This is a genomic window from Dorea sp. Marseille-P4042 (assembly GCF_900290215.1).
GTDB lineage: Bacteria > Bacillota > Clostridia > Lachnospirales > Lachnospiraceae > Dorea > Dorea formicigenerans.
In genome coordinates this window covers 690254-747924 of sequence record NZ_OLMI01000003.1, presented here as the reverse complement: position 1 = coordinate 747924, position 57671 = coordinate 690254, and the positions used below count along the sequence as shown (strand labels likewise).

Sequence of the window (57671 nt, the reverse complement as noted above, 5' to 3'; positions counted from 1 at the left end):
TTGGAAGTGTAGGAGAATCCGGATGTGGCAAAACTACCTGCGGAAGAACTTGTGTCGTTGTATATGAGGTCGCAGATGGTGAGGTCTTATATAAAGGTAGAAATATCCATAAAATGTCAAATGCAGAGAAAAAAGAATTTACAAAGCATGTGCAGATGAGTTTCTAGGATTCATATTCTTCGCTGGATTCGAGACTTAAGGTTCATGATATTATTGTAGAAGGTATGCGCATCCATAAACTGGTTGGCTCCAAGGAAGAAGAGTATAGTGGTTCAGTTGTCAAGGTAAAAATGTAAGCTTTTTTATAATGAACAGATATATGTAATTGAGTAGAGGAGCCCCCATTAAGCTACGTGATCATCCAGTAAAAGGATTGGATAATAGCAGGATGCCAATAAATGCATAGGCGGAATTTCAAGCATGTAGGAAATGACGCGGCAGTTTAATGATGAAAAAGTTATGGGGAATCTATATTCTTTCATGGGAGAATCCAGGAAAGAATATCTTCCCCATGGTGTTACGGAAAATGAATTTTTGGAGAGGCTGGATCCATTGGAGCTGGAAAAAATGCAGAAAGATATTGCCTATTCCATGATCCGCAGAAAATCATTTAACGATGCCAGAGTGTTGAAAAAGTCGCAGGTTATCATTGATGCTACAGAACTGGATGAAGGATACCAGAAAAAGAATGATTATTATTTGAGTCAATGTTATAACCGAGGAAAAGTAGATGAATTAGTGAAATCAGAAGTATCTGTAATAAGTACTTCTGATTTCTTATCTGGTAATTGCAGTGTGAGATGGTGAGATAGTCTGAACTCACACATTGACAAAGCCGTAAAATTATGTAATAATTATCATGATTTTGGACTATGAACATATGTAAGTACAGAAGATGTAGTGAAGCAGAGATGAAGTGTCACCGGCTGAGAGCACTTCACGCGAACCTTTTGGAAATTTCAGTATGGGAGTCTTTCGATGAAAAGCATTTGCCAGTGGCAGTGCGTTAAGTCGGATGTTCGTGTAGCAGATCGAATACACATAAAAGAGTGCAGAGTGATAAGAACTCTGAAATAGGGTGGTACCGCGAGTAACATCGTCCCTTGTTAATCACAAGTGGCGGTGCTTTTTTATTTTTAAGCCAGTTTTTGAAATTATATTTAGCGAATACGCTACACTTCCAGAATGGTACATTTTGGAAGCTGACTCTGAAATATAAAAATAAAAAAAGACACTGAACTTAAAGAGTAGTAGAAAGGGGAATTAGAATGAAGGATAAAATCAACAGTATTTTATCAGAAGTGAAAACTAAGATTTCTGAAGCAGCAAATGAAAATGAACTGCAGAATGTGAAGAATGCATATGTTGGAAAACAGGGTGCGTTAAGTATGTTAATGAAGGAGATGCCAAAGCTTGATGCAGCGCTTCGCCCGGAGATGGGAAAGGTGCTCAACCAGGCTAAGAATCAGGTGACAGAGCTGATCAACTCTAAGAGAACAGAGCTGAAGCTGAAAGCTTCTGAGGTTTCACCGGACTTTGATTGTTCTGTACCGGGAATCCTGCCGCCGAACGGAGGACTTCACCCAATCACACAGATGTGCTATGACCTGAACGATGCATTCCGTTCTATGGGATTTGAGATTTTCCAGGAGGATGACATCACAAGTGAGTTATATGCATTTGATAAACTGAACTTCCCTCCGAATCATCCGGCAAGAGAGAGTATGGACACATACTGGCTGGAGGGTCATGACAGTGGAAGCACAAATGAGAAGCTTTGCCTGAGACCACATTTGACAGGAGGAAGTGTCCGTTACATGCAGACACATAAACCGCCGTATCGTTTTGTATATCCGGGACGTGTATATCGTAACGAGACAACAGATTCACATCATGAGAGAGCATTCTTCCAGTATGAGGCTCTGATCGTGGATAAGGATATCAAATTCACAGACGGAAAAGTTATGATCCAGAGCATTTTAAGTAAAGTATTCGGAAGAGACGTTCCGGTAAGAATGCGTTCCGGTTTCTTCCCATTTGTAGAGCCAGGATTTGAGATCGACATGGAGTGTCAGGTGTGCGGCGGAAAAGGCTGCAGCGTATGTAAACATGTGGGCTGGATCGAGGTTATGCCGGGTGGATCACCACATCCAAATGTACTTCGTGCAGCAGGACTGGATCCGGATGAGTACACAGGTTTCTATGTAAACATTGGTCTGGACAGACTGGTCATGATGCGTTACGGTGTGGATGACGTAAGATTGTTCCACAGTGGCGATTTAAGATTCCTGAGACAGTTCAGATAAGCGGAGGAGAATAGAGATGAAATTATCATTATCATGGATTAAAGATTTTGTAAATATCCCTGAAGATATGGATATGAAACAGCTTGCATATGATCTGACTATGGATACTGTTGAGGTTGAGGACGTCGAGTACCTGGCAGACCGTTTTGACCATATGGTAGTAGGTGTGATCGAGGATATCGAGCCACATCCAAATGCAGATAAGCTTCGTGTCTGCAAAGTAGATATCGGTGACGGTGAGATCAAAGACATCGTCTGCGGTGGTATCAATCTTGAAAAAGGTATGCGTGTTGCCGTATCCTGCCCGGGAGCAATTGTCCGCTGGCATGGTGAGGGAGAGCCTGTTGAGATCAAGAAGTCTAAACTTCGCGGCGTAGCTTCCTACGGAATGATCTGTGCATCTGACGAGATCGGACTGGGAGATCTCTTCCCGGCATCTCAGGAAGCAGAGATTCTTGACCTGTCCGCATTTGACGTACCGGCAGGAACAACTCTGGCAGATGCCCTTGATCTGAACGATGTTCTTCTTGAGATTGATAACAAATCAATGACAAACAGACCGGATCTGTGGGGACACTATGGTATCGCCCGCGAGATCGCAGCATTATACAATCTGCCATTAGCTGAGATCAAGCCATTTGAGACAGAGGTACAGTCTGATTTCAACGTAGAAATCGATGATCCGGACAGATGCCCGAGATATATCGGTGTAGAAATGTCTGGTGTAAATGTAAAAGAGGCGCCATACCAGATGCAGAATAGAATCTGGAAGGTTGGTATGCGTCCAATCAATGCATTGGTTGACATTACAAACTATGTGATGCTCGCAACCGGTAACCCGACACATGCATTTGACGCAGATAACATTTCTGATCACATCGTTGTAAGACATGCAGCAGAAAATGAGAAGTTACTTCTTCTGAACGACAAAGAGCTTTCTCTTTGTACAGATGACCTTGTAATTACAGATTCCGAGGGACCTGTTGCACTGGCCGGTGTTATGGGTGGAGCAAAGGATTCTATCCTGCCTAAAACAGAGCGTGTCATTCTTGAGATTGCAAACTTTGAAGCAGCAGGAATCAGAAGAACTGCACTTCGTTATGATAACCGTACAGAAGCTTCTTCAAGATATGAAAAAGCTATCGATCCTGAGAGATGCGACCAGGCACTTGCACTTTCCATGCAGTATTTCAAAGAGCTGTATCCAGAGTTAAAAGTGACAGGTTACTGTGATAAATATGTAAAGAAACTCAAGAGAGCTGAGATTGATGTAAACCTTGTATGGCTTGAGAAGAGACTTGGAAAACATCTGACAAATGATGAGATCCAAGGCAAGCTTGAGAAACTTGGATTTGATGTACAAATCAATGGTGAGGACATGCACGTTATCGCTCCGACATGGCGTTCTACAGGTGACATTTCCATTAAAGATGATGTAATGGAAGAAGTTGCCAGAATGTATGGATACGACAATTTCGAGCCAACATCATTTACAACAACATTTGACAGTGCAATCAATCAGAAAGATCAGGATCTTGTAAGAAATATGAAAGAGTTCCTTGCAATTCGTTGTGGAATGCAGGAAATCTACACATATCCTTGGGTAAATGATGTATATCTGAATGCAATTATGCAGACGACAGAAGGAATGCTTCGTCTTTCAACACCACCGGCACCGGATCTCAGTTACCTGCGTGCTTCTCTGCTTCCGAACATTTGCGAGGCAGTTGCAAAGAATGAGCGTTACTTCAATGATTTCTCAATCTTTGAGGAAGCTCAGGTATTCCATGATGCGAACTATACTTCACCATACGACAAGTCTGAGTTACTGCCAGAACAGCGCCGCCACATTGCCGGAGCATTTGCAAGTTCAGTTAAGGACGTAAAAGAACTCTTCCAGGAAGCAAAAGGTGTTCTGGAGTATATGCCACGTTACACACATCAGGCAGCATTTGAGTTCAGAAAAGAAGAGAAACCAGTATGGGCTGACAATGTAGTATGGCTCAACATTTACCGTGGAGATGAGAAGATTGGTGATATGGGACTTCTGGCTAAGAAGGCATCTATGGACTGCGGAATCAAGAACTTGTCCGTAATGCTCTTTGAATTAGATGTTCTGAAACTGAAACCACTCATTTCCAGAACCAATAAATTCACTCACCTTGCAGCATATCCGGAGAACGAATATGACATTTCCATGCTCTTTGACTCCAATGCAGTATGGAGTGATATGCATGAGGCAATTCTTGGCAAGAAGAAAGCCAGCGAGTTCCTTAAGAAAGCAGATTTCGTAGATGAGTACCGTGGAAAACAAATCCCACAGGGCAAGAAATCTGTGACAATCAGACTGACCATCGGATCTAATGAGAAGACACTGACTTCCCAGGAGATTGAAAATGTAGCAAATCAGGTTATGAAAAAGCTGCAGAAGAAGATGGGAGCAGAGCTGAGAACTCAGTAAAAATGTGTTAGATAATTCGACATAATATAATAATCCAGCCAGCTGTCATCAGATATGATGAATTTTTACAAATTTTGCTGCGCTATCTATTAAATCTGTGCGTGCAAACTCGCCAAAGGGCGGCTCAGACAGTGCACTTACAGATTAATGATGCTCGCAAAATGTTGCAAATTCCTCAATTATCTGCGTAACAGTTGGCTGGATTTTGTTATGTGCGATGTTATTGGAGGAGGAAGGGTATGAAGAACTGGACAGACTCAGTGCGGACGAGAAGAAGCGTCTGGAGTATGAGACGAGATTGAAGTATAAGCGGGATAAGTATGCACAGCTCCATTATGCGACCAGGATTGGAAGAGAAGAAGGCGAACGGATTGGAAGAGCAGAAGGTGAGTATCTTGCGGTTATACAACATGAATCGAACCGATTAGTATACACAAAAATAGTCTTGTGATTTTTATTAATGAAATATCCATACACTTTGATGGAAATGTATAAAAATTACACAAAAATCTGCATAACTTACTTGACAATTGTGCAATTTAGAGATTATAGTTAAATATATACGTTCTGATTTAGAGCTATTTTCTAAAATATTTCATATTATAGAAAACTGTTAGAATTTCAGTATATTTTTTGAAAAATCATTAAAAAATTTCGAGTTTTTTAGAGAGTTCTGTGATGATATGTGGCTTTGGTCAGACAGATAACAAGAAGGGGGCGGCTTATGAAATCTGTGATTGAAAGACTGGATGATATTGAGAACACTGCGCGCAGTATTGTGGCGAAGGCAGAAGAGGATAAGAGTCAGGTTGAGCAGGAGATTCAGGCGCAGAGAGATCAGTTTGATAAAGAACTGGATGAGAAGACGCAGGCAGAACTTACCAGAATCCGGGAAGATGGAAAGCGGCAGGTCGATGAACTCCTGAAGAGTCAGCGTGAGAAGAATCACGAGGCAGTTCAGACATTGGAAAAGGAATATGAGACGGCTCATGCAGTTTATGCAGAAGGTATTTTGCGTCATATAATAGAAGTGTAATATAAGATGCCAGTGGGGGCGTGAAGCGAGGAGTAAACCACAGGTATCAGAATTTCAGACATTTCAAAAAGAAATATAGCGAGGAAGAGAACAATGGGCAATGTGATGGCATACAGCGGACTTACGACGAAAATCCGCGCAATGCAGGCAAAGCTTCTTACACAGGCTGACTATGAGACGATTTCCGGTTTTACGGATGTTGTGCAGGTGGTGGAATTTCTGAAGACGAAACCGGCCTACGCAGTCTATATGGATCAGTTGGAACTGGCGCATCTTCATCGAGGTGATATTGAGAAGATGTTGTATCAGTCTCTGTATAATGATTACACAAGAATCTTCCGGTTTGCGGGAATCGACCAGAAGAAATTTCTGAAGATTTACTGGAAGAAGTATGAAGTCAGTGTGATCAACTATTGTCTGAGAATCGTATTTAACCATTATGACAAGCCTTATGACCTGGATTATAAGAAGGAATTTTTTGATAAATACTCAAAACTTTCTATTGATAAGTTAATAACTTCCACAAATATCGACGAACTTGTGGATAACTTACGGGGCAGTGAGTATTATGAAGCATTAAAACCAATCCGGGATTCCGGGGCAGCGACATTATTTGACTACGATCAGGCACTGGAGCTTTACTATTTTACTAATTACTGGAGGCGAGGAAGAAAGGTATTCTCCGGAAAATCCAGAGAGCGTTTTTCAAGAGATGTGGGAATCAAGATGGATCTCATGAACATTCAATGGGTGTACCGTGCGAAGCAGTATTACCGTATGCTTCCGGCAGAAATCTATGCACTGACGCTTCCATATCATTTTCATTTAAGTACGGAAGAATTTAAGGCAATCGTGGAAGCACCGAATGTGGAAGAGATGAAAAAGCAGGTTGAGAATACTTACTATGGAACACATGTCCACATGAAAGAGGGGCAGTCCATAGAAAAGAGTATCAAAGATATTTTACGGGATCTCTATATATCTGACAGGCAGAAGGATCCTTACTCCGATGCAACGATGCACGCATTTTTATTCTTGAAGGAGCAGGAAATCGACAAGCTGACGACAGCGTTAGAGTGTATCCGTTATGGACTGACCAGACAGGAGATATTGACATACTTGGGAGGTGAGAGCAAGTGATTGTAAAAATGAGATTCTTAAATATCAGCGGTCCGAGAGATGACATCGACCGGGTATGCGAGAAATATCTGTCAAAATATGAGATGCAGATTGAAAATGCGGTGACAGAACTTAAGACGACGGAAAATATCATGCCGTTCGTGGAAGTGAACCCGTACAGAGATCCGCTTGCAAAGGCAGAGCAGTTCGCACAGCTTCTGCCGGAGGACAGGGAAATTCGGGCAGATCTGTCAGGATCAAAGGATGATATGCTGGCGCTGATCCGGGAACTGAATCATGATTATCTGGGACTTGTGGAAGACAGAGAAAGGCTGAAGCTCAAGAAGGAAGAATTGCTTGGAAAGGAAAATGTCCTGAAACCATTTTCTGCGTTGAAAGTGGATGTTCATAAAGCATTGCAGTATCAGTACATGCAGGTACGGTTCGGACGCATTTCGCTTGACTATTACAGACGTCTTGAAAAATATCTGGCCGACAGTTTGAATGCCATATTTCTGGAGGCTGGAAAAGACAAAGGTTTTGTCTATGGCTGTTACATAGCGGCAAATGCGGATATTGCGAAAGCGGATAACACATTCCGGGCACTGCACTTTGAGAGAATTGACGTGACAGATGCTTACATCGGAACTCCTAAAGAAGCGTGTGAGAAGCTGGATCAGGATATGGAAGCAGTGCAAAAAGATATTGACGCAGATGAGGATAAGATTACAGCACTTATGAAACGTAATGCAGCCAAGCTTCTGGGAGCGAGAAAGAGACTGCAGGAGCTTGCGGACAACTTTGATATCCGTAAACTTGCAGCGAGAGTGACCAGTGAGGATGAGAGGGATGAGTTCTATATCTTATGTGGCTGGATGAGTGAAAAGGATGTAGATGCGCTTCTTGCTGAGACCCAGGATGACGATAAGGTCAGTATCATGGTCGAAGATGAGCGTGACCAGTATTTTGGTGATCCTCCGACAAAGCTTGAGAACCCGAAGGTATTTAAACCATTTGAAATGTTTATCAAGATGTACGGACTTCCGGCTCACGATGAGATGGACCCGACCATGTTCGTGGCACTGACCTATACATTTATATTCGGAGCCATGTTCGGAGATCTTGGCCAGGGCTTCTGCCTCTTTGCAATTGGCGGAATCCTGTATCTGACAAAGAAGATCAATCTGGCAGGAATTATTTCCATTGCAGGTATTTTTTCCATGTTCTTCGGATTTATGTTCGGAAGCGTATTTGGATTTGAAGATATTATTGAAGCCCACTGGTTAAGGCCTGTATCGGCAATGACGAATCTGCCGTTTATCGGGCAGCTTAACACCGTATTCGTCGTTGCCATTGCATTTGGTATGGCACTGAATATTCTGGTGATGATCTTCAATATTATCAATTCGGCGAAAGCCCACGATAAGGAAAATATGTTATTATCCACCAATGGTGTGGCAGGACTTGTATTTTATGGATTCCTGGTACTGACAGTAGTACTTTATATGACCGGACACAAGACTCCGGGAAATGTAATGCTTGTGATTTTCCTTGGAATTCCGGTGCTCCTCTTTGTATTTAAAGAGCCACTTGGAAATCTGGTAGAGAAACGTCATAAGAAAATGGAAGGCGGCAAGGTCATGTTCTTTGTACAGGCATTTTTTGAATTGTTCGAGACCATGTTAAGCTACTTCTCCAATACCATTTCTTATGTGCGTATCGGAGCATTTGCAGTGAGCCATGCGGCAATGATGGAAGTTGTACTGATGCTCTCCGGAGCGAGTGCGGGAAGCACGAACTGGATCATATTTGTCATCGGTAATATCATAGTCTGTGGACTGGAAGGACTGGTAGTTGGTATCCAGGTTCTGCGTCTGGAATATTACGAGATGTTCAGCCGTTTTTATAAAGGAACAGGAAGAGAATTCAAACCATTTCATAAACAGAGCGAGTAGGAGGAAGAAGTCATGACATTAACTGTAAAATTATTACTGGTGGCAGCACTGGTACTTGGAATTATCATACCATTTGGATATTTCCTTAAGGGAGAGAGAAGTAAGAAACGTTACAAACGTGCACTTGGAGCAAATGTTGTCTTTTATTTTGGAGCATTTGCCATCGCAGCGATCATGTTATTTTCCGGAGATCCGGTATACGCTGCAGAGACAACAGCAGCCGCTTCAAATGCAACTGGATTTGGTTATATCGCAGCCGCACTGTCAACCGGTCTTTCCTGTGTCGGTGGCGGTATTGCCGTAGCAAGTGCAGCAAGTGCCGCTCTTGGAGCAATCAGCGAGGACTCCAGCGCACTTGGTAAGTCACTGATCTTCGTAGGACTGGCAGAAGGTGTGTGTCTGTATGGACTGATCATCTCCTTCATGATCCTCGGTAAATTATAAGATGAAAATGTATCTGATCAGTGATAATGTCGATACTCTGACGGGACTGAGACTGGCGGGCGTAGATGGAGTCGTTGTACATGAAAGAAACGAACTGCGTGAAGAATTAGAAAATGCCATGAATGACAAAGAAGTTGGTGTCATTCTGCTGACTGAGCGGTTCGGACGGGAGTTCCCGGATCTTATCAACGAGATTAAGTTACAGCGGACCATGCCGCTTTTGATCGAGATTCCGGACAGACACGGAACCGGACGTAAAAAAGACTTTATCACATCGTATGTGAATGAGGCTATAGGATTAAAACTATAGGAAGCAGGTGATTGTGTGACAGTAGATGAGAAGATAACAAGACTGCAGGAATCTGCAATGCAGGAGGCAAGAAGCAAAGGGAATGCGATTGTGGAACAGCATAAGAAGGCGCTTACCCATGTCTTTGAGCAACATAAAGCAGAGGCACTGATACAGGCAGACACAAGAATCAAGGCTGAAAAGACCAGCGTGAAGCAGCAGCTTGGTATGGCGAATTCAAAGGCTGCGCTGGAACTTAAGCGAGAGCTTGGAGCTGCACAGAAGCGTTTGAAAAAGCAGCTTTTTAAAGAAGTCGAAGAAAAACTGTCTGCATATATGAAGACGGAAAAATATCGGGATCTTCTGGTAAAATATATTGAAAAAGCGGTAGCATATTCTGACCGCGGCGAGATGACGATTTATGTTAATCCGACAGACGCAGATAAGAAAGCGTATCTGGAGGAGAAGACAGGATTAACACTGAGTATCAGCAAAGAAGACTTTATCGGTGGAATCCGTGCAGTCATTCCAGAAAGAAATATTCTGGTAGATTATGCATTTAAGGGCGCGCTGGAGAGAGAATATCAGAAGTTCGCATTTGGAGGAGGTATGGGCAGTGGACGCTAAACATACTGGAAAAATATATGGAATTAACGGCCCTGTCGTTTACCTGAAAGGCAGGACCGGATTTAAGATGTCCGAGATGGTCTATGTAGGAGAAGAACGTCTGGTAGGAGAGGTTATTTCTCTGGACAAGGACAGGACAACGATTCAGGTCTATGAGGAGACTTCCGGTCTGAAGCCGGGAGAGATTGTGGAGGGTACCGGAGATGCAGTATCTGTTATCCTCGCACCTGGAATTATCAATAATATTTTCGACGGAATTGAACGTCCGCTGGAAAAGATTGCACAGGCAAGTAATGGCGCATTTATTACAAGAGGTGTCAGTGTAGATTCTCTGGATCTTGATAAATTGTGGGATACACACATGACGGTTGCAGAAGGTGACGCACTCCAGGGCGGGGCAATCATTGCAGAAGTTCCGGAGACTCATGCGATCGTGCACAAATGTATGGTTCCGCCGGATGTGGAAGGAATCGTGGTCAGTGTCGTACCTGACGGACCGTATCATATCAATGATACACTTGTTGTGATCGAGACAACAGAAGGGGAGAGAAAAGAACTCTCCATGATGCAGAAATGGCCGATCCGTGTGCCAAGGCCGGTGCATCACCGTTATTCTGCAAGAGTTCCGCTTGTGACGGGACAGCGTGTCATGGATACTATGTTCCCTCTGGCGAAAGGTGGAACAGCTGCAATTCCGGGAGGATTCGGAACAGGAAAGACGATGAGCCAGCATCAGATCGCAAAATGGTCCGATGCGGACATTATTGTATATATCGGATGCGGAGAGCGCGGAAATGAGATGACACAGGTTCTGGAGGAGTTCTCAGAACTGGTGGATCCAAGAACGGGGAATTTGCTGATGGACAGAACGACTCTGATTGCCAACACATCCAACATGCCGGTAGCTGCCCGTGAGGCATCTATTTACACAGGACTTACACTGGCTGAGTATTATCGTGACATGGGATATGATGTCGCAATTATGGCGGATTCTACATCTCGTTGGGCAGAGGCTCTTCGTGAGCTGTCCGGACGTCTGGAAGAGATGCCGGCAGAGGAAGGATTTCCGGCTTATCTGGCATCCAGACTTTCTGCATTCTATGAGCGTGCCGGTATGATGCAGACATTAAATGGAGCTGTAGGTTCTGTTACAATCATTGGAGCAGTATCTCCGCAAGGAGGAGACTTCTCCGAGCCGGTCACACAGAATACGAAGCGATTTATCCGTTGCTTTTGGGGACTGGATAAGTCTCTGGCATATGCAAGACATTACCCGGCGATCCACTGGCTGACCAGTTACAGCGAGTACTTACCGGATTTAAGTGCATGGTATGCTGATAATGTATCTCCAAAGTTTGTGGACTATCGGAACCGTCTGATGAATATTCTGAACCAGGAGAACAGTCTCATGGAGATTGTAAAACTGATCGGTAGTGATGTACTTCCGGATGATCAGAAGCTGACATTGGAGATTGCCCGCGTGATTCGTCTTGGATTCCTGCAGCAGAACGCATTTCACAAAGACGATACGTGTGTATCTCTAAAGAAGCAGTTCGGTATGATGGATATTATTCTGTATCTCTATAAGAAATGCAGAGAACTGGTGGCAAGAGGTATGCCGATGTCTGTTTTGAAGGCAGAGGGTATCTTTGAGAAAGTTATCGCTATCAAATATGATGTGCCAAATGACGAGTTACAATTATTAGATATGTACAAAGTAGATATCGACCGTTTCTACGATACAGTGATTGAGAAAAATGCATAGAAGGAGGTCAAGATCATGGCAATAGAATATCTGGGACTAAGCAGCGTTGAAGGCCCTCTGGTTGTGCTGGAAGGAGTTCAGGACGCATTCTATGATGAAATCGTGGAATTTGTAGTCGATCATAAAATAAAGAAAATGGGACGTATTGTGGAACTGAATGAGGACAAAGCAATCATTCAGGTATTTGAAGGAACCGAGAATATGTCCCTGGACAATACACATACGAGATTGATGGGACGTCCGATGGAGGTTACTGTATCACCGGAAATGCTTGGAAGAACCTTTAACGGAATCGGACAGCCGGTCGATGATATGGGACCACTCATTTCCGAGGATAAACGTGATGTTAACGGACTTCCGCTTAATCCGGTCAGACGTGAGTATCCAAGAAATTATATCCAGACAGGAATTTCAGCCATTGATGGTCTGACAACACTGATCCGTGGACAAAAGCTTCCAATTTTCTCAGGAAACGGACTTCCACATGACCAGTTAGCAGCGCAGATTGTAAAACAGGCCTCTCTGGGCGGTGATTCTGATGAAGATTTCGCAATTGTGTTTGGAGCTATGGGAGTTAAGCATGACGTGGCAGATTTTTTCCGCAAGACATTTGATGAGAACGGAGTATCCGACCATGTGTGTATGTTCCTGAACCTGGCAAATGACCCTGTCGTAGAGCGTCTGATTACACCAAAGGTAGCACTGACTGTGGCAGAATATCTGGCGTTTGAGTGTAACATGCATATTCTTGTAATCCTGACAGACATGACTTCTTTTGCAGAGGCACTTCGTGAGGTATCCTCTTCAAGAGGAGAAATTCCGTCACGAAAAGGATATCCAGGTTATCTTTACAGTGAACTGGCAACAATTTATGAGCGTGCCGGAATTGTGGAAGGGGCAAATGGATCGGTGACACAGCTTCCGATCCTGACCATGCCGAATGACGACATCACGCACCCGATTCCTGACCTGACCGGATATATTACGGAAGGTCAGGTCGTACTGGACCGCAATCTTTATGGACAGTCAGTTTATCCGCCAATTAATGTATTGCCGTCACTGTCACGTCTGATGAAAGACGGAATCGGAGAAGGCTATACGCGAGACGATCACCAGGCGCTGGCGAACCAGTTATTTGCTTCCTACGCAAAAGTGGGAGAGGCAAGAAACCTGGCCTCCGTTATCGGTGAAGATGAATTGTCACCACTGGATAAGAAATATCTGGAGTTCGGACGCGAATTCGAACAGCGTTATATTGGTCAAGCAACAACAGAGAACCGTACCATTCAAGAGACGCTGGATCTTGGCTGGGAACTGTTAGCACTGCTTCCAAGAGAAGAACTGGATCGAATCGATACAAAACTCATTGATTTCTATTATCCGAAGAAGAATGAAGCGTAAAAATGATTTAGAAGTGCAGGAATCTGGAAAATATGCCAGAATTCTTGCATTATAATTGCTGTATTGCAAAAATGGGAAAGGAGGGAGTCTATGGATCCAAGAGAGTTTCCGACCAAGGGAAATCTGATGCTTGCCAAAAACTCGCTGGCACTTGCCAATCAGGGCTATGAACTGATGGACAAAAAACGAAATATACTTCTTAAAGAACTGATGGGACTTATCGATGAGGCAAAAGGCATCCAGGAAGAGATAGATTCCACATTTACCCAGGCATATGCGTGCCTGCAGCGCGCTAATATTGAGATGGGAATCAGCAGGGTACAGGAATTCGCATTCACTGTACCAATTGAAGATTCCATTCGTATACAGACCAGAAGTATTATGGGAACAGAGATTCCACATATCAAATATGATGAAAAGCAGAATGACCTGACCTACTCACTCGGAGATACAGGAGAATCGCTGGATATCGCCAGGGAGGCATTCCGAAAGGTAAAGAATCTGACCATCAAGTTGGCTGAAGTCGAGAACTCAGCATATCGTCTGGCAACGAACATCAAAAAGACACAGAAACGTGCCAATGCTCTGAAGAACATCACCATACCGATGTACACGAATCTGGTCTACAACATCAACAACGCGCTGGAAGAAAAAGAAAGAGAAGAATTCACAAGGTTAAAAGTAATAAAACGAAGACAATAATTTAATTGGGGACGTAGTAACATGCCAAAATACTACGTCCCAATCAGCGATTAAGGGTGTCCCTAACTGTAATCAGGGGTGCCCTTTTCTTAAGGAATTCTTAGAATTTTTTAACAAAGAATTCATAGTCTGGGAAAGGGTTTCGATGTATAATAAATACCATAAAGAAAAAATTTTCATATTGTATGATAGATTCTAAGATTTGCCAGAAAATGACGGGCAGATATCTTGAAGCTTCAGATACACAGGAGGAATATTTATGGCATTGCGTAAAAAGCATGAGGTTCTGGAAGAACCGCAGGATTATGAGATAGAGCGCCGGGAGACACCGAGATATAATCCGGATCCCGAAGCGGGACTTTCGGCGGCCCAGGTGGAGCAGCACCGTGAGGATGGTTGGCGCAATGTGTCAGTCGCACCACCGGCACAGACCACGAAAGAAATTATCCGGGAAAATGTCTGTACTTACTTTAACTTAATTTTTCTTGTATTGGCAATTTTGTTATGTCTTGTCGGTTCATTTCGTGATCTGACATTTCTTCCAGTCATTATTTTTAATACATTAATTGGTATTGTGCAGGAGATTCGTGCGAAAAATGTATTGGAAAAGCTGAACATGTTAAATGCACCGCATGCCAGTGTTGTGCGTGACGGGAAAAAGTCGTTAGTGGATTCAGAAGAACTGGTACTGGATGATATTGTAATATTCAAAGCGGGAAATCAGATCTGTGCCGATGCAATTGTAGTATCCGGCGAAGTGCGAGTCAATGAATCACTGTTGACTGGTGAATCTGATGAGATTACGAAAGCTCCGGGAGCGGAGCTTATGTCCGGAAGTTTTGTGGTAGCGGGAGAGTGCCATGCCCGTCTTGATAAAGTCGGAGTGGATTCTTACATTTCCAAGCTGACATTGGAAGCGAAGGCCATGAAGAAAGGCGAGCAGTCGGAAATGATCCGCTCACTGGATAAGTTGGTAAAATTTGTCGGTATTGCGTTGATTCCGATTGGTATTACGTTGTTTGTACAAGGATTTTTCTTTAATGATCAGAGCTTCCGAAACAGTATTGTTTCCATGGTGGCAGCAGTTCTTGGTATGATTCCGGAAGGATTATATCTGCTGGCAAGTGTGGCGTTGGCTGTCAGTTCTATGAGACTGGCTCATAAGAAAGTTCTGCTTCACGATATGAAGAGTATTGAGACGCTGGCTCGCGTCAATGTGCTTTGTGTGGATAAGACAGGAACGATCACTGAGAATTCTATGAGTGTCAAAGACATGATCCCGACAAAGGAATATGATGCAGAGAAGATGCCGGAGTTAAATGGTCTTCTGTCTGATTTTGTGGGAGCCATGAGCAGCGATAACAGCACCATGGAGGCGTTGAAGGATTATTTTAAAAAGAAGACGGAACAGTCTGCCTCTAAGGTTGTTCCATTTACTTCTGTGACAAAATACAGTGGAGTCATGTTCGGGGAGAAGTCTTATGTAATCGGAGCTCCGGAGTTCGTGCTCCGCGAGGATTATGATACTTACAAACCGGATATCAGCGAGTATGCAAGAAAAGGGTATCGTGTACTTGTATTTGGCTCTTATGATGCAGCATTAGATGGCGGAAAATTGACAGGAAAGGTTCTGCCGATGGCATATGTCCTTCTGGCAAATCCAATCCGTAAAGAAGCACCGGAGACATTTGCATACTTTGCAGAGCAGGGCGTGGAAGTCAAAGTTATTTCCGGTGATAATCCGCTGACTGTATCAGAGGTCGCGAAAGAAGCCGGTATTGTAAATGCAGAGGAATATGTTGATGCGACGACACTTCAGACAGATGAGGATATTGCCAATGCGATTGCAAAATATACGGTATTTGGACGTGTGACACCGGGGCAGAAGCGTCAGTTTGTTCAAGCATTGAAAGATCAGGGAAAGACTGTTGCCATGACCGGTGACGGAGTTAACGATGTGCTGGCACTTAAGGATGCGGATTGCAGCGTAGCTATGGCATCGGGAAGTGATGCGGCATGCCAGGCGGCGCAGGTTGTGTTGTTGGAGTCCAACTTTGCATGTATGCCGTCAGTTGTATTAGAAGGAAGGCGAGTGGTCAACAACATCCAGCGATCAGCCAGCCTGTTCCTGGTAAAGAACATTTTCTCATTCCTGTTGTCCCTGTTCTCGGTTGTATTTATGATGAGCTATCCATTACAGCCGTCACAGATTTCACTGATCAGCATGTTCACCATTGGAATTCCGGGATTCTTTCTGGCATTCCAGCCGAATAAAGATGTGATCAAAGGACATTTCCTGACAAATGTGGTGTTAAAAGCTCTGCCGGCCGGACTGACTGACGTACTGGCGGTAGCTGCCATGGCAGTCTTTGGACAGACATTTGGACTGGGAGAGACAGACATTTCCACAGCAGGAACGATGCTTCTTGCCATTGTAGGATTTATGATTCTGTTCAAAATCTGTGAGCCATTCAACTGGCTGCGTGGCTGTGTATGGGGAGGTTCAGTTATTGGACTTTTAGGCTGTTCCATTTTCCTGCCGAAGCTGTTCGCGATTACCGGAATGTCCACAAAATGTATTATGCTGTTCGTGGTATTTTCTATTGCGACTGAGCCATTGTTCCGGTATCTGACAAAGCTTGTCAGCGGAGTAAGAAAGCTGCATATGAAGATACATAAGAAGCCGGTGGAAGAGTTTTAAGGATATAGAAAAAAAGAAATATGTCCGGATTTTCGAATACGTCCAGCGCGGTAGCTGCCAATGCTTTTGTGGCGGTATGAAGTGTATGGCGTGCCATTTTTCCATGTACATATTTCAGAAATGTCTCGTGATGTGCAAATACTTTCGGTCTTGCACCGGTATCTAACTCGCAGTATACGGTCGGGCATACATGAGATACATTTCCAATGTCACTGGATCCACTTGCTTCTTCATCACTGTCTACGAAATCTGTAACCCCCAGATCATTTAAGTTCTTATGCATCAGGGCGCGAAGTCCATCATGATATACAAGGTCATCATAAGAATTCTCGAAGTTGAAGTATTCCAGTTTTGCACCAGTCATAAGTTCTGCGCCTTTTGCACAATTAATGACTTTCTGAGTCAGTTCCTCCAAGTAAGCGCGGTCTTTTGCACGAATGTAGAATTGGCATGCTGCGTAATCAGGAATAATATTACATGCAGCACCACCGGAAGTTATGATCCCTGCTACACGGGCGTCATTTCTTGTCTGCTGGCGCATTGCATTGATTCCTGCAAACATCAGGTTTACAGCGTCCAGAGCATTGACACCTTTTTCAGGATAAGCGGCTGCATGGGAGGCGGTACCCTGGAAGCGAAATTCAATAGAATCCATAGCCAGAGTCAGGGCAGCACCGAGTGTGGAAGCGGCTATCCAGTTATGTCCGCACGCGTGGGCCACCTCGTCCTTGTTCGGACCATATCCCGGAAGCGCATCATACTCCGGAAGCACAGCAACTTTCGGACCCTCACCACAGTAAAGTTCTGCACGAAAAGCAGTATCAAGATCCAGATACGGACAAGTTACCGTAAATCCATGCTCTTTTAATTTCTCAACAAGATACTTACAGGACTTAAATTCCTCACGGCCAAGCTCCGCATGATTAAACACAAACTCACTGATTTCTTCAATCTCAGCAGCAAGAATGCCGAGGCATTCTTGAATCACATTTCTCTATCAAGACTTACAAAAGCCCTAAAAAGAAAACATAATTAAAGTAATAAGATTTAGACAGCCATACTCACCCTTCCGCTTGTCAAAACTTAAAAAGAATGAATCAAGTCATGAAAAAGGCACTCTGACGCGGCCGGTACTTAGGCGGTGTTCTTTAGCGCCATACATACCAGATACTGATGCCCATGAATACGACAAAGCAAAGAATACGGTAACCAAGACCGGAGAACATCTTCACGCCTTCAACACGGTCAGATGTACCGGCTGGAATAATGTTAGCCAGAATTGCAGTGATGACTGTCATCATGAAAATAATGACATACGCATGTGGCATTTTAAAGAGTTTTTTCTTTTCCGTTGTAAATTAAAATCTTCCTCAATCATAAGTGCTAAAAAACAGTTTTCATTTTAGCGCTATTCGAGGAGGGGTACAATGAATTTTTTTACACAAATATGAATTTTTTTGCAATTTCTTTACACTTTTGCCTGAGTATAATTTCTATAATGTCAGATACTTATCAGAAAGTGCATATTTAGTCTTGAGGAACATTATGATAATCCCACACAGCCTGTAAATATTCTGGTTTAGAAAGCAACAATTTTGTACCTTCTGCCATACATCTGGCTGCATAAAGCATACCTTTATGCCCAATACTCATGCCGGCTTGTTCTCTGGCTGCCCAGTGGTGAAGTGCGGTGCCGTGGCACATAGTAGCAGCGCTGATGGTGATGAGGGGAACGGTATGGCTGACCTGGGAGGCATCGGTTCCAATGGAAAGTGGAACTGGCGTGTCCTCCAGCGGATAAAGTCCTGCAAAATATTTTCCATTGTTCATAAGTCCGGCCTTTTCTGAAATGTCTTTTGCAAAATCCAGTTCTGCATCTGTATATTCAGGTGTCGGTATATGAGTCATAGCTTCATAGTAAACTTCCACTAGCGGACGGTTGACTTTCATTTCCATGCAGCTTCCAACTAATTCGATATCGACAGTTGTTCCGGTCATCATAGCTGCACCTTTTGCACATGCATCCACGCGCTTGCTTGCATCTTCCGTGCGGCTTCTTTTGGTAGAGCGGATAAAATAATTCGTCTTTGCAAAGTCAGGTACAACATTTGCCGGAATACCATTATCCATGTAAGCATAATGCATGCGGACGTCATCTGTTACATGTTCGCGGAGATAATTCACGCCAACATTCATAAGCTCGGCAGCATCTAAGGCGCTGCGACCGCTTTCCGGTGAACGGGAGGCATGTGCGCTGACTCCGTGAAATGTATAGTTTTTAATGTCCTGCGCCTGCCAGATGTCATTGCTGACACGGTTGCGGTCGAATGGATGCCAGGTCACTGCGATGGACAGGTCATCGAACACATTCTGTTCGTCCATAATAATTTTTCCGGACATGATCTCTTCCGCCGGGCAGCCGTAAACACGAATTACAATCGGTTCACCAGAGGATTCATAATCTGCTTTTAATGCACAGGCAGCTGCGCAGACTGCTGTTCCAAGAAGATTGTGTCCGCATGCGTGTCCGATTTCCGGAAGAGCATCATATTCAGCGAGAAAACCAATGATCGGAACTTCGTTAGAAGATGAAACGTTTTTCCCGGCTGGCTGGATTTTAGTAATGTCGATGTCAGGATTGGTCCAGGCCGCAGTAAATGCAGTCTCGATTCCAGCAGTATTCCATTCTATTTGAAATCCCTGTGTTTCCAGGTAATCCGCAAGACATTTTGAAGAGAGTTTTTCTTTGTAAGCTGTTTCCGGATGTTCGAAGATATAGCATGATTTCTGAATAAGTTCATCTCTGTGGTTGTCAAGCCAGTTGGAGATAGTAGGGTATGTTGCGGTTGATGTCATAAGATGCCTCCTGTCGTATTTTTATAGTTGGGAGCTTTTATCCCAATATTTTTACAGATAACAGAACTAGTTGGTTCTGAAGTCAATTTTATACATTTTTCGTAGGATGTCAATTCCGAAGGCGTTCTTGAACGTATAATTTCCGGGGGATACAAATAGTTAGTCTTGATAGAAGTGGCTATGTCGCATATAATGATATTAGGGTCAAAAAGGTTTGAAACAATAGATTTGTGAAACAAAATAGGAGGATATATGTCAGATAGAGAAGAAAAGACCGGAAAAAATGATAACGGAAAGAAAAACAAGGGTGGTAAAAGAAATAAAATAGTAGCAATAGAAATGATTATTCTTGTACTGCTGATCATGGCAGCAGTGGCAATTTTTATTCAGAGAGATAAAAGTGTAAAAGAGGCTGCGAAGATTCATAATCAGAAGGCGAAAAAGACAGAGCAGACACCCCAAGCTGCGCAGAAAGAAAATGAGATAGAAGAAGAGACGGAGGATACGGAAGAGGAGACTGATGATAGAGACGCGTCAGTTCCTGACCGTAGTAATTTTGCAGTGCAGCCGGGAGTTTCAGTCGGAACGACAGAACAGTCCGATGAGAAAATCGTGTATCTGACATTGGATGACGGACCATCAGATAATACACAGGCAGTTCTGGATATTCTGGATAAATATAATGCAAAGGCAACATTTTTTGTGACAGGTGAGATGCCGGAATACAAAGATATGATAAAGGCTGCGTATGACAAGGGACATACAATTGGAATGCATACATATTCACATGATTATGCTAAGGTTTATGCATCGGTTGATGCGTATTTTCAGGATCTGGATCAGATTGGGCAGATGGTACAGGAAGAGATCGGCTATGTACCATGTTTTATCCGTTTTCCGGGTGGATCATCAAATACTGTATCAAAGAAATATACAGCAGGAATCATGTCCACGCTTGTGCAGGAAGTACAAAACCGTGGATATCAGTATTATGACTGGAACGGAAGTTCCGGCGATGGGTCTGTGAGAACGACCGAAGAACTGGTGGCGCAGGCAACGAGCTTTGATTCTAACAACATCATTTTACTTTGTCATGATTCCCATGGAAAACAGACGACTGTGGAGGCATTGCCACAGATTATAGAACATTATCAGTCACTGGGATATACATTTAAAGCACTGGATCGTGATAGCTTCGTAGCGCATCATGGAGTGAATAACTAATTGAGACATAAATCAGTCATAAATTGTAAATAATCGTAAGTATCGTAAATATTGTAAATAAGATATTGTAAATAATCTGTGAGATAATCGGTGAGTAATCGGCGAATTGGGTGAATTGTAAATAATCGCACGAGTCAGGGGTTGGGTAATCACAACTTCTGTGCTATAATAAACGATATATGGCATCTGACACATTTCTTTGTATAATAGGAAGGTGCATTTCCTATGCATGGCGTCAGAAGAAAGTATTTTTAAGACAGTAGAAGGAGTATTTGGTATGAATTTAATTAAAATTCGCGAATTATACAAGAATCAGGAAGCATACCTGGATAAAGAAATTACCGTTGGGGGATGGGTAAGAAGTATCCGCGACTCCAAAGCATTTGGCTTTATTGTCATCAATGATGGAACATTTTTTACACCACTTCAGGTCGTATATCATGATGATATGGAGAACTTTGAGGAGATTTCCAAACTCAATGTAGGAGCAGCTGTTGTTGTAACAGGTACACTGGTTGCAACACCACAGGCAAAACAGCCATTTGAGATTCAGGCGAAGACTGTAACAGTAGAAGGCGCTTCCGCGCCAGATTATCCGCTTCAGAAGAAGCGTCACAGCTTTGAGTACCTTCGTACGATCGCACATTTAAGACCGAGAACAAACACATTCCAGGCAGTATTCCGTGTTCGTTCCCTGACGGCATACGCACTTCACAAATTTTTCCAGGAGAGAGGATTCGTGTATGTACATACACCGATCATTACAGGAAGTGATTGTGAAGGAGCCGGAGAGATGTTCCGCGTAACAACGATGGACATGGAAAATGTACCGAAGACAGAAGATGGTGCAGTAGATTATACACAGGATTTCTTCGGAAAAGAGACAAGCCTTACCGTAAGCGGACAGTTAAATGCAGAGACATATGCACAGGCATTTGGAAATGTTTATACATTTGGACCTACATTCCGCGCAGAGAACTCCAACACAACAAGACATGCGGCAGAGTTCTGGATGTTAGAGCCTGAGATGGCATTTGCAGATCTGGAGGACGACATGGACCTTGCAGAAGACATGTTAAAATATGTCATCAATTATGTGATGGAAAACGCACCGGAAGAGATGAACTTCTTCAATTCATTTGTAGACAAAGGGCTGATCGATCGACTGACCAACGTTGCAACATCTGAATTTGCACGAATCACATACACAGATGCAATTGAGATTCTAAAGAAGCACAACGATAAATTCGAGTTCAAAGTATCATGGGGAATCGATCTTCAGACAGAGCACGAGCGCTATCTGACAGAGGAAGTATACAAACGCCCAGTATTTGTAACAGATTATCCGAAAGATATCAAAGCATTCTACATGAAACAGAACCCAGATGGAAAGACCGTGGCAGCAGTCGATTGCCTCGTACCAGGAATCGGTGAGATCATCGGAGGAAGCCAGAGAGAAGACGATTACGAGAAGCTTGCAACACGCATGGAAGAACTCGGAATGAAGACAGAAGATTACGGATTCTACATGGATCTTAGAAAATACGGATCCACAAGACATGCCGGATTCGGACTTGGATTCGAGAGATGCATCATGTATCTGACAGGAATGGGCAATATCCGTGACGTAGTACCATTCCCAAGAACAGTAAATAACTGCGAGTTATAACAGAAAAATAGCCCCTGAAATTGTAGAAAATGTTTGACACAATCAGAAAGGGACAGGTTAAAGTTCAATTGGGGACGGGGTTTTTTTGAAAAAACCCCGTCCCCAATTGAAAAAGAGGAGAATTGTATGAATATTTTAGTAGTGGATGATGAGAAAGAGATTGCTGATGTTATCGAGTTATACTTGAAGAATGATCAGTATAATGTGCTGAAATTTTATACGGGTCAGGAAGCACTTGATTGTATTGCCAGTACGAAGATTGATCTTGCGATTCTGGATATCATGCTTCCGGATGTGGACGGATTCCAGATTTTGAAGCAGGTTCGGGAGAAATATACATTTCCTGTGATTATGTTGACAGCGAAGACGGAGTATATGGATAAGATCACGGGTCTGACACTTGGTGCTGATGATTATATTCCAAAGCCTTTCAATCCATTGGAGCTGGTTGCCAGGGTGAAAGCACAGATTCGACGCTATACGCAGTACAATGAGGGTACGAAGGACGAGGGGGATGTGATTGATTTTGGCGGTCTGTTCCTGAACCGGCAGTCTCATGAGTGTACTTACAATGAAGTGCCGCTGACACTGACACCGATTGAGTTTGATATTCTGTGGCTGCTCTGTGAGAACCGAGGCAAGGTTATTAGTTCTGAGGAGTTATTCCACAAGGTTTGGAAGGAAGAATGCTATAAGAACAGCAACAATACGGTCATGGTTCATATCCGGCATCTGCGGGAAAAAATGAATGGACCTACCGGAAAATCTGATTTCATTAAGACTGTATGGGGAGTTGGATATAAGGTTGAAGAATAATTATCGTAAATTAAAATTCAGTATTCTCTTGCAGACGGTGCTTGTTACGGCACTGACAGTTCTGGTGGGTGGATTTTTGCTGAATTATGTGATCGATGGAATTTATAATGACAGTTTCGCCAGGAATTTTGTAAAAATAATGACGAAACTGCAAGTGAGTGAACCGACTGCACGGAGCCTGTATTGGAAATTGATAGGAGATAACAAGACATTTTTCATGGTTGTAGGCTTTTTGCTTTTGTTTGCTCTTTTTTTCTATGTGGCACTTTCGAAAATGACAAAGTATCTGGACCAGGTGGGAGAGGGAATTGAAAATATTCTGTCGGAATCTACGGAACCGATTCACCTGATCACAGAATTGAAACCGATTGAGATTCGATTAAATGAGATTAAAGCTACCCTGAAACGGCAGGAGTTGGAGTCAGTGGAAGGCGAGAAACGAAAAAATGATCTGGTGTTGTTTCTGGCGCATGATTTAAAGACACCCTTGACTTCTATTGTGGCTTACTTAAGTATGCTGGACGGATATCCAAAGATGCCGGAGGAGGAGCGAAAGAAATATATTCATATTGCTCTGGAGAAATCCAATCGTCTCGGTGAATTAATTAATGAGTTTTTTGACATTACAAGGTACAATTTGCAGAATATCGAGCTGGAGTCGGTGAAGATCAACTTGACTATGATGCTGGAGCAGATTGCAGACGAACTTTATGGCGTACTTCAGGAAAAAAAGCTTACTTGTGATGTGGATGTGGAAGAGAATCTGGAAGTTTACGGCGATCCGGACAAGCTTGCCCGTGTCTTTGATAATATTTTGAGAAATGCCATTGCATATTGTTATGAGGATACCAAAATTGAGATTCAGGCCAGAATGAAAAATAATAAAATCGAGATTACATTTACAAACAGCGGAGACCGGATTCCGGGAGATATGCTGCAGACGATTTTTGAAAAATTTTACCGGGTAGATAATTCCAGGTCGACCGGAACCGGAGGAGCAGGACTTGGTCTTGCGATTGCAAAAGAGATTGTGGAATTACATGATGGACAGATCATGGCGAAAAGTGATGATCTGCACACGCGATTTATTGTGATGCTGCCGTCGGAAAATGAACTGGAAGAAAATGAAGAGGGGAGTAAAAATGAGATTCATACACATCGCAGACATACATTTGGGGGCAGACCCGTACATTGGAAGCTCCCGAAAGGAAAAGCGGGAAAAGGAGATATGGACCAGTCTTGAACGAGTACTCGAAGTCTGTGAAAGTAAGCATGTGGAAATGCTTCTGATTGCAGGCGACTTGTTTCACAGGCAGCCGCTCAGACGGGAACTAAAAGAACTGGATTATCTTTTTTCAAAACTGACCATGACTGAGGTGGTTATCATTGCAGGAAACCATGATTATCTGAAGAGAGATTCTTATTATCGGACGTTTCAGTGGCCAAAAAATGTGCATATGATTCTGGACAGGGAGATTCAATGCGTGGAATTTCCAGCATACAGTCTGGCAATCTATGGCATGAGCTATGATACGAAACAGATTACAGAGGAATGCTATTGTGATGCATTTGCACAGCGGCGACAGCCATATGAGATTTTGCTTGCGCACGGAGGAGATGACAGCCATATTCCGATAAAGAAAGAAAATCTGCTGGGGCTTGGTTATGATTATATTGCAATGGGGCACATCCATAAACCGCAGATTATCTGTCCGGATAAAATTGCTTACGCCGGAGCGTTGGAGCCAATCGATAAAAACGATACTGGAGCGCACGGATACATTTACGGAGAGATTACGACCAAGGGATGCAGGATAAGATTCGTACCATTTGCAATGAGATCTTACATACATCAGACGATCGAAGTAAATCCTTCTATGACAGAGCATGAACTAAAAGAGACAGTTGCGAAAGTTATAGATGAAAAAGGAAAGGAAAATATTTACAAGATTATTCTGGACGGAATGCGTGACCCGGAAATTTCTTACAACGTGGACACGCTGGATCCATATGGAAATGTGATCGAGATTACAGATCAGACACGACCGGCGTATCAGTTCGATAAGTTGAAAGAAGCAAATAAGGGAAATATTCTTGGGGCATTTGTGGCAGAGCTGGAACAGTATCCTGAGAATAGTCTGGAACATCAGGTGCTTTGTGAGGGAGTGCGGGCATTGATGGAGACAAGAAGAGGCTAATATGAAAATCAAAGAGTTGAGACTTAAGAACTTTGGAAAGTTTACAAATAAAGAAATTCATTTTTCAGATGGAATGAATGTGATATATGGAGAAAATGAGTCTGGAAAGTCTACCCTTTATACGTTTATCAGAGCTATGCTTTTTGGGTTGGAACGAGGGCGTGGAAGAGCTGCGGCGCAGGATGCATTTTCCAGATATGAACCGTGGGAAAATCCGAATTATTATTGTGGGGAAATGAAATTTGAATCAGGAGATAAGGAATTTCTTCTGTCCAGAAATTTTGACCGATATGGGAAAAATGAGACGCTTGTCTGTCTGGAAGATGCAGAAGAATTGTCTGTGAAAGATGGAGATCTTCAGATGCTCATGGGTGATTTGAGTCCACAAATTTATGATGATACGATGGCTATGGCACAGATGAGGGTAAAGCCTGGAATGACGCTCTCTGAGGAATTGAAAAATTATGCATCTAATTATTATGCGACCGGAGATGGGGAACTTGATCTGGCGGCAGCTATAGATTATTTGAAAGAGCAGAAAAAAGAAAGTTTGCATGAGATGCAAAAGCAAATGGAAAAACGCCAGGATAAAAGAGAACACATTTCTCAGGAAATGTCTTATGTGTGGCGTGATATTCATAAACTGGAAGAAGAACAGGCACATCTGGAAGAAGAGATTGCGTTTAGAAAAGTGCGGGAGCGAGAATCCAGGCTGTTGCTTAAGCAGGATGAAGAAGAACCCAAACACATGATAGATGAGATACGGCCATCTAAATGGAGAGTACATCCATTGGAAATATTGGCAGCGGTACTGGCAGTGGTTCTGTGTGTATGGCTTTTGAAACGTCCGTGGAATTATCTGGTCGCAATTATTTTAGTATTGCTTTCCAGCATCTATGTGTGGAACCGGATGAAGATCAGTAAAAAAGTTGAGAAGACAGAGCCAGAAAAAATTTTGGAGGAGATTACACCTCAAGAGGAGAAGATTCCTACAGACCGTCTGAAATGGGAACTGGAGAGAAATGCGTTGGAGCTTGGGGATAAGCGGGTACGTTATTCCAATCTAAAGGAGGACCTGGAAGAGTTAGACGGAATCAGTGATGAGGAGAGAATTCTAAATGTCCAGGCGGAGGCAAGACAGCTTGCGATTGATAAAATTCAGGAACTTTCTGGAGAGATGCAGAAGAAGCTTCGGGGAAAATTAAATGACCGGGTTTCAGAGATTATGGAATTTATTACAGAAGGGAAATATACCCGATTAAATGTAGAAGAAGGATTAAATATCAGCTTACTGAGTGAAGGGCGCAAAGTAGATATTGCAAGAGTCAGCCAGGGAACAGCAGAGCAGGTATATTTTGCACTTCGAATGGCAGCATCAGAAGTGCTGTTAGAAGAAGAACTTCCGGTGATTTTGGATGATACATTTGTAAGTTATGACGAGGAACGGCTGGAAAGTGTGATGGAATGGCTTGCAAAAAGTGGAAAACAGGTATTATTGTTCACCTGTCAGAAAAGAGAGATGAAGATACTTTCCGAAATGGGAGTTAAAAATTGTAATTATATAAAATTACAGTAGACAAAAAGCAGATGAATGAATGTAAAATTTTTGAACTACATTCACTTATCTGCTTTTTATATCAGCTGGGAGTCAATCCCCCAGCTGATATAGCCTCCGGCAGAATTGCAGAGATGCGCAGTAGAAGTATGTCATGCAATTGCATGACGCGCACCTCGCAGCAAGAATGCCGAGGCATTCTTGAACAGACGCAGCTGTTATAACTGACCGTGAGCTTTCTTGTATTCCTCAACGCATACCTGAATTCTCTCACTAGGATCCAGAATATCACTGATAGATCCGTCGTGGTTCAGAGTATCAATCATAAGAGCAACATATTTACTCATATCACAGTTGATATAATAAGGTCTGGAAAGAAGTTCCGGTGTCTGGTAAATCAGATTCGTTGTTAAGACTCCATCAATCAGACCACTTTCATAGGCTTCATCGAACTTATCCAGTCCATTTGTAAAGAGTCCAAATGTAGCAGCTGCAAAAATACGTTTTGCATTGCGGCTCTTTAACTGTTTTGCAACATCCAGGATGCTGTCTCCGGAAGAAATCATGTCATCCAGAATAATAACATCTTTTCCTTCTACAGAAGAACCAAGGAACTCATGAGCAACGATTGGGTTGCGTCCATTTACCACACGTGTGTAATCACGTCTCTTATAGAACATACCCATATCCAGGTTCAGAACGTTTGCCAGATATACAGCACGCTCTGTAGCACCCTCATCTGGGCTAATCGCCATCATGTGGTCACTGTCGATGATCAAGTCATCGTAGCGATCTAATAATCCTTTTACAAACTGATAAGTTGGACGCACTGTCTCGAATCCGGAAAGCGGGATTGCGTTCTGTACACGAGGGTCGTGTGCATCAAATGTAATAATATTATCAACGCCCATGTGTGTCAGCTCCTGAAGTGCGAGTGCGCAGTCCAGAGACTCACGAGAGCTTCTCTTATGCTGACGGCTTTCATAGAGGAACGGCATGATAACGTTGATACGTTTTGCTTTACCACCGACAGCAGCGATAATTCTCTTTAAGTTCTGATAATGATCATCTGGTGACATATGATTTGTGTTTCCACTCATAGAATATGTCAGGCTGTAGTTGCAGACATCGACCAAAATGTAAAGATCCATACCACGGACAGACTCATCAATCACACCTTTGGCTTCCCCGGAACCAAAACGTGGTACATGAGCATTTACGAGATAAGAATCTCTCTGATATCCACTGAATACTACATCATCCATGAATTTGTGTCCATCTTCATGGCGCCATGTAGTGATGAAATGATCGACTTCCTTTCCCATCGCCTGGCAGCCATCAATTGCGATGATTCCAAGTGTTCCTGCAGGGATGTTGTCAAGATTACGTTCGTTACGGCGTAACATCTTTTGTACCTCCTAGGTTTAATAATTTTTTTTGAATTCTGATATCGTCACCGGTCAGACGGAGCATAGAATAGCTGCTGCTGATACGTGAAAAAATTCGTTCAGAATAAATTGCTTTTATATCTTCGAGCGACAGATTCGTAGATATGATTGTCGCTTCCTTTCGTAAGATTCGCTCATTAAGTATAACAAATAATTGTGAAACCGTAAAGCTATTCGCGAGCTCTGTGCCAAGATCATCAATAATTAGCAAGTCACAGCTGCAAATATGGGAGAGCGCATCTTCATCGATCTCATCTCTTTTACCAAAAGTATTCTTAGCAAGAAAATCAAAAAGCCCTGCTGCAGAAAAATAAATAACTGAATAAGAGTGATCCATTAATTCCTTTGCAATACAGTGAGTGAGAAATGTCTTTCCAACACCAGTATCTCCATATAAAAGAATATTATGAAATTCACTGGAAAATGTATCAATAAAATGATGACAGACACGAAGTGCGGTTTCAATGGCGTCTCTTGCCGATCTTCCGGTCAGCGGATCAATATGGCTTTTGGAATAGTAGTCCAGAGAAAATGTGTGGAAATTTTCCTGCTCTAAAATTCCTTTCAAGTTCGAGCCGTTATATAGAAGCTCGATAATTGCCTTTTTCATACAGTGGCACTTGCGTGTCCCAATATATCCGGTATCCTGACAGTCTGGACAGTGATAATGCTTTTCAAGATAATCAGATGGAAATCCGTGAGACGTAAGAAGCTTCTGCTTTTCGCCAGTTAATGTCAGGAGCTTTTCATGAAATGAAGAAAGAGCATCTTCGTCTCCTTCCAGCAGTCTCTTTGCTTTTTCAACACTCAGAGAAGAAATAGTGTCATCAATTGTGCGAAGCTTTGGAATCTTCGCATAAACTTCATCAAAACGAAGACGAAGTTCATGCTCGTTATCCAGTTGTAATTGCTCATAATCGCGCATCAATTGATCGTACTGGGAATTTGATAATGCCATGGACGAAAATGCTCCTTATTATATAGTTTATTGCTGTAACAGCTTGCGCTCAAGATCGCTCATATCATAAGAACGGTTCTCGAAGTTGTTGAACTTTGTTGGTGCCGGTGTGATTTTAGCGGCACTTTTTCTTTGAAGTTCTTTTTCACGGCGTTCTTTTTCACGGGCTTCTTTTTCACGGATAAATCCGGCATCCAGAGTTTCGATATCCTGAATGTTCTTAACACTTTGCTCCAGCCATTTTTTCAGAATAGATTCAGTATAGTCAAAGCTTGGCTGATGAATTGCGTTCATAGTTCTGGCGCATGCGTTCAGGATCAGATCCAGAGAGAACCCATATTCGGAAGTCCAGCGCTTGATGTATTCCATCTCAGACGGTGCAGGAGCGCGTCCTTTAATGCCGAAAGCTCCGAGAATAGAATAGCAGTTCTTATTGTATGCCATAGAGCTTGCTTTTGCTTCAGAAACCGTCTTAATGTGGCGTTCACACCAGGAAAGAGCAACCTTCTGAATATAGTGCATGCTTGTATGACCGTTCTCTACACAGTACTCGATCAGGTATTCGATAAGATCTGCAGACATATGTAAAGTCTCGTAAAAATATGTAATAGATTCTACGTCAGAATGGGACAGCGTCTTGCCAAGGTACTGCTCTGCAACAAAAAGAAGTTCTTTGAACTCTTTACGAGAGCGGTACTGCTCAATACTGGATACATCTGTAGTTGTCGGTGCCGGCTGAATAGAAGGAGCAGCCGGTTCCGGTGCAGATGGTTCTTCTGTCATACGCGGCTGTGCCGGAATCGCCGGAGCCTCTCCGTCTACAGGCATGTCATAATCCAGTAACCCTTTCTTTTTCCAGTAGTTCAATGCACGGATCACATCTTTTTCTGTAATATCTAATAAATCTGCAATCTTTGAAATTGTCAGAGTTCCTGAAGGCTCATTCAGATGGCGCAAAAGAATAAGGTATACCTTCACGTATTCCCCGTTCGCCTCTGCCATATAATGATCGATAAATTCGTTCTCCAGTACAGTTGTATCACTCTGCACGTGGTTTGTAAGTGTTAATTTTCTCATGCCTTTTCAGGTCCTCCTCAAGTATCATTCGCTTCATTGCACAGCTATTATAGCATCGGAAGTACCATTAAAAAAGAAATTTTTGACGCAAAAATCGGGTTTTTTGTGGATAAAAATCTGTGGAAAATGTGGATAACTATCTTCCAAGAAGCGTTTCCCCAATGTTTACAACGTCTCCGGCTCCCATAGTTATCAACACATCCCCTTTTTGACAATGTGTCAGACAGAAATTTTCTATTTCTTCAAAGCTTGGGAAGTAGTATGCATCGCATCCTTTTGCCTTCAATTCATCTGCAATCTGTTTAGAAGACACTCCGAGAGTATCCGTTTCTCTTGCTGCATAAATATCAGCCAGGATCACATGATCTGTATGTGAAAGTGCCTCAACGAATTCCGGGAAGAGAGCTTTTGTACGTGTATAAGTATGAGGCTGGAAAATGCACCAGATCTCACGATGCGGATAATGGGTCGCAGCAGTCAGTGTTGCAGCAATCTCTGTCGGATGATGTGCATAGTCATCAATGATCGTCACACCATTAGTCTCGCCCTTGTATTCAAAACGACGGTCTGTACCGTGAAATTCTTTCAGTCCCTTTTTGGCAACGGAAACATTTACATCCAGAAGATCTGCAACAGCAAGTGCGGCAAGTGCGTTGGATACATTATGGTCTCCACTTACAGATAAGGAAATACGATCTACAAATTCACCGTTCTTTACCAGGTCAAAGGATGCTTCGCCGAGTTCGTCATGAGTTACATTTGCAGCATGATAAGTTGCGGAAGGATTCGTTCCGTAAGTTACGATTTTGCAGTCAAGATCTCCTGTAATCTCATCCAGACGATCAATGTCACCATTGATAACAAGTGTTCCGTCTTTTGGAAGCAGCTTTGCAAATCTGTGGAAAGAGTTGCGGATATCCTCCAGATCCTTGAAGAAGTCCAGATGATCTTCGTCAATATTCAGAATCACACTGATCTTAGGAAAGAAGCTAAGGAAACTGTTTGTATATTCGCATGCTTCCGTAACAAAAATCTCGGAATTACCGACACGGATATTTCCACCGATTGCTTTTAAGATTCCACCAACAGAAATAGTCGGATCCATCTCTCCGGCCAGAAGAATGTGTGAAATCATAGAAGTTGTTGTTGTTTTTCCGTGAGTTCCGGAAACTGCGATTGGAATATCGTAGTTTGTCATAAGCTGTCCGAGAAGTTCAGCACGTGTCAGCATCGGGAGTCCTTTTTGAACTGCAGCCTGATATTCTTCATTGTCTTTATGAATTGCAGCCGTATATACAACTACATCGATACCATCTATAATATTAGAAGCTTTCTGTCCATAGAAAATCTGTGCACCGGCTTTTTCAAGATGATCTGTCAGAGCAGATTCTTTGTTGTCAGATCCGGAAACAGTAAAGTTCTCTTCTAAAAGCACCTCGGCAAGTCCGCTCATGCTGATACCGCCGATTCCGATAAAATGTACGTGTACTGGCTGGTCAAAATTAATTTTATACATAATTAAGATTCCTTCCTCATATATATAATAATATAGGCAAATTGTGTTGGGAAAAATCCCGTCTGTAGTATCGTTGGATTGCTCTGTGCGGCACACTTTCACAATCCAATTAATAATTCTTTCTAACTTATTATTATATACATATATGAGAAAAAATCCAACCCGCAATTTTTTGTAATATTTTCATAAAAAGAGGAGAAATTATTCAAATGTTTTGTAAAATATGTTCACGAAATGGAACATATATGGTATAATATTTATCACAGACTACTGAGAAGGGGTGAAGACATGAGGAAAAAGGAAATGATAGCAATGCTCCTGGCAGGAGGACAAGGCAGCAGACTTGGTGTTCTGACATCAAAAGTTGCGAAACCGGCTGTTGCATTTGGTGGAAAATACAGAATCATTGATTTTCCGCTAAGTAACTGTATTAATTCAGGAATTGATACTGTAGGTGTATTGACACAGTATCAGCCATTACGTTTGAATTCACATATCGGGATAGGTATTCCATGGGATTTGGATCGAAGCATTGGTGGTGTTTCGATTCTTCCGCCATATGAGAAGAGTACAAGCAGTGAGTGGTATACAGGTACAGCGAATGCCATTTATCAGAATCTGGAATACATGGAATCATTCCATCCAGATTATGTATTAATTTTATCTGGAGATCACATTTATAAGATGGATTACCAGGTGATGCTTGATTATCATAAGGAGAACAATGCAGATGTTACAATTGCGGCTATGCCGGTTCCGATAGAAGAGGCAAGCCGTTTTGGAATTGTAATCACCGATGATAGCGGTAAGATTACAGAATTTCAGGAGAAACCGCCACAGCCGAAGAGTAATCTGGCATCAATGGGAATCTACATATTTAGCTGGAAAGCATTAAAAGAAGCTCTTGTAGCATTGAAGGACGAGCCTGGATGTGACTTTGGAAAGCATATCATTCCGTATTGTCATGAGAAGGGTGAGCGCCTGTTTGCTTATGAATACAATGGATACTGGAAAGATGTTGGAACACTGGGATCTTACTGGCAGGCTAATATGGAGCTGATCGATATTATACCGGAATTTAACCTTTATGAAGAATTTTGGAAGATTTACACTAACAGTGCTATACTTCCGCCTCAGTACATTGCAGAGAATGCTGTGATAGACCGAAGCATTATCGGCAATGGCTGCGAGATTTATGGAGAGGTACATAATTGTGTTATCAGTGCCGGAGTCACAATTGAAGAAGGTGCGGTAGTGAGAGATTCAATCATCATGAGCGATTGTACGATTGGAAAAGGCTGTGTGATCGATAAATCTATCATAGCTGAGAATACGAAGATTGACGAAGGCGCGATTCTTGGAATTGGCAGTGAAGAACCGAATACATTAAAACCGGCAGTCTATTCATTTGGACTTGTAACGATCGGAGAGAATTCTGTAATCCCGGATCACGTACAGATTGGTAAGAACACCGCAATCAGTGGAATTACGAACAAAGAAGATTATCCGGACGGAGTACTTGGAAGTGGAGAAACATTAATAAAGGCGGGTGAGATAGCATGAGAGCAGTAGGAATTATTTTAGCAGGCGGTAACAATAACAGGATGAAAGAGCTGACTCACAAAAGAGCAGTAGCAGCAATGCCAATTGCAGGAAGCTATCGATCCATTGATTTTGCACTTAGTAATATGACGAATTCTCATATTCAGAAAGTTGCGGTGTTGACGCAATATAATGCCCGTTCCTTAAATGAACATTTGAATTCTTCAAAATGGTGGAATTTCGGAAGAAAGCAGGGTGGACTGTACGTATTTACACCGACCATTACAAATGATAATGGATACTGGTATCGCGGAACGGCCGATGCCATTTACCAGAATATGGATTTCCTGAAAAAGAGTCATGAACCGTATGTTGTCATAGCATCCGGAGATGCGGTATATAAAATGGATTACGGTAAAGTTCTTCAGTATCATATTGACAAAAAGGTTGACGTTACGGTAGTATGCAAAGAGATGGATCCATCAGATGATGTGAGCCGATTCGGAACCATCCGAATGGATGACGATATGCGTATAACAGAGTTTGAAGAGAAACCGATGGTGACAAAATCAAACATGATTTCAACAGGAATCTATGTGATCAGAAGAAGATTACTGATTGATCTGATTGAGCATGCAGCGGAAGAAGAAAGGTTTGACTTCGTCAATGATGTTCTGATCCGTTATAAGAATCTGAAGAAGATCTATGGTTACAGGATTGATCATTACTGGAGCAATATTGCAACTGTAGATGCTTATTATAAGACTAATATGGACTTCTTGAAGCCGGAAGTAAGAAACTATTTCTTCAAGCAAGATCCGGAAATTTATTCAAAAGTCAGCGACCTGCCTCCTGCAAAATATAACCCGGGCGCATCTGTCAAGAACAGTCTGGTAGGAAGCGGAAGCATTATCAACGGAACTGTGGAGAATTCCGTAATATTTAAGCAGGTATTTGTGGGAAATAACTGTGTAATCAAAAATTCAATTATTTTAAATGATGTGTATCTTGGGGATAATACTTACATTGAAAACTGCATCGTGGAAAGCCGTGATACAATCAGAGCCAACACACGTCACGTTGGAACAAACGGGATAAAAGTGGTTGTCGAAAAGAACGAGAGGTACGCACTGTAAGATCAGTGCGCCTAGATAGAAAGGGGCAATAACATGCAGATAACAGATGTAAGAGTAAGAAAAGTAGCGAAGGAAGGAAAATTGAAAGCAGTAGTATCAATCACGATGGATGAAGAATTCGTTGTACATGATATTAAAGTTATTGAAGGGGAAAAAGGACTTTTTATTGCTATGCCAAGTAAAAAGGCAGTGGATGGAGAATACAGAGATATTGCTCATCCAATCAATTCCGGAACTCGCGAAAAGATTCAAAGCATCATCCTCGAGAATTACGAAAAAGTATTAGAAGAGGCACCTGAGGAAGCCGTTATCTAGTTTGTGCGAATAGAGGACATACGAACAGAAGCTTAAGGAAAATTGAAAAAAGAAAATGAAACGAAGAAGCTGGATATGTAATTGGAGGCATATCCAGCTTCTGGTTTTATGCATAATGTTCAAGTGAAAAAGTCATCTGTTTTTTAGTGACAGGATGTTTGAATTCAAGGCTGTATGCGCATAGACATAGTGGCGTGCGTCCGGTAGGAAGTTTTGGTGTATCAGAATTATATTTTGTATCTCCAATGATCGGGCAGCCCATACCGGAAAGTTGCACACGAATTTGATGATGGCGTCCAGTATCTAACTTGATTTTTAGCTGACTGGTCGCGACAGGAATTGTGGAAGCAATATCAGCAAAAAATGTAGTATCAACTAAATCATAATGAAGCTTTGCTAATTTGGCATCTGCAGTACCTTTCTGACAGATTCTGGAAGTATTTGTTCTGGCATCTTTTACAAGGTAGTTTTCTAAATCAGCAGATGGTGGTTCTGGCGTTCCCGCAACTAATGCATAGTAATGCTTACCGAAGCCGGAAGTTGTAAGCTGACGGTTCAGTTCCTTTGCGGCAGCAGGCGTCTTGGCGAAGACGAGAATTCCACTTACCGGCTGGTCTAGTCTGTGAATGACGGCAAGGTATGGCTCGCCGGATTTACCAGAAGTCATGCTGATATGATTTTTTAAAAGGCTCACCATGTCCGGGGAGCCGATGCGTTTGCTTTGGGTTGCAACTCCGGCAGGTTTGACACAGACCAGAATCTGCGTATCTTCGTATAAAATATTCATATCTTTAATCATATTAAAAGTCCTTTTTAAATAATTCAGATGTCCGGATTCGCGGACAAACCGTGATATATGACTATATTGAAATAAAATGAAAAGGTTGTCAAGAAATTGTTTCTAAAATTAAATGTAGACAAAGAAAACCCTATGTGTTAGTATACATACAAAGCATTATATTTCTGACAAATCATTCTATCAAATTTATCTATCTATATCTTGAATGTATCCTTTCTGCTGCGGCAGGGGTGAAGAAATCGCAATGCTTAAAAACCCCTATTAACTAGCAGAGAGATGAGAAGAAAAGAGCAGATATAGCCAACAGAAGAAATGTCAGATAAAAGGGATCGGTTGTTGGTGAAAGGTATATTTTCATTTGGAATCTCCTGCGATATTTCAAATGAAAAGGAGGAACCTTATGTGTGTAAATGCTACACAGACACCAGTAAACCGAAGCTTCAAGGCCAGAATCTTTGAGATGATTTTTAGTAACAAAGAAGAACTGCTAAGCCTGTATAATGCGGTAAATGGAACAGATTACAAGAATTCGGATGAACTTGAGATTAATACGCTGGAGAATGCGATCTATATGGCGATGCATAATGATATTTCGTTTGTGATCGGATTTTATGTTTCATTATATGAGCATCAGTCAACGTATAGCCCAAATCTTCCATTACGTTATATGCTTTACATATCGGATGTATATTCAGCAATGACAAAGAATATGAACCTGTATGGAGAGACTGCAGTTGCGTTGCCGGCACCGAGATTTATTATATTTTATAATGGAGCGAAAAAACGTCCGGAGCGCGAAGAACTTCAATTATCTGCATTATATAAGGTAAAGGAAGAAAATCCATCCTTGGAGTTACGGGCGACACTTTTGAACATTAATCCGGGCTTCAACGATGAACTGAAGCGTATGTGCAAGACTTTGGGAGATTATGCAGAGTATACAGCACGTATTCGACAATATGCACAAGAGATGCCGATTGAACTGGCAGTTGAACATGCGATCACAGAATGCATTAAAGAAGGAATTCTTGCAGAATTTTTAAGCAGGCAGAGAGCGGAGGCGAAAAGTGTGAGTATCTATGAATATGATGAAGAAAAACACCTTCGAATGGAACGGGAAGAAAACTACGAAAAAGGATATAAGCTCGGAGAAGAGGCTGGATATAAACTTGGTGCACAGCAAAAGGTAATGGATCAGGTGAAAAAGAAACTGGCGCGGGGAGCATCTGTAGATGAAATTGCGTCTGCGCTGGAAGAGGAGCCGGAGACGATCAAAGAGATTATGGATGCATTAAAATAAAAATGTAGATAGAATGATTGAAGGAGTTGTCGGTTAATACCGATTTTTAGCCCCTGACATGCAGGGAAGAGACAATCCCAGAAAATTCGGACTTTTTTAAGGCCTGAATTCTCCAACGGCTTGTCTCTTCCCTTTTGTAATCCTTATTTCAGGGCGCAAAATCCCCTTGACCGGATTTTTTGAAGCATTCCATCAGCTAAGCTGTTTTTTGCCCTTTTTTCCCTTCGTATTTCTCAATTTCATGATGTAAAAAACGATGGTATTTCATGAGATTTCTGCCTATCGCATACAGCATGAATTCTTTATACACTTTTTCCGCTGAACGGTAATTAGACCGCCGGAAGTTTTCGTTCTCTTTGATATCTCCAAAATGCCCTTCTGTCTGGATCGACCGTGTCTGACGTTTCAGGATCCCTTCTTCACTCTGGATATTCGCATTAGATTCTTCCTTTAGTTCTTCCCGCCGTTCATTGATCTTCATGACTTTATTCCGGTCTGGGTTCTTTTCCTCATTGTATTTATAAAGACATTTGGATTTATGCTCGCAGTCGCTACAGTCCGTACACCCGTACACCTCCACCGTCTGGGTGTAGCCATCCTGCTCTTTGTTTTCCGTCCGGATATAGCGAAGTTCCCTTCCATCACGGCAGATGTAATAATGCTCATTCTCAAAAACCTCGTATGTCATGTTGTAATACTTCCCAATGTCCTCTTTGTAGGCCCGTGTCTTCCGCTTTTCATGATCCTGAAGCTTGATGAAGCTTTTGATCTCATTCTCTTTCAGATACAGCAGGTTCTTCTCACTGCAGTAGCCGCTGTCGGCAGTCACTGCCTCCAGTGTATCGCCAAACGCATTCTGGTGCTTTTCTAAAACCGGAATCAGCGTATTATAGTCTGTCCGGTCATTACTCACATATCCGTGGATAAGGAAGTAGTTCTCTACTGCGATCTGGACATTGTACGCCGGTTTTAACCGACCGTTCAGCATATGGTTCTCTTTCATCCGCATGAACGTTGCTTCCAGGTCTGTTTTGGAATAGCTGTTGCGGTCTTTCCCCATGATCTCAAAACATTCCTTATATTCCATCAGGCGGCTTCCGCATTCTTCCAGTTCCTCGTAAAGCTTTTGGATTTCCGGCTTATGCTTTCCTTTCCCATAAACGAACCCAATCCCTTCTCCTTCGGCTATCCGTATCAGGTTCTTCTGCAGCTTCAGGATCTCAAGCGGGGAGCAATGATTAATCTCAATGACGGTGTTATTGGAGATCTTCTTATGTTTTGTAAGTTTCCGGTTCCTGTTTTCTTCGATGACCTTCCTGACTTTATCCATTCCTTCAATCACAAACATCCGGGCATCCCCCAGGTCGTATTTGGGCCCATACCCGTTCTCGTGCAGAAACGTATTATACTTTGCATAAAGGGCATCTATAGTGTCCAGCAGGCCGGCAAGATGATAGTTGAGGCTGCCCCGCCAGACGAACGTATATCTGTTTGCGTTTGCTTCGATCTTTGTCCCATCGATGTAGAGTTCTTTCAGTGTGATAAGCCCTTCCTTCTCCAGGCGACGCATGAACTGGTAATTCAGTTCATGCAGGACTTCTCCCGTCAGCTTTTTCCCTTTAAAATCGTAAAAAGTATCCCTTTGGGGTTTCTGCCCTTTGGTCAGCCAGATAAAAGCAAGATCTCTCTGACATAAATCTACAATACGGTCAACAGCCCTGACTCCTCGCATGTTAGCGTAGGTAACAACAGCATACAGCATGATTGGGTTATACCCGGTTCTTCCCTTATTCGAATAACAGGCCAGCAGTCCCGAAAAATCTAATTCCTCCATCACTTTTTTCAGGGTATAGACAGGATCGTCGTCGGGTAAACTCAATTCGAAGAAACTGAAGTTAATTTTCTGATGCCCAATTTCAAAAAAGTCGTTATAATAATCTTGTTTTTGCATAGTTCCATTATAACATGGAATGGAGAGAAAGATGGTTGTCGTTAGCCATCTTTTTCTCTTTTTGAGAAATAAATTCAGGGGCAGACAAGACTCATGCGAGTCATGTCTGCCCCTGTTTAGAACTGTCTATTTCCAGACAGCCCCTTTTATTGTGCCTTTAAAAGATCGTCTATCAAGAAAAGAAAATGTTGTTGCTGTTCAGGTGTAAGCTTCGATATCTTTTCAAAAAGTTCGTTAGTTGTTGTCGGATTTTCTAATGTCATATCAAAAAAATCTTTAGGATGTATATCTAAAAAATCACATATGTAAAAAAACACATTCATGGAGGGAAGAGATTTCTGATTCTCTATTTTGTTAATATAGCTCTCGCATTGACCGAGAGAAAGACTCATGTCGCGCGCGGAAACACCCTTCTGCGTACGGAGTTCATTTAAACGTTGGGAAAAGAAATTTAAATAGTCCATATAATACCTCCTTATGGAATTATATTCCATTTTTTGGATAAAACGGGGAATACAAAGAACTATTATGCGAATAGTAGGGAATAAAAATCGCAATAGAAAAAATATGTGCGAATAGAAAAAAACTATAAATACAATTTAATATTAATAAAAACAATTGGAAAGGAAATATAGTCGAGAGTATACTTAAGAATAAAGAATTTAATTCTATATTAAATAAAAATAGAGGAATATATTCTTTCGAAGAGGAAATTCATAACATGTTAAGAAGAGAAAAATATGTATAGATGCGAAACATTATTTCCCATAAAAGTGATAAAAGATTTCGATTTATACAAAAGAGGTAAAGACATTGATTGAGGTAAAAAATTTAAATAAATCCTTCAAAGGGATTTCTGTTTTAAAAAATATAAATCTAACGATACAAGATAATGAAATATATGGATTGGTTGGTCCAAGCGGAGTCGGAAAATCAACTCTTTTGAATTGTTTAACAGGTCTTGAAATATATCAATCGGGGAGTATTGCAATTGATGGTATCAAATTAGAAACTTTATCTGAACTTAAACTGAGACAGTTTCGTAAAAATATGGGAATGATATTTCAAAATTTTTCTTTGATTGGCAGAAAAGATGCTTTTCATAATATTGCGCTTCCTATGGAGTGTTGGAAATATCCTAAAAATGAGATTAAAAATCGCGTAGAAGAGTTAGCAGAACTTACTGGTATTCAAGACAAATTAAAATGTAGACCATCCGAATTGAGTGGAGGTCAAAAACAAAGAGTGGCTATTGCTAGAGCGTTGGTAATGAATCCTAAGTATTTATTATGTGACGAATGCACATCTGCGTTAGACCCCAAATCAACAGTAGCAATTTTGGGACTTTTAAAAAATCTACAACAAAAATTTAAAATAACAATTATTGTTGTTACACATGAAATGGATGTTATACAGAATCTTTGTGAGAGAATGGCTATTTTGGATAAAGGAGAAGTTTCTTTGACTGGAAATGTAAAAGAAATTTTTGAAAATAAACCCAAGGAATTAAAAGAATTAATTGGAGAAGATAATCAAAGAATTTCAATTACATTAGATATAGAAGATTTTGTAGGAGTTCAAAAATATTTAAATGAAACTAATACTCAATATAAAGTGTCGGGAGGTTTTTAAATGATAGGAATTACGAGGGAGCTAGAAAATACAAACCTGATGCGTTATATGTCATCTGTTATTATACCATCGATTGGAGATACTTTAATAATGGTATTGGTATCAGCTATATTTTCAATTTTTTTTGGTATTTTTTTAGGAATTATTCTTGTGATGACTGATAAAAATGGCTTATCACCGCACCCAATTATTCACGGTGTTTTAGCTAAAATAACAGATATTATTCGTTCTTTTCCGATGATGATTTTAATAGTTGCAATTGCACCTATTACAAGATTTTTTATCGGAACTAAAATAGGTGTACAAGCAGCCATTTTTGCAATTGTAATTGGAAGTACTCCATTTGCAACAAGAATGACAGAAAATTCGTTAAATACTGTTGATTCGCAACTTATTAAGATGGCTCGTTCAATTGGTGCATCTAAACTTCAAATTATATTTAAAGTAATGCTTGTGGAAGCATTACCAACGTTAGTATCTAATTTTACGATTATGATGATTAATATGCTGAATACTTCAGCGATGGCAGGAGCAGTTGGGGCTGGTGGACTTGGAGCAGTTGCTTTGACCTATGGCTATCAAAGATTTGATTATTTGATTATGTACTTTATTGTAATTATATTGATATTTCTTGTTATGCTTATACAGGGGATAGGCAACAAGTTATATAAATTAACTAAATAATTTTATAAAACGGAGGATTAAAAATGAAAAGAAGATTATTAGGAGTGTTGCTTGCAGTGGCAATGGTAGGCACATTAGCAGCGGGATGTGGAAGTAAGTCCACGGAAAGTGAAAAGAAAACGGAAGACAAAAAGGTTATTAAAATAGCAGGGACTGCTGTTTCAGAAGTTTTTTATGAAGCGTTTAAAGACAAGTATGAAGCAGAAGGGTACAAGACAGAATTTGTATCATTTGATTCTAACCCTGTTTGCTTAGAGGCTTGTGCCAGCGGGGAAACGGATGTGTCGCTTGGTCAGCAGAAGAAATTTGCTTTAAGCTATAATGAAAGTAATGGAGCAGATTTGGATATGGTAAAGCCATATGGAATGTATACTGGTATCGGTTTATATTCTGAAAAATATAAATCAGTAGATGAGATACCAGAAGGATCACAGATTGCAGTCATGAACGATGCTACAAATGAAGACGTTTCTTTAAAAATTTTGGAAGAGGCAGGACTTATAAAATTAGCTGATGATGTAGACCTTGCTACTGTTGCAGATATTGTTGATAATCCAAAGAATCTTGAAATTGTAGAAATGGAACAGGCTCAGACGGTTACGGCTCTTGAGGATATGGCAGCAGCATGTTGCTGGTTTACACATATGTCTGCTGCGGGAAAAGATCCTTCTTCCTATATAGTACGGGATAATGTAATGGTAAATTATCCAATGGGTGTAATAACAAAGGGTGATGATGTTCAATCTGACTGGGCAGTAGCAATGGCAGAATGCTTGCGTGATTCAGATGTACAGAAAAAAATTAATGAAACATATCCGAATGTATTTGAATTCTATACAAGTGATGATCAGGTTAAGGAATAATGAAAAATAAATGGAAACATACAGTGGATAAACTGTATTGTGCATTGGAGTTGGAGCGAAAAGTAGTTGGAATAAATTTTTTGGCAACTGAAGATGATTATGATAAAGCAGACGGAATAGCTTTAAAAAAAACAATTAATTATTGTCAGATGATTGCTGCAGCTACAAAAGGCAACATGATTAAAGCAAAAAAATCAGATTTTAAATGTCAAAGTGGACCGAGAGTATTGGGAATGGATGTAGATGATTCTAGAAATGATCATGGTGAGAATTGGGCTCGTTTGAAACTGTATAATAGTTCAAAACTTTCTAGTGAAGTGAGGGAACAATTAAGTTATATGGAAAAGGGATATATTGGAGTTTCTGTTGCCCCAATTGAGCAATTAAATGATTTTCCAGATGTTACTATTATTGTTACAAATCCATATAATGCTATGAGAATTATACAAGGATATGCATATTTTTATGGGATGCCAAAGGCAATTCGAATGATTGGAAATCAAGCACTTTGTCTTGAAAGTACAGCAAGGCCATATGTGGCAAAAGATATGAATGTATCAATGCTATGTATTGGGACCAGACATCGCGCTGGATGGAAAGATGATGAAATGGCAATTGGAATTCCAAGAGAACAAATTTCGAATGTTATTGAAGGTTTGTTGGCAACGCTTAATCAGATGGAAAGTGATTGTAATAAAAAGAATATAGAAGAAAAATTAAAAGAAAAAAATATTTCGTTTGATATTCGATATGGATGTAATTATTACATGGATTGTAAATAAAAGTGAAGACATGTAAGAGAGAATAAAAAATAAAGTGATTAAGTATGAAAAATGGGAGATGCTAGAGATGGCAACTCCCATTTTGAAGTGGTATATTATGTAATTATGGATATTGCGAATACATTTTTATTCCCAATTTGACGGCTGTACCGGGTATTTCGCACATTTTCTTGCTGCGCGCATGTAGGCATCAATGTTTTCCAAGGATGTCTGTACGGGGATGTCACAGCCTGGGGCAATGGTAAATCCACATGGATTATCCCAGCATTTGCGGAAGCACTCGATGACAGCTTGCTCTATAGATTCTGGAGTTCCCTGCAGAATGTCAACTGGAGAGACATTTCCCATAATAGAAAGCTTGTCGCCGACTAGTTCTTTGGCAACAGCAATATCTACTGCGCTGTCGATGCTGACTCCGCGAATTCCCATCTCAGGGAAAGTTTCAAGAAGTCTTGTTGTATCACCGCAGATGTGGAAACCAGCGCCGTGGCTGCCCCATTCTTTCCATTTATCCATAACTTTTTTGTAATATGGAATGACAAATTCGCGGAACTGCTTTGGAGACAGAAGGGAAGCAGTAGGCTCAGCCAGGCCGATTCCAATCTGATTTTCTACAAATTTGCGGCCAACTTCGATAGTAATGTCAGCGGCAAAGTCTAAAAATTTGTGAAGCCCTTCTGGGTCTTTTCTCATGGATTTGAGAATTTTCTCTGTTCCGGCAAGGTTTGCGGCAGTCGTAAATGGTCCCATGAACCCGACTCCTGTGAAAATCTCATCATTTAATTCGTCTTGGATAATCTGAACTGCCTCATAGGTAGTCTGTGCATTTGTATCATTTTCAAAACGAATTTTCTCAAGATCCAGTTGATTGATATCGGAAAAATCTTTCACGATATATTTTTTGATGATAGGAATTCCGGATGGATCATAGGTGGATTCGGCGCCGAATGCAACTGGAATACCATCCAGACGATAGTTTACACTTAATCCATCCTGACCGAAACGCTTATAGCTTTCAATGAGCCAGTGGGCGCGAGATTTTGATTCTGCAAAAGCTTCTTGATAAGATACTCCGAAGTTCATACCGATGTATGGGGAAAATAATTTGATAGGCATACGGTCTACCGGTTTTCCGGAAAATAAGGCGAATGCCCGTTCTTTAGGGGTCATTTGGTCATCTTTGTGCATGAAAAATACCTCTTTATTAATTTGCTTTGGATGTCAAAACATATAAATCTTAATTAAACTATACGCCAGTTAACTGGATAGAACAAGGAATGAGTGAGAAAAAGAAGATTGGAAAATATGATATATGAGGGGAAACATAGAAGAAAAATATAAATAAGATCGAGATATATTATTTGATAAAAAATATGGTATACTGAACCATATAGCCTCCGGCAGGGCGCACATTGTCCGGTGGACAATGGTTTTGCGCCGACCGAAACGGAGTGTAGACTTGCAGAGGTGCGCAGTAGAAGTATGTCGTGCAATTGCATGACGCGCACCTCGCAGCAAGAATGTGTTCGGCATTCTTGAATAACAGGATAAGAGGGACAAGGATGAAGATTGAGAAAAATGTGAAAGATCAGATGACACCAATTGAACGAAAGAAGGCAATTCAAAATGGTGAGAGGGCAGACCGAGTGATGGCGATGCCATTTACCAGCGAGTTTAAGTGCTATCTGAGTGGAATCAGTGTTCGTGATTTTTGGTTCGATGTAAAAAAAATGGCACAGGCAGAGAGAATTGTATTTAATCGTTACGGCTATGACCGAATTGTGATCGGACCGAATACAAGAGGAATCGTGGAAGCGCTGGGAGGGAAATTTATCTATCCGGAAAATGGAGTTCCATATGCCGATGCCCCAATGATATCTGATTATAAAAAGCTTGATGAGATGGAGCCGGTCGAGGCAAAGCGAGATCCTCGAATTGCAGTATTTATAGAAGAAGCGAAAATATTGAGCGAAGAGGCGCAGGGAATTGTACCGATTGAGGCAAGCATTGGCGGACCATTTACAATTACTTCTTCGCTTCGAGGGGTGGAAAAATTGCTTAGAGATTGCCGGAAATATGGAGAGGAAGTTCATCGGCTGATGAGAATTGCAACAGATAGTCAGAAAAGCTGTATTGATATGGCAACTCAATATGGACTTGGAATTGCCATGGCAGATCCGGTCGCAAATCCAGCATTGATTGGACCGAAAATGTATGAAAAATTCGTTTTCCCATATACAAAAGAGCTGAGCGATTATGCATATGAAAAGACAGGACATAAAGTATCTCTTCATATGTGTGGAGACACAAGGAGTATTTGGAAATATCTTGGACAATATCAGTTAAATGAATTAAGCCTTGATAATATTATAGATATTAAGCAGGCGGCAGACGAGATTGGCAGTGAAGTACCGATTGCAGGAAATGTAGATCCAGTGAGCATTGTCATGAAAGGAACGAAAGAAGAAATTTTTGCGGATGTGAAACGATGTGTAGAAATTGGAAGTAAGGCAAAGAAGGGATACACACTTGCAACGGGATGTGATATCCCAGAGACAACAGATCCACAGAAGATAGACTGGTTCATGGATGCAGCAAGAGCATGCGGGGAATATAGGGGATAAAATTATTCGTTTTTGCAATAGGCACTATATATTCATAAAAATAAAAATTTAAACAAATGATTATAGATAAAACAAATATAAAGTGATTATATATTAAGAATATCAATTTGGTGTGAAGACGAGAGATATGCTATTCTGTATATGTAGTTATGAAATATTTTCAAAAGAAAACGGGAGGAAAACACAAAATGAAAAAGAAAATTGTAAGCATGTTATTGGTTGCAGCTATGGTTGCATCAATGGCTGTTGGCTGTGGATCAAAGAATGATTCCGGAAATAGCGACACAAAGTCTGATAAAGGAGAATCCATTACATTTATGGCGCCTGATTGGGCGATTCCATCTGATGATCAACTGGATGAATTTACAAAAGAGACTGGAATTGAGGTTGAAGTATCTGAAGTGGGCTGGGATGATATCCGTGAAAAACTGGCTACAGCTGCAACAGGAAATAAAAATGTTGCTGATGTAGTAGAAGTGGACTGGTCCTGGGTAGGAGAATTCAAGGCAGCTGGCTGGTTAGAGCCACTGAAGATTTCAGATGCAGATAAGGAAGATTTTCTTACATTAGATACATTTACAGTAGATGATGAAATTTTAGCACTTCCGTATTCCAATGATTATCGTATCGCATATTATAACAAAGACCAGTTTGCTAAAGCCGGAATAAATGAAGCACCAAAAACATATGCAGAAGTTTTGGAAGATGCAAAAGCATTAAAAGCATCTGGTGTTGATTATCCGCTTGCAATGTCTATGAATGCAGAAGAGAAAGCTGCAACAGGATTAATGTGGACAGCATTCCAAATGGACGGAGTTGTATGGAATGATGATGGAACATTTAATAAAGATGCCATTATGGATGCATTAAATTATTATCAGGAAGTTTTAGATGCTGATTTGGTTGCCCCAGAGGACAAGACAGCTTCTGGTATGGAGGCTTATATGAGAATTTGCAGTGGTACAGCAAGTTTTCTTGTAGGACCAACAATGTTTGTATCTAAGACACAAAATCCGGATGATTCAGCGGTAGTGGGACAGGTTGAACCGATTCTTGCTCCAGGTAAAGACGGAACAGCGAAAAAAACAATGGCTCTTCCAGAGGCACTTGGTGTTACTTCTACATCTGAGAATAAAGAAGCTGCTCAAAAATTTGTTGAATGGTATACATCTGCTGATATGCAGAAAGAATTAAATGAAACACTTGGAAGCCTTCCAACACGTAGTTCAGTATTAAAAGAACTGGTTGATGATGGAACAATTGCAAATGCAGGAGCCATGTTAGAAGCATCTGAGTTAATTGTATCTCCATTCCCGAATGGAGTACCAGCTTATTACGCAGAAATGAGCAGTGCAATGTATAACGCAATTAATAAGATGGCGCTTGGAGAATTGACACCGGAGAAAGCCTATGAAGAGATGTCTTCAGCATTAGATAAACTGCTTAAAGAACAATAAAATATAGGAAATACACATATGAAAAAAAAGATTTTACCATATCTTTTACTTGCACCCATGATTTTGATCATGGGTGTATTAGTATTTTATCCCATTATTACAACTTTTGCGTATAGTTTGAAAAGATGGAAACTTACGGAGCCGGGAAACATTCATTATATTGGATTTAAAAATTATATAGATATTTTACAGTCGGATACATTTAAATATAGTATGCAAAATACTTTATTTATTTTAGTGTTTGTAATTGTTTTTACAACGATAATTGGATATTTAGTTTCAGTATATTTGAATTTGGAATGTAAATGTGCTGGAATGTTACTTGCAATAGCAATTCTGCCATGGGCATTACCACCATTTGTAAATGGTATTTTATGGAAATTTGTATTTTTTTCAGGATATGGATTTTTAAATAAAATACTGATTGGTCTGGGGCTGGTAAGTAAACCGGTTCAATTTCTTGGTTCGCGCTGGCTGTTATTACTGGTTGTTTCGATTGTAGTTGTATGGCGTAGTGTGCCGTTTATGGCATTGGTATGCCTGGCTGGACGCCAGTCAATTCCGGATGCTATTTATGAAGCGGCGAAAATGGATGGAGGAACGCCAAGGAAGGTATTCTGGCATATTACAATGCCACTTATGAAACCATTTTTGGCATTGGGAATTACTTCAACATCAGTAACTGCAATAAATGTTTTTGATGAAATTGTAGCACTTTCAGGCTATGGAGATTTGGGGAAAAATATATTAATGGAGAGTTATTTGACTACATTTTCATTTTTGGATTTTGGAAAAGGCAGCGCAATGACGTATATTGTCTTATTTTTTGCATTACTTTTAGGAATATTCTATCTCCGGAATTTGAACAAGGAGGTGGATTATTAATGAAGTATGTGAAGAAAGCAGGATATATTATTGCAACGATATTTTTTTTAGTTTTCACATTAGGACCATTTGTTTGGACTTTTGTTATGGCGATTACACCGAAAGCAGAAATGTTCTCAAATGTAGTTAGTTTATTACCGAGTCATATTACATGGAGTAATTTTCAGAATTTGTTTTCTGGCGGACGAAGAAGTGTTGCATACTTTACAGGTTTAAAAAATTCTCTTCGAGCAGTGATTGTGACGATCTGTATCGGTATGCCAATTGCTTTGGTGAGTGCATATACATTAAGCAGAATAGAGTTTCCGGGAAGGAAAATTATCAAAAATGCCTTACTTATTACGATGGTCATTCCGGTAATGGCAACTATTATTCCTCTGTATAAAATGTTTTCGGCAGGGCATATGCTGGATAATACATTTTGGCTGAGTATGGTTTATGTAAGTTCGTATCTGCCGATGGCAACGTGGATGATTATAAATTATTTTTCGACAATTCCAAAAGAGCTGGAAGAGGCGGCACACATTGATGGCTGCAGTCGAGGAAAAGCATTTTTTAAAATTATATTGCCATTGTCATATCCGATTATTTTGTCAGTGTCACTGATTATGTTCCTGAATACATGGAGCCAGTTTCAGATTCCGCTTATATTAGCTTCATCTATGGATACAAAACCTATGGCGATTGTTGTATCTGAATTTGTGACAAAAGACAGTGTAGAATATGGATTAATTGCAACAGCAGGTATTGTATCGTTGATACCACCTGCAGTAACAGCAATTATTTTCAGAAAGTATTTAATTTCTGGCATGGTAGGAGGTTCTGTAAAAGGATAATTATGACGATACAGGAAGTGATGCTGCGAATAGAAATACCAGAGGAAGTGCGGGAAAATATAGGAAAGTACAGTTTGTCTGAGAAGGAGTTTTATGAATGGAAACATTTATTTGAAAATGATTTTGAAATATTTTTAAATAAATGGCGAGAAACTCAAAAACATTTTCAATGGGTTTTATGGTTCTATCTGAAGCTGGCATGTGAAGTCCATGAAAAGTATAAGGAGAAAGATATCAGCGAAGAGATATTTCATGATACGTTTTCTGATATCACGATTTGGTGTAAAGAATGTTATCGGAAATACAAAGTATATGGACTGGAAGAAGTGGAATGGGTTGCAAAGTCTATTCGAATGGAGTTGTTCCGTCTGGGAAGACTTCAGTTTGAACCACTTATTTTGGATCAGAAGTTGGCACAGAAATACCATTTGCCGAGTGGAGAAAAAGTGTTGAATGTTCATATACCGGCTGGAGAAAAACTGGATTACTGTGAATGTCAAAAATCTTTTGAATCAGCTAAGAAATTTTTTAGTAACGAAGATGTGATATTTATTTGCGATTCATGGCTTTTAAGTCCGGAACTGAGAGAGATATTACCAGAGACAAGTAATATTATTCGTTTTCAGAAAATGTATCATATTGTAGAGGTACATTATGATTTCCCACAGGCAGAAGAAAGAGTATTTGGGGAAATTCGAGAGAACAAAGATGCATATCTGGAAGAAAATAGTCTTCAGCGAGGATTGAAGCAATATCTTCTGGCCGGTAAAAAAGTTGGAATAGGCAGGGGAATAATCATAAATGAAAGATAAAGGCTTGTTGATTGATAATGAAAAAATTTCAGAAAACATATAGAAAATGCAAGTGCTTTTTTGATAAACAACCAAGTTATTTGCAAAAAAATCTGTAAAAAAATCATTTATTTAATTTTTAAATAAATAGAAAACATTTATTTAAAAATTAAATTTGAGGCAAGTAAAAATAATATGTATAATCTATAAGTGATGATTTATAAAAATATAAGTACGATTCATGGAGGAGAAGCACGAAAATGAAAAAGAAAATTATAAGTGTGCTGTTAGTTGCTGCTATGGCTGTATCTATGGTTGCAGGCTGTGGAAGCAAGAACGACAGCAAAAAATCTGACAGCAAATCTGGCGAGAAGACATTAGAAGTATGGGTACCGCCACTTGACGATGCTACAGAGAAGAACTGGGGAGATCTTTTAAAAGACTGGGAGAAAGAAAATGATTGTAAAGTAAATCTTACAGTTATCCCATGGGACAAGTACGAAGAGACTTATACAACAGCTCTGAACTCAGGAGAAGGTCCGGACGTTGGATATATGTACAACGAGATGTTTCCAACATACATCGATGCAGGTGCAGTAGAGGATATGTCTTCTTACGTTACAGATGAAGATAAGAAAGAGTACAAATATCTTTCTAATGGTAATATGATGGATGGACAGTATGGCTGGCCATTAGTAACGGGAGTTCCATTCGTGTTATACTACAATGAAGATATTTTAAATGCACTTGGAGAGAAAGCACCTGAGACATGGGATGACTTTGCAAGAATCTGTCAGGAAGCTACAAAAGATACTGACGGAGATGGAAAAGTTGACCAGTATGGTTTTGCTTGTGGAATGAATACAAGTGATATCGGAGCAATGCAGATTCTGAATGCATACTACTACAGCGCATTATGGCAGAACGGTGGACAGGTTTATAATGATGACCTGAAATCTGTAAGCTTTGCTGACGAGGCTGGAAAAGAAGCAGTTACATGGTTAAAAGGACTTACATCTTACATGAATGAGGACTTTATGTCACTGTCATGGTCTGATGCATTCTCAAATGTATTCGGTGCCGGAAAAGCAGCATTCGGAATTACACGTTCTTCACAGACAGATGGAACAACATTTGCAGAAACATATCCGGATCTGAACTGGAATTTTGTTACTTCACTGAAGAACAAAGACTTTGGAACATTTGGAGCAACAGATTGTCTGACACTGATGTCTGCATGTGAGGATAAAGACCTTGCTATGGACTTCATCAAATATGTAACAGGTTCTGAGTTCATGACAGCATATCATGCAAAATGCCCGGGAGCTGCACTTACAGAGAGTGAGCCATATGTAGGTGATGAGAAGATGGAGAAAATCTATACAGAGGATAAAGACAAATGGCATGGAATTCAGGTTGGTCCTTGTGGAACACAGATCCTGAACCAGCTTGCAGCTGATTTCCAGGGAATTATGAGCGGAGAGACAAGCGTTGATAAAGGTCTGAAAGAGGCTGAAGATTATGCAAACGGACTGTTAGATGAATATTGGGCAAATAAATAAAAGATAAATGCATAATAGTCGATGCCTGCAAGTTTTGCAGGCATCTTTTTGCACTATTGATGATTGCGCAATAAGATGAAAGGACGATTATGAATAAAAAGAAAATAGCAAATCTGGCACCATATGGTTATATTACGCCGATTACAGTCATCCTGATCGGCTTTGTTATTGTGTCAGTCATCATATCAATTGTACTTAGTTTTACAAGATATAATATCATGACACCACCAACATTTTATGGATTGAAGAACTATGAGCGGCTGGTAACAGATACAAAATTTATGAAAGCACTTTTTAACACATTAAAATTAATGGTTATGATCGTGCCGTTACAAATGATTTTATCTCTCATAGTTTCTGTATTTTTGGTTAGTCATCGCCATATGTTAATTGGCAAGATTGCAAATAGTGTTATTTTCATTCCGGTACTTTGTTCCAATGCGGCAACAGGTGTTATCTGGAGAGAATTGCTGAACGGAAAAATTCCGGCAGTAGAAACATTTTTTGGCTTGTTTGGGATCAAGGCATCTATGTTACTTGGAAATGCTAAGACAGCGCTGGCGGTTGTTGCAGCAGTGGCCATTTGGAAAATGTTAGGGTATTATGTAGTTATTTATTCTTCAGGGTTACTTGGAATTTCAGAGTCATTTTATGAAGCTGCAAAAGTAGACGGTGCAGGAACGGTGACAAGATTTTTTCGGATAACATTGCCAATGTTGAAACCGACGATTATATTAGCAGTGTTCTTATCAATTACCTCATCATTGCAGTGCTTTGATTTGATTTACACAATGACGGGTGGCGGACCGAATAATGCATCTACAACATTGGTGATTTATGCATATTCATTGTGCTTTGCAGGTTCCAGCTCTGCGGGATATGCAATGGCAGTTTCCAATATATTATTTGTTGTAATTCTGGTTATAGCAATGTTGCAGCGTGGAATGATGAAGCGTGAGGCATCAGAGATATAGAAAGGGGGAAATATAGGATGAAAAAAGTAATTAATAAGATCTTCATATATATATTTATGTTGATTATTATATTTATCAGTGTGATTCCATTTGTTTATATGGTAATGATGTCTTTTAAATCAACAACGAATGCTTATGATTTTGATTTTTCATTGGAAAAGCTGACACTGATGCAGTATCAGAAAATATTTTCCCTGGCTAATTTTCCAAATTACGTATTTAACAGCGTGTTTGTTGCAGTTGTTGGTGTAATTCTTACGGTAACAGTATGTTCACTGGCGGGGTATGCATTTGCAAAGATGGATTTTAAAGGAAATGATAAGTTGTTCATCTTTTTGATCATGACAATGGTCGTTCCGTCAGAGGTTATTATTATTCCGTTATTTTTGATTATTAAGAATCTGGGGTGGTTAAATACTTTTAAAGCGCTGATCTTGCCATTGCCGACAGCGTTTGGTGTGTTTATTATGCGGCAGGCCATTCTGGATATTCCGGATGACCTGATCAATGCGGCTAAAATAGATGGCTGTGGACGTTTGCGTATTTTCTTTAAAGTGGTATTGCCGATGGTGAAATCATCGATTATAGCCCTGTCTATTTTTACATTTGTCGGAGCATGGAACAACTTTTTATGGCCGATGGTGTCTTGTTCAAAACAGGAAATGAAGACGTTGCCATTGGCACTTGGTATGATGAAGACATTGTATAATACAGATGTAGGTCTGACTATGGCATGTGCAGTTATCAATTTCCTGCCACCATTTATTTTCTATGTATTTATGCAGAGTAAATTCAAAGAAGGAATGACGTTGAGTGGAATCAAAGGATAGAGGGGAAAATAAAATATGAGTATTTTTGACCAGAAAGTAATTAAATATGAAATGAAACCACTGAGTTCTCTGGAAAAGGTATTCCCAGATGAGACTCCGGTATACCGCATGGAATGTCAGATGTTAAGTGGTCTGTGGGGAGAGACGGTATCATTTCAGGTGGCATATACCGGTGATTTTGTAATGCGTGAGCGATTAGATGTGCGCGTAGTTTCTGAGCTTGCAGAGCATGTTCATGTGAGGACGGTGGAGATGGTTCCGGTCGGACGTGCGACCAATGGAATTGTAGATGATAATTATCTGAAGACGATTTCTGGATTGTATCCGGATCTTCTTAAAGATTTAAAGGACGGAAAAGTGATTGTCTATTCACGCCAGTGGCGCAGCCTTTGGGTGGATGTGGATATTACAAATGAGATTCCGGCGGGAGAGTATGAGATAGAGCTTCAGTTTATCAAAGAAGGTGAAGTTGTATGTAGTGCAAAACAGAAAGTGACAGTTATCGGAACGGAACTTCCGAAACTGGATATTATGCACACAGAATGGATGCATGCAGATTGCCTGGCGGATTATTATCATGTAGAAGTGTTTTCAGAGGAACACTGGAAGCTTCTGGGAAATTACTTCCAGGAATATGTAAAACGTGATTGTAATATGATGCTGACCCCGTTATTCACTTCACCGCTTGATACTGCAATTGGACTTGAGAGAACGACTTGTCAGTTGATTGACGTAGAAGTAAAAGATGGAGAGTATGTATTTGGATTTGAGAAGCTGAAGCGCTGGATCGATCTCTGTAAGAAATGTGGAATCGAGTATTTTGAAATGTCACATTTGTTCTCGCAATGGGGAGCAAAATATGCACCGAAGGTTGTTGCAACTGTCAATGGAAAGAAAGAGAAGATTTTTGGCTGGCATACACCGGCGGTCGGGGAATATACAAAATTCCTTGAGAGTTTTCTCCCACAGTTGACAGCAAAGATAAGAAAATGGGAAATTGCAGATGTGACTTATTTTCACATTTCAGATGAGCCAAGAGAAGAACATTTGGAGTCTTATAAGGCTGCAAAAGAATCCCTTGGAAATATGCTGGACGGATTTCACACATTTGATGCATTATCCAGTTATGAAATTTACCGTCACGGTCTAATTGACAAGCCGGTTCCGGGAAATAATGAAATTGAAGAGTTTCTTGCAAATGGTCTGACGGATATGTGGACTTATTACTGTACAGGACAGTTTTATGAAGTAAGTAACCGTTTTATGTCCATGCCGTCTGCGAGAAATCGTATTTACGGTGTGCAGCTGTATAAATATAAAATTATTGGAGTATTACATTGGGGATATAATTTTTATAACAGCCAGTATTCCATTGAACACATTAATCCATATGAAGTGACAGATGCGGCCGGAGCATTTCCGTCAGGAGATCCATTCCTTGTATATCCAGGTGAAAATGGACAGCCGGAAGAGTCGCTTCGTATGATGGTACATGACGAAGCTATGACAGATCTGCGAGCACTGAAATTACTGGAATCTTTGACAAGTAGAGAGCATGTCATGGAGTTGATTGAAGGAAACCTTCCGGAGCCATTGACATTCAAGCGCTATCCAAAATCCGATATGTATCTGATTCAGTTAAGAGACAGGGTGAATCGTGAGATTAAGGAACTCACGGCTGAACGGAAATAAACTGGAAATAAACAGAGTGTCACTTGGTGAGAGATGGACGTGATTAGAGAGACAGATGTGATTAGAGAGACAGATGTGATTAGAGAGACAGATGTGATTAGAGAGACGGATGTGATTAGAGAGACAGATAAGACGCAGCTACCGAAACAAGCAAGTTGAAGCTGTCGAAATAATCAAGTTGAAGCTGCCAAAATGGGAATATAAATTGTTTATAGAGAACATTTATATGAATAAAAAAGCAACAATTTGTTGCAAAATGTCAAAAGATTCCAAAAACATGATATAATAAATCACCAACGTAAAGGGTGATTGAATCACAATCACAAACGGTAATTCAACCGAGAAAAAAGAGAGAAGTTGTTCATTCAAAATCTTCTCTCTTTTTTATGGCATTTATTAACGCGCAGGATTACAACGCGCAGCATTATGTAGTATACATCTTGACAAAGTGCATGGGATAGATTAAAATTATGAGCAAATTGATATACTTTTTGGCGATGAATGGAATTAGTACATGTAAGCTGGCTCAGAGAGGACATTATATGGTGTGAGGTGTCTGCTATGAACTGCATGGAACCGGTCCTGGAGCCTCTGCATGAAAATGCAGCGTCTGACCAGCGTTAATGGAGAATGGAGAGAACTGTGCTGTCTGATATTTGCAACATAGCTACAGTTAATTTAGGGTGGTACCGCCGGAGCTTTCGGTCCCTGATATGGGGAGATGAAGAGTCGGCGGTTTTTTGTATAATAGATAATTACATTTTTATTAAATTATATGAAAAGTTCCCGGCAGAAAAAGTAACTCCTCGGAAATAAAACATTTCCTGTAAAGATACATTTTTGAAATGGAAATGAACAGAATTTTACAGAAATAAAAGAACAAGAAAAAGGAGAATTGTGATGGCAAAGGATAAGAAATTAGTAAAAAATATCACATCACGTGATGAAGATTTCGCACAGTGGTATACAGACGTTGTGCGAGAAGCACAGTTATGTGATTATTCAAGCGTAAAAGGATGCTTGAACTACCTTCCAAATGGATTTGCAATCTGGGAGCTTATAAAAGCTGACCTTGACAGAAGATTTAAAGAGACAGGTGTAGAAAATGTATATCTTCCATGCCTGATTCCAGAAGCACTTCTTGAGAAAGAAGCAGATCATATCGAAGGATTTGCACCAGAAGTAGCATGGGTAACACACGGTGGAATGGAGAGACTCCAGGAGAGATTTTGCGTAAGACCTACATCTGAGACATTGTTCTGTGACTTATGGGCAAGAACAGTACAGTCTTACAGAGATTTACCAAAAGTATGGAACCAGTGGTGTTCCGTACTTCGCTGGGAGAAGACAACGAGACCGTTCCTTCGTTCCAGAGAATTCTTATGGCAGGAAGGCCACACGATTCATGCAACATATGAAGAGGCTGAACAAAGAACAATCCAGATGTGGCAGATTTACAAAGACTTCTACAAAGAGACAATGGCTGTACCATTTGTAGCAGGTAGAAAAGCAGAGCATGAGAAATTTGCAGGAGCTCAGGATACTTATACAGTAGAAGCACTGATGCACGACGGAAAAGCACTGCAGTCCGCAACAAGCCATTTCTTTGGAAGCGGATTTCCGGAGGCATTTGGAATTCAGTATATCGACAAAGACAATCAGCTTAAGAATGTTTACGAGACATCATGGGGATTGTCCACAAGAAGTATCGGAGCGCTTATCATGGTTCACGGTGACGATGACGGACTTGTTATCCCACCGCACCTTGCACCAGTTGAGTGTCGCGTAATTCCAATTGCTCAGCACAAAGAAGGAGTACTGGAAAAAGCAAATGAATTGCTTGATGAGCTGAAAAAAGCCGGATACAGAGTGAAGATTGATGATTCAGAGAAGAGTCCGGGATGGAAATTCTCAGAGCAGGAGATTCTCGGAATCCCAACACGTATTGAAATCGGACCAAAAGACATTGAAAATAATCAGGTTGTAGTAGTACGTCGAGATACCCGCGAGAAGATTGTTGTGTCCTTAGATGAAATAACAACAAAACTTCGTGAGATTCTTGAAACAATCCAGCAGGATATGTACAATAAGGCAGAAGAGTTCCTGAAAGCACACATCGATACAGCAGTAACGATGGACGAGATGAAAGAAAAATTCGCAGCAAACCGCGGATTCGTAAAAGCATGTTGGTGTGGAGATCCAGTATGTGAAGGCGAAGTGAAATATGAGACAGGCGGAGCTGCTACAAGATGTTTGATCGAAGATGAACCGATGATCTCTGATAAATGTATTTATTGCGGAAAACCAGCAAAACATATGGCATATTGGGGAAAATCTTACTAGAAAGAAACACAATTCAATTGGGGACGGAGGTTTTTTAAAAAACCTCCGTCCCCAATTGAATTTTATGGTATTGTGTTCGTAAATTTCTTGCATTATAGAAACAAATGTGTTAATTTAATTCTACAACGCAATTCTTGTTATTCATGATATTTCTACATTATTATCAGTATTTGGCGTGTCGCCGAGAATTGCCAACATTTATAGAAGAAAAGTAGATAGGGAGGAGGATGCCTATGCCGAGAAGAGCAAGGCGTGAAAGTGCAACGGGTTTTTATCATATTGTATCCAGAGGTTTGGATCGGGAAAATATTTTCGGTGAAAAACGCGAAAAAACCAGGTTTTTGAATTTGCTTAAAGACAATTTAAAAGATTGTAATATTGAAATCTATGCATATTGTGTTATGTCAAATCATTTTCACCTTTTAGCAAAAGCTGAGAAAGAAATTATGCCAATATTTATGGCAAAAGTGCTGGGAAGATATGCGAAATATTATAATTATAAGCATAATCGTACTGGTTATGTATTTGAAAATCGATATAATACGCAGTG

Annotated in this window: 51 protein-coding genes and 1 other annotated feature (2 of these 52 running past the window's edge); of the genes, 40 read left to right on the top strand and 11 right to left on the bottom strand. The window is 40.8% G+C overall.

The window, feature by feature from the left end:
* The 15 genes from C7E02_RS17115 to C7E02_RS17045 all read left to right on the top strand — a co-directional run.
* Positions 1-167: the 3' portion of an ATP-binding cassette domain-containing protein gene (locus C7E02_RS17115; RefSeq protein WP_306418642.1), read on the top strand. The gene continues 40 nt to the left of window position 1, outside the view; the window shows 167 of its 207 coding nt (coding positions 41-207); its start codon lies off the left edge, out of view; its stop codon occupies positions 165-167.
* A 262-nt stretch (positions 168-429) separates the two neighbouring features.
* On the top strand, positions 430-807 hold the full coding sequence (locus tag C7E02_RS17110) for a hypothetical protein (RefSeq protein ID WP_144124865.1): 378 nt from the start codon (positions 430-432) through the stop codon (positions 805-807).
* Positions 808-1268: 461 nt separating this feature from the next.
* Entirely contained in the window at positions 1269-2306 is a 1038-nt protein-coding gene (locus tag C7E02_RS17105; RefSeq protein ID WP_005335111.1) for a phenylalanine--tRNA ligase subunit alpha, read from the top strand.
* A gap of 16 nt (positions 2307-2322) precedes the next feature.
* Entirely contained in the window at positions 2323-4767 is a 2445-nt protein-coding gene (gene pheT, locus C7E02_RS17100; protein ID WP_105310239.1) for a phenylalanine--tRNA ligase subunit beta, read from the top strand.
* Between the two features lie 217 nt (positions 4768-4984).
* Positions 4985-5218: a hypothetical protein gene (locus tag C7E02_RS17095; protein ID WP_105310238.1), complete on the top strand. Its 234-nt coding sequence runs from the start codon at positions 4985-4987 to the stop codon at positions 5216-5218.
* Positions 5219-5491: 273 nt separating this feature from the next.
* Complete coding sequence (locus C7E02_RS17090; protein WP_005335116.1) at positions 5492-5803, top strand: hypothetical protein; 312 nt, start codon at positions 5492-5494, stop codon at positions 5801-5803.
* Between the two features lie 93 nt (positions 5804-5896).
* Positions 5897-6943, top strand: coding sequence for a V0D/AC39 family V-type ATPase subunit (locus C7E02_RS17085; RefSeq protein ID WP_105310237.1), 1047 nt, complete (start codon positions 5897-5899; stop codon positions 6941-6943).
* Positions 6940-8877: a V-type ATP synthase subunit I gene (locus tag C7E02_RS17080; RefSeq protein ID WP_105310236.1), complete on the top strand. Its 1938-nt coding sequence runs from the start codon at positions 6940-6942 to the stop codon at positions 8875-8877. Before C7E02_RS17085 ends, C7E02_RS17080 begins: the two co-directional genes overlap by 4 nt.
* Before the next feature lie 12 nt (positions 8878-8889).
* On the top strand, positions 8890-9321 hold the full coding sequence (locus tag C7E02_RS17075) for an ATP synthase subunit C (RefSeq protein WP_022279481.1): 432 nt from the start codon (positions 8890-8892) through the stop codon (positions 9319-9321).
* A 1-nt stretch (position 9322) separates the two neighbouring features.
* Positions 9323-9631, top strand: a complete 309-nt coding sequence (locus C7E02_RS17070; protein WP_005335121.1) for a V-type ATP synthase subunit F — start codon at positions 9323-9325, stop codon at positions 9629-9631.
* A gap of 15 nt (positions 9632-9646) precedes the next feature.
* Positions 9647-10237, top strand: a complete 591-nt coding sequence (locus tag C7E02_RS17065; protein WP_105310235.1) for a V-type ATP synthase subunit E — start codon at positions 9647-9649, stop codon at positions 10235-10237.
* On the top strand, positions 10227-12002 hold the full coding sequence (locus C7E02_RS17060) for a V-type ATP synthase subunit A (RefSeq protein ID WP_105310234.1): 1776 nt from the start codon (positions 10227-10229) through the stop codon (positions 12000-12002). The genes C7E02_RS17065 and C7E02_RS17060 overlap by 11 nt, the downstream gene beginning before the upstream one ends.
* Before the next feature lie 15 nt (positions 12003-12017).
* Positions 12018-13403 (top strand): V-type ATP synthase subunit B, encoded by a 1386-nt coding sequence (locus C7E02_RS17055; protein ID WP_022279478.1) that lies wholly within the window; start codon positions 12018-12020, stop codon positions 13401-13403.
* Positions 13404-13493: 90 nt separating this feature from the next.
* Positions 13494-14105, top strand: a complete 612-nt coding sequence (locus C7E02_RS17050) for a V-type ATP synthase subunit D (protein ID WP_005335133.1) — start codon at positions 13494-13496, stop codon at positions 14103-14105.
* A 259-nt stretch (positions 14106-14364) separates the two neighbouring features.
* On the top strand, positions 14365-16806 hold the full coding sequence (locus C7E02_RS17045) for a cation-translocating P-type ATPase (protein ID WP_105310233.1): 2442 nt from the start codon (positions 14365-14367) through the stop codon (positions 16804-16806).
* On the opposite strand, the gene C7E02_RS17040 is transcribed toward C7E02_RS17045, so the two are convergent.
* The 3 genes from C7E02_RS17040 to C7E02_RS17030 form a co-directional block, all read right to left on the bottom strand.
* Complete coding sequence (locus tag C7E02_RS17040; protein ID WP_242978966.1) at positions 16748-17794, bottom strand: peptidase dimerization domain-containing protein; 1047 nt, start codon at positions 17792-17794, stop codon at positions 16748-16750. The two genes, C7E02_RS17045 and C7E02_RS17040, sit on opposite strands and share 59 nt — an antisense overlap.
* Positions 17795-17954: 160 nt before the next feature.
* Positions 17955-18134, bottom strand: a complete 180-nt coding sequence (locus C7E02_RS17035; protein WP_105310232.1) for a hypothetical protein — start codon at positions 18132-18134, stop codon at positions 17955-17957.
* Between the two features lie 199 nt (positions 18135-18333).
* Positions 18334-19662 carry an amidohydrolase gene (locus C7E02_RS17030; protein ID WP_105310231.1) on the bottom strand — a complete coding sequence of 443 codons (1329 nt, stop codon included), beginning with the start codon at positions 19660-19662 and terminating at the stop codon, positions 18334-18336.
* A 252-nt stretch (positions 19663-19914) separates the two neighbouring features.
* Between C7E02_RS17030 and C7E02_RS17025 the strand changes: the two genes are divergently transcribed.
* The 6 genes from C7E02_RS17025 to C7E02_RS17000 all read left to right on the top strand — a co-directional run bounded on the left by C7E02_RS17025 (position 19915) and on the right by C7E02_RS17000 (position 27145).
* Positions 19915-20886: a polysaccharide deacetylase family protein gene (locus tag C7E02_RS17025; RefSeq protein WP_005337389.1), complete on the top strand. Its 972-nt coding sequence runs from the start codon at positions 19915-19917 to the stop codon at positions 20884-20886.
* Positions 20887-21163: 277 nt separating this feature from the next.
* Positions 21164-22555, top strand: coding sequence for an asparagine--tRNA ligase (asnS, locus tag C7E02_RS17020; protein ID WP_005337387.1), 1392 nt, complete (start codon positions 21164-21166; stop codon positions 22553-22555).
* A 126-nt stretch (positions 22556-22681) separates the two neighbouring features.
* Positions 22682-23371 (top strand): VanR-ABDEGLN family response regulator transcription factor, encoded by a 690-nt coding sequence (gene vanR / locus C7E02_RS17015; protein ID WP_105310230.1) that lies wholly within the window; start codon positions 22682-22684, stop codon positions 23369-23371.
* The gene (locus tag C7E02_RS17010) at positions 23361-24614 is read left to right on the top strand and encodes a sensor histidine kinase (RefSeq protein ID WP_022279474.1); all 1254 of its coding nucleotides are present in this window, start codon (positions 23361-23363) and stop codon (positions 24612-24614) included. The genes vanR and C7E02_RS17010 overlap by 11 nt, the downstream gene beginning before the upstream one ends.
* Complete coding sequence (locus tag C7E02_RS17005) at positions 24514-25569, top strand: metallophosphoesterase family protein (protein WP_081472114.1); 1056 nt, start codon at positions 24514-24516, stop codon at positions 25567-25569. Before C7E02_RS17010 ends, C7E02_RS17005 begins: the two co-directional genes overlap by 101 nt.
* Position 25570: 1 nt before the next feature.
* Entirely contained in the window at positions 25571-27145 is a 1575-nt protein-coding gene (locus tag C7E02_RS17000; RefSeq protein ID WP_005337374.1) for an ATP-binding protein, read from the top strand.
* 197 nt (positions 27146-27342) lie between these two features.
* Here C7E02_RS17000 and C7E02_RS16995 read toward each other — a convergent pair whose 3' ends face one another.
* The 4 genes from C7E02_RS16995 to murC all read right to left on the bottom strand — a co-directional run bounded on the left by C7E02_RS16995 (position 27343) and on the right by murC (position 32123).
* Entirely contained in the window at positions 27343-28530 is a 1188-nt protein-coding gene (locus C7E02_RS16995; RefSeq protein ID WP_005335161.1) for a ribose-phosphate pyrophosphokinase, read from the bottom strand.
* Positions 28517-29530 carry an ATP-binding protein gene (locus tag C7E02_RS16990; protein ID WP_005337372.1) on the bottom strand — a complete coding sequence of 338 codons (1014 nt, stop codon included), beginning with the start codon at positions 29528-29530 and terminating at the stop codon, positions 28517-28519. The genes C7E02_RS16995 and C7E02_RS16990 overlap by 14 nt, the downstream gene beginning before the upstream one ends.
* Before the next feature lie 27 nt (positions 29531-29557).
* Positions 29558-30607 (bottom strand): DnaD domain protein, encoded by a 1050-nt coding sequence (locus C7E02_RS16985; protein ID WP_029730513.1) that lies wholly within the window; start codon positions 30605-30607, stop codon positions 29558-29560.
* Between the two features lie 136 nt (positions 30608-30743).
* Positions 30744-32123 carry a UDP-N-acetylmuramate--L-alanine ligase gene (murC, locus tag C7E02_RS16980; RefSeq protein ID WP_022279471.1) on the bottom strand — a complete coding sequence of 460 codons (1380 nt, stop codon included), beginning with the start codon at positions 32121-32123 and terminating at the stop codon, positions 30744-30746.
* A 288-nt stretch (positions 32124-32411) separates the two neighbouring features.
* Here murC and C7E02_RS16975 point away from each other — a divergent pair, with 288 nt between their 5' ends.
* The 3 genes from C7E02_RS16975 to spoVG are packed head-to-tail and all read left to right on the top strand — an operon-like array spanning position 32412 to position 35116.
* Positions 32412-33686: a glucose-1-phosphate adenylyltransferase gene (locus C7E02_RS16975; protein ID WP_005337368.1), complete on the top strand. Its 1275-nt coding sequence runs from the start codon at positions 32412-32414 to the stop codon at positions 33684-33686.
* Positions 33683-34801 (top strand): glucose-1-phosphate adenylyltransferase subunit GlgD, encoded by a 1119-nt coding sequence (glgD, locus tag C7E02_RS16970; protein ID WP_105310229.1) that lies wholly within the window; start codon positions 33683-33685, stop codon positions 34799-34801. Before C7E02_RS16975 ends, glgD begins: the two co-directional genes overlap by 4 nt.
* Before the next feature lie 33 nt (positions 34802-34834).
* Positions 34835-35116: a septation regulator SpoVG gene (gene spoVG / locus C7E02_RS16965; protein WP_005335177.1), complete on the top strand. Its 282-nt coding sequence runs from the start codon at positions 34835-34837 to the stop codon at positions 35114-35116.
* A gap of 106 nt (positions 35117-35222) precedes the next feature.
* Here spoVG and C7E02_RS16960 read toward each other — a convergent pair whose 3' ends face one another.
* Complete coding sequence (locus C7E02_RS16960) at positions 35223-35915, bottom strand: RluA family pseudouridine synthase (protein WP_005337366.1); 693 nt, start codon at positions 35913-35915, stop codon at positions 35223-35225.
* Positions 35916-36315: 400 nt separating this feature from the next.
* Here C7E02_RS16960 and C7E02_RS16955 point away from each other — a divergent pair, with 400 nt between their 5' ends.
* On the top strand, positions 36316-37215 hold the full coding sequence (locus C7E02_RS16955) for a hypothetical protein (protein WP_005337365.1): 900 nt from the start codon (positions 36316-36318) through the stop codon (positions 37213-37215).
* Positions 37216-37411: 196 nt separating this feature from the next.
* Here C7E02_RS16955 and C7E02_RS16950 read toward each other — a convergent pair whose 3' ends face one another.
* Both C7E02_RS16950 and C7E02_RS16945 read right to left on the bottom strand, forming a co-directional pair.
* Positions 37412-39166: an IS1182 family transposase gene (locus tag C7E02_RS16950; protein ID WP_105310228.1), complete on the bottom strand. Its 1755-nt coding sequence runs from the start codon at positions 39164-39166 to the stop codon at positions 37412-37414.
* A 146-nt stretch (positions 39167-39312) separates the two neighbouring features.
* Positions 39313-39630 (bottom strand): helix-turn-helix domain-containing protein, encoded by a 318-nt coding sequence (locus C7E02_RS16945; protein ID WP_005337362.1) that lies wholly within the window; start codon positions 39628-39630, stop codon positions 39313-39315.
* 349 nt (positions 39631-39979) lie between these two features.
* On the opposite strand from C7E02_RS16945, the gene C7E02_RS16940 reads away from it, so the two are divergent.
* The 4 genes from C7E02_RS16940 to C7E02_RS16925 are packed head-to-tail and all read left to right on the top strand — an operon-like array spanning position 39980 to position 43127.
* On the top strand, positions 39980-40798 hold the full coding sequence (locus C7E02_RS16940; protein ID WP_005337361.1) for a methionine ABC transporter ATP-binding protein: 819 nt from the start codon (positions 39980-39982) through the stop codon (positions 40796-40798).
* A complete protein-coding gene (locus C7E02_RS16935; RefSeq protein WP_005337359.1) occupies positions 40799-41482 on the top strand; it encodes a methionine ABC transporter permease in 684 nt (227 codons plus the stop codon).
* Between the two features lie 23 nt (positions 41483-41505).
* On the top strand, positions 41506-42345 hold the full coding sequence (locus C7E02_RS16930; RefSeq protein ID WP_105310227.1) for a MetQ/NlpA family ABC transporter substrate-binding protein: 840 nt from the start codon (positions 41506-41508) through the stop codon (positions 42343-42345).
* A complete protein-coding gene (locus C7E02_RS16925; RefSeq protein ID WP_105310226.1) occupies positions 42345-43127 on the top strand; it encodes a DUF169 domain-containing protein in 783 nt (260 codons plus the stop codon). Before C7E02_RS16930 ends, C7E02_RS16925 begins: the two co-directional genes overlap by 1 nt.
* A 126-nt stretch (positions 43128-43253) precedes the next feature.
* Here C7E02_RS16925 and C7E02_RS16920 read toward each other — a convergent pair whose 3' ends face one another.
* Positions 43254-44315 (bottom strand): uroporphyrinogen decarboxylase family protein, encoded by a 1062-nt coding sequence (locus tag C7E02_RS16920; RefSeq protein ID WP_105310225.1) that lies wholly within the window; start codon positions 44313-44315, stop codon positions 43254-43256.
* 374 nt (positions 44316-44689) lie between these two features.
* Here C7E02_RS16920 and C7E02_RS16915 point away from each other — a divergent pair, with 374 nt between their 5' ends.
* From C7E02_RS16915 to C7E02_RS16865, 11 genes are all read left to right on the top strand, one after another.
* A complete protein-coding gene (locus C7E02_RS16915; RefSeq protein WP_105310224.1) occupies positions 44690-45751 on the top strand; it encodes a uroporphyrinogen decarboxylase family protein in 1062 nt (353 codons plus the stop codon).
* A gap of 188 nt (positions 45752-45939) precedes the next feature.
* A complete protein-coding gene (locus C7E02_RS16910) occupies positions 45940-47208 on the top strand; it encodes a sugar ABC transporter substrate-binding protein (protein WP_105310223.1) in 1269 nt (422 codons plus the stop codon).
* Between the two features lie 18 nt (positions 47209-47226).
* Positions 47227-48093 (top strand): carbohydrate ABC transporter permease, encoded by an 867-nt coding sequence (locus C7E02_RS16905; protein WP_105310222.1) that lies wholly within the window; start codon positions 47227-47229, stop codon positions 48091-48093.
* Positions 48093-48929, top strand: a complete 837-nt coding sequence (locus tag C7E02_RS16900) for a carbohydrate ABC transporter permease (protein ID WP_105310221.1) — start codon at positions 48093-48095, stop codon at positions 48927-48929. Before C7E02_RS16905 ends, C7E02_RS16900 begins: the two co-directional genes overlap by 1 nt.
* A 2-nt stretch (positions 48930-48931) precedes the next feature.
* Positions 48932-49741, top strand: coding sequence for an acyltransferase domain-containing protein (locus C7E02_RS16895; RefSeq protein WP_022279677.1), 810 nt, complete (start codon positions 48932-48934; stop codon positions 49739-49741).
* A gap of 239 nt (positions 49742-49980) precedes the next feature.
* A complete protein-coding gene (locus C7E02_RS16890; protein ID WP_105310220.1) occupies positions 49981-51282 on the top strand; it encodes an ABC transporter substrate-binding protein in 1302 nt (433 codons plus the stop codon).
* Positions 51283-51371: 89 nt separating this feature from the next.
* On the top strand, positions 51372-52256 hold the full coding sequence (locus C7E02_RS16885) for a carbohydrate ABC transporter permease (protein ID WP_005335189.1): 885 nt from the start codon (positions 51372-51374) through the stop codon (positions 52254-52256).
* A gap of 17 nt (positions 52257-52273) precedes the next feature.
* Positions 52274-53086 carry a carbohydrate ABC transporter permease gene (locus C7E02_RS16880; protein WP_005335196.1) on the top strand — a complete coding sequence of 271 codons (813 nt, stop codon included), beginning with the start codon at positions 52274-52276 and terminating at the stop codon, positions 53084-53086.
* Between the two features lie 15 nt (positions 53087-53101).
* The gene (locus C7E02_RS16875; protein ID WP_105310219.1) at positions 53102-54778 is read left to right on the top strand and encodes a DUF4091 domain-containing protein; all 1677 of its coding nucleotides are present in this window, start codon (positions 53102-53104) and stop codon (positions 54776-54778) included.
* Positions 54779-55266: 488 nt separating this feature from the next.
* Positions 55267-55491, top strand: a binding site (T-box leader).
* Positions 55492-55678: 187 nt separating this feature from the next.
* Positions 55679-57121 (top strand): proline--tRNA ligase, encoded by a 1443-nt coding sequence (gene proS, locus C7E02_RS16870; protein WP_005335210.1) that lies wholly within the window; start codon positions 55679-55681, stop codon positions 57119-57121.
* A 233-nt stretch (positions 57122-57354) separates the two neighbouring features.
* Positions 57355-57671, top strand: the 5' portion of a protein-coding gene (locus C7E02_RS16865) for a transposase (protein WP_005337336.1). It continues 469 nt past the right edge of the window; 317 of the gene's 786 nt are visible here — the first part of the coding sequence; it begins with the start codon at positions 57355-57357; the stop codon falls past the right edge of the window.

Bases quoted from the DNA above. Each gene is read 5' to 3' on its own strand.
- C7E02_RS16995 (WP_005335161.1), bottom strand. From the start codon at position 28,530: ATGTTACGCCGTAACGAACGTAATCTTGACAACATCCCTGCAGGAACA.
- C7E02_RS16885 (WP_005335189.1), top strand. From the start codon at position 51,372: ATGAATAAAAAGAAAATAGCAAATCTGGCACCATATGGTTATATTACG.
- C7E02_RS16925 (WP_105310226.1), top strand. From the start codon at position 42,345: ATGAAAAATAAATGGAAACATACAGTGGATAAACTGTATTGTGCATTG.
- C7E02_RS17090 (WP_005335116.1), top strand. From the start codon at position 5,492: ATGAAATCTGTGATTGAAAGACTGGATGATATTGAGAACACTGCGCGC.
- C7E02_RS17105 (WP_005335111.1), top strand. From the start codon at position 1,269: ATGAAGGATAAAATCAACAGTATTTTATCAGAAGTGAAAACTAAGATT.
- C7E02_RS16975 (WP_005337368.1), top strand. From the start codon at position 32,412: ATGAGGAAAAAGGAAATGATAGCAATGCTCCTGGCAGGAGGACAAGGC.
- C7E02_RS16910 (WP_105310223.1), top strand. From the start codon at position 45,940: ATGAAAAAGAAAATTGTAAGCATGTTATTGGTTGCAGCTATGGTTGCA.
- C7E02_RS16950 (WP_105310228.1), bottom strand. From the start codon at position 39,166: ATGCAAAAACAAGATTATTATAACGACTTTTTTGAAATTGGGCATCAG.
- C7E02_RS17085 (WP_105310237.1), top strand. From the start codon at position 5,897: ATGGGCAATGTGATGGCATACAGCGGACTTACGACGAAAATCCGCGCA.
- C7E02_RS17055 (WP_022279478.1), top strand. From the start codon at position 12,018: ATGGCAATAGAATATCTGGGACTAAGCAGCGTTGAAGGCCCTCTGGTT.
- C7E02_RS16900 (WP_105310221.1), top strand. From the start codon at position 48,093: ATGAAGTATGTGAAGAAAGCAGGATATATTATTGCAACGATATTTTTT.
- C7E02_RS17070 (WP_005335121.1), top strand. From the start codon at position 9,323: ATGAAAATGTATCTGATCAGTGATAATGTCGATACTCTGACGGGACTG.
- spoVG (WP_005335177.1), top strand. From the start codon at position 34,835: ATGCAGATAACAGATGTAAGAGTAAGAAAAGTAGCGAAGGAAGGAAAA.
- C7E02_RS17095 (WP_105310238.1), top strand. From the start codon at position 4,985: ATGTTATTGGAGGAGGAAGGGTATGAAGAACTGGACAGACTCAGTGCG.
- C7E02_RS17005 (WP_081472114.1), top strand. From the start codon at position 24,514: ATGAGATTCATACACATCGCAGACATACATTTGGGGGCAGACCCGTAC.
- asnS (WP_005337387.1), top strand. From the start codon at position 21,164: ATGAATTTAATTAAAATTCGCGAATTATACAAGAATCAGGAAGCATAC.
- glgD (WP_105310229.1), top strand. From the start codon at position 33,683: ATGAGAGCAGTAGGAATTATTTTAGCAGGCGGTAACAATAACAGGATG.
- C7E02_RS17030 (WP_105310231.1), bottom strand. From the start codon at position 19,662: ATGACATCAACCGCAACATACCCTACTATCTCCAACTGGCTTGACAAC.
- C7E02_RS16895 (WP_022279677.1), top strand. From the start codon at position 48,932: ATGACGATACAGGAAGTGATGCTGCGAATAGAAATACCAGAGGAAGTG.
- C7E02_RS17000 (WP_005337374.1), top strand. From the start codon at position 25,571: ATGAAAATCAAAGAGTTGAGACTTAAGAACTTTGGAAAGTTTACAAAT.
- proS (WP_005335210.1), top strand. From the start codon at position 55,679: ATGGCAAAGGATAAGAAATTAGTAAAAAATATCACATCACGTGATGAA.
- C7E02_RS17035 (WP_105310232.1), bottom strand. From the start codon at position 18,134: ATGCCACATGCGTATGTCATTATTTTCATGATGACAGTCATCACTGCA.
- C7E02_RS16985 (WP_029730513.1), bottom strand. From the start codon at position 30,607: ATGAGAAAATTAACACTTACAAACCACGTGCAGAGTGATACAACTGTA.
- C7E02_RS16930 (WP_105310227.1), top strand. From the start codon at position 41,506: ATGAAAAGAAGATTATTAGGAGTGTTGCTTGCAGTGGCAATGGTAGGC.
- vanR (WP_105310230.1), top strand. From the start codon at position 22,682: ATGAATATTTTAGTAGTGGATGATGAGAAAGAGATTGCTGATGTTATC.
- C7E02_RS16875 (WP_105310219.1), top strand. From the start codon at position 53,102: ATGAGTATTTTTGACCAGAAAGTAATTAAATATGAAATGAAACCACTG.
- C7E02_RS17110 (WP_144124865.1), top strand. From the start codon at position 430: ATGACGCGGCAGTTTAATGATGAAAAAGTTATGGGGAATCTATATTCT.
- C7E02_RS16915 (WP_105310224.1), top strand. From the start codon at position 44,690: ATGAAGATTGAGAAAAATGTGAAAGATCAGATGACACCAATTGAACGA.
- C7E02_RS17050 (WP_005335133.1), top strand. From the start codon at position 13,494: ATGGATCCAAGAGAGTTTCCGACCAAGGGAAATCTGATGCTTGCCAAA.
- C7E02_RS16935 (WP_005337359.1), top strand. From the start codon at position 40,799: ATGATAGGAATTACGAGGGAGCTAGAAAATACAAACCTGATGCGTTAT.
- C7E02_RS16990 (WP_005337372.1), bottom strand. From the start codon at position 29,530: ATGGCATTATCAAATTCCCAGTACGATCAATTGATGCGCGATTATGAG.
- pheT (WP_105310239.1), top strand. From the start codon at position 2,323: ATGAAATTATCATTATCATGGATTAAAGATTTTGTAAATATCCCTGAA.
- C7E02_RS17025 (WP_005337389.1), top strand. From the start codon at position 19,915: ATGTCAGATAGAGAAGAAAAGACCGGAAAAAATGATAACGGAAAGAAA.
- C7E02_RS17075 (WP_022279481.1), top strand. From the start codon at position 8,890: ATGACATTAACTGTAAAATTATTACTGGTGGCAGCACTGGTACTTGGA.
- C7E02_RS16890 (WP_105310220.1), top strand. From the start codon at position 49,981: ATGAAAAAGAAAATTATAAGTGTGCTGTTAGTTGCTGCTATGGCTGTA.
- C7E02_RS16880 (WP_005335196.1), top strand. From the start codon at position 52,274: ATGAAAAAAGTAATTAATAAGATCTTCATATATATATTTATGTTGATT.
- C7E02_RS17045 (WP_105310233.1), top strand. From the start codon at position 14,365: ATGGCATTGCGTAAAAAGCATGAGGTTCTGGAAGAACCGCAGGATTAT.
- C7E02_RS16905 (WP_105310222.1), top strand. From the start codon at position 47,227: ATGAAAAAAAAGATTTTACCATATCTTTTACTTGCACCCATGATTTTG.
- C7E02_RS16920 (WP_105310225.1), bottom strand. From the start codon at position 44,315: ATGCACAAAGATGACCAAATGACCCCTAAAGAACGGGCATTCGCCTTA.
- C7E02_RS16945 (WP_005337362.1), bottom strand. From the start codon at position 39,630: ATGGACTATTTAAATTTCTTTTCCCAACGTTTAAATGAACTCCGTACG.
- C7E02_RS16960 (WP_005337366.1), bottom strand. From the start codon at position 35,915: ATGATTAAAGATATGAATATTTTATACGAAGATACGCAGATTCTGGTC.
- C7E02_RS16955 (WP_005337365.1), top strand. From the start codon at position 36,316: ATGTGTGTAAATGCTACACAGACACCAGTAAACCGAAGCTTCAAGGCC.
- murC (WP_022279471.1), bottom strand. From the start codon at position 32,123: ATGTATAAAATTAATTTTGACCAGCCAGTACACGTACATTTTATCGGA.